This is a genomic window from Candidatus Paracaedimonas acanthamoebae (assembly GCA_017307065.1).
GTDB lineage: Bacteria > Pseudomonadota > Alphaproteobacteria > Caedimonadales > Caedimonadaceae > Paracaedimonas > Paracaedimonas acanthamoebae_A.
On the sequence record JAFKGL010000021.1, the window covers coordinates 1 to 43,083 of the forward strand.

Below are 43,083 nucleotides of genomic sequence, written 5' to 3' on the forward strand. Positions count from 1 at the left end.
ATTCGCTCAAAAAAGAGCGTTAAAAAGAACTCTTAAGAGTTTGCTAGACTCTCTTAATTTTAAAGGACGGAAGGAGAGGAATTATTGAAGAAGATTGAAGGCTTTTTAAAGGCCTTCAAGGAAGAAAACATCATCTCTGACCATCTACTTATAGACTATCACAAAACGATACATTTTTCAAGAAAATTCTCCTCAAAAATTTAGAATAAAAATGTTTAAAATCAATAAGTTAATAAGGTAATTTTCCCTTAAAAAATTCTTTTCTGACTCTCTTTAAAAACTTTCAATTTGGTAAATTTAAAGATTCTATTTGACCTTATAATACCATGTAGATACAATGAGTTATTAACTTTTATATTGGGAGAAGAGAAGCATGCCAGAAAAAACTCTTACGCGCGCTGAAATTAGTGATGCAATTGCTGAGAATGTCGGCTTTCCTCGCCATCGCTCCATGGAGCTTCTTGAGCAAATTCTGGAACAAATGATTGTTGGCCTCGTAAAAGAGGGCGAACTTAAGCTTTCCTCATTTGGAAGCTTTAATGTACGTCAGAAAAATAACCGCATTGGACGCAATCCGAAAACGGGCAAAGAAGTGATGATCACGCCGCGTAAGACTATTTCCTTTCGTGCTTCTCATATCCTTAAAGATGGCGTTGCGAAGTAATCAACTCAAACTATTATTCAAAAAAGGCTGGTTGTTTATTCATTTAGATGGTTAATAACCGGCCTTTTTAATTTCCGTTTTTTTTCTTATTGATGATAAAATGTCAAAATGGTAATTATTTATAATCTTTTGTAACTTAAGGCTTCCCATCAATGCGAAAAATACTCCCCTTTCTTTTTGTTCTAGCATTTTGTTTTTCTTCCCTCGCTAAAGCCTCGTCTCAAGAAATTTTGGAAGACAGAAAAACTGAACAAAATACTTCTTATTGGAAAGGGCAAATTAAACGCCTCAGCTATGGGGCTCTTGCGCTTGGCGCTTCTTATGCAGCCTCTTCGCTCACAGAAATCGAAGAGATTCCCCATACCTTAAGTATGATAGGGGCCTATTATATCTCTACAAGTCTTATGACCTTTGTCCGCGAGGGTCTTAACTGGTATGGTGAATCGGTCGCGAAGGCACAACACACACCTGCCGGTAAAGGGAAAAGACTTACCTCGCAACAGTCCCAAAAACTCGACCAAACCATGCAAGAAAAAAAGCGAGTATTTGGTGTCTTTTTAAGACAATCTCAAAACCTTATTAACGCGACCTTAAAGTTAAGCGCGCTTTACATCCATTTCCATCATACTGACTCAATTGACATCGTAAATACTACTCTACTTGCAAGCCTCCTAGGAGGTCTTATTTACAATTTAAATGAGCTAAGATACACGCATACGATAGGACAAGCACGTCGTGATATTCCTATCTTAGGGATTCTTGATGGATATTGTGAAAGCCTGCTCGCCCATAAGCTTTTTTCTGACTGGAGCAATCGACCAAAAGCGCAATGGTATCACCAAGATTTTCAAGTTTCTCCAGAGTATATTCTTACTAAAAGTACGCCAATTTTTCCCTCTGAATGGGCATTTCATCGCCTTCTTCAAATCCATGGTGATGTTCAAATAGTTGGAAACATTTTTCAGATCTTCCGCAATACTATTCATAGTTTTCATTCCTATTTAAAACAAAGCCCTCAGATTATCGAGCGCCACATTGAAAAATCTGTGATGGCACCGTCATCTTTACGTCAAAAGAAGCATCCGCCTCTCCCTCAACTTCTTTTGCCAACTGATCCTCTACCTTTATCCATACCTTCTTCTCGTGAGACACCATCTTCTTCTCTCCCTCAACTTCTAGGAAATCAAGAAGAACAAACCCTCCCACCAAAGAAAAATAAAATAAAACGAAGAGGCACTCCATGGATACAGCCTGCAATTGCTGCACCCTCATTACTTGCTCAAGCTCCCGCCGCTGTCCCCACACAACTCGATAAGCAACGCCAAGATGCTTTGACTCGAATTCAAAAATATCGTCAATCAAGGACAGTGAAAGAAGCGAAAATTGATCAAGAAATAGATCACCTTCTTGCATTTCTTTCAAATGCACACCTTGAAAATAGTGGCCATGGGAAACGAGCGATTATCCTTGAGTTTGAGGCTGGAAACAGGTTTCGTATCCTTTTTGAACCCCCTCACGAACAAAATAAGGCATCGTCAAATGTGTATAAAGGATATCGCAAAACACGTGTGCTTGATGCCCTGCAAGTTGGCTACCTCTATGGATGGAATGAGAACAAAATTACGGAATTTATGGATACTCATCATATCAACCGATTCTATAATTTTCCCCTTTTCCTTCTTCATATTTTGTGGGATCGCAATCACGAAGCATAAGAATAAGTATTCCCCTCTTGAGAGAGTAAATCTCTATTTACTTTCCTCCTATCACTGAGAACACACCGAAAAAATTTCAAGATTGTTTTATGAATATTTAACTTTTTTGTTGAAGGATGAAACCAATACGCCTTCAACAGGAAACAAAAAAATGAATAAAAAAATAGTCCTGTGTTCTTTCGATAAGATAACAATAAAACTTATTCTTGTTTTAATATCTATGCTCCCATTTCAGCCTCTTGCTAAAGCATCGGTTTTCAACTCAGACCAAGAAGACAGGACAAAAAATTGGTTTACGACCTTAAAATCATATGGTCATCACACGCTTTCTTTAATGAGAGGAGAAGACGCTCCCCTGACAAAAAAAACCCGAAATTGGCAAAAACAATTGTTCAATGCAGGCATTGGGACGGCAATCTATAGCGCCTCTTATGCCATAACTCATGACAATTTAAGCCAAATTTCTGGAATGATTGGTTTATCTCTGATTGTTGCAAGCACAACAAAAATGCTTCGCTATGGGGGTGAATGGTACGCGTCAGAAGTTTCAAAAGCACAAGCTTCCTCGTCGCCTAAAAAGAAGAGAAAAGAAGGAAAAATTCTTTCAGAAAACATTCAAAAATCGATTGATCAGAATATCCAATTTACGCGCGTGATTTTTGAACAAACCAGAAATCTTGGAAACATCGCCTTGAAATTTAATATGCTTTACACTCTGGTAAAATTCTATGATGTCGAAAATCTTTCTCTTCTCGGCATGGTTGCCACAAGCACTGCCTATGATTTATATGAAATAGGATATACATATTCCACTGGTGAAACGCGTAATAATATCCCTCTTATGGGTCTCCTTGACAGCTATTGTAAAATTGTGAATTCAATTTCTCTTTATTTATCTTGGCTAGAAGAAGGCCTTGATCCTTTATCTCTTTCAACGCCTTTAAAGTTCCTCATTTTTCAAGGGCTCAAGACTCATGGAGAAACAGGCTTGAATATAGCCTTGCTCCAGATGGGATGGAATTTGATGAATAGCGTGTACTCTTATTTTATTCCCTCTTCTTCCTTAGAACTTCCTCATAAAAATGAGGCCTTATTGCCTCTTGTTTCCCCAAAAAAATATTCGCCCCAAAGAATAAAATCGCTCTCTTTATCTGAATCTGTCCTCCCTATCTCTCTTCTTTCGAGTCCTCAAAACTTGGCACCTTCTCCGGCTCCTAAGAAAGACTCACCAAAAATATCAATTCAGCCTAAGAAGAAAGTCAAAACAAAAGGAATTCCTCAAGAAAACGTCCCAGCCTCTGGCCCCACAATCCACTCCCCCATAAAATTTTCAGAAAGCGATCAACAAAGGAATGAAGCCCTTGAACGTCTTGAAGATTTACGCCACTCAAGAGTCGTCAAAAAAACAGAGATCGATCAAGAAATAAACTTACTAGAATCCTTTTTTCCTGCAGTTTCCGTTCGTAAAGCAGGCCATGGAAAAAAAGCAATTACCGTGAATGGCAATGAATTCAGAGCCTTTTTTGAACCTTCTCATGGGAAACAAAAAGTCAGCAAAGATGAATATCAAGGATATTGCAAGCAACGTATTCTTGATGCGCTCCAACTTATTTATTTGTACGGATGGGATAAAGACAAAATTCTTGCCTTTATGGAGGCTCATGACAAAATCAGTTTTTACAATGTCCCGCATTCCTTAATGCATATTTTGTGGGATCGAGGACGCTATGAATAAGAACTATTGAGAGACAGACAACATTAAATCACGTCTCCCTCACGTTAACTGCATTTTACGATAGCCAACGTCCCTGGAATGTCTTATAAAGAAAAGCACTATTTATCGATGAGGTTTCTTATGGCAGGTTCAGTAAATAAAGTCATTCTTGTAGGCAATTTGGGACGCGATCCCGAAATACGACATGCCCAAGACGGTACAAAGATTGTTCAGCTTTCAATTGCAACTTCTGAAGCATGGAAAGATCGCACGACGGGTGAACGGAAAGACCGTACAGAGTGGCATCGCGTTGTCGTGTTCAACGACCGCTTAACTGACGTCTGTGAAAAGTACCTTCGCAAAGGTGCAAAAGTTTTCATAGAAGGACAGCTTCAAACCCGTAAATGGACTGATCAAAGTGGGCAAGAAAAATACACCACAGAGGTTGTTCTTGCTAAATTTAGAGGCGAACTCACCATGCTTGATGGTCGCTCAGAGGGAAGCTCAACATCCTCTTCTTTAAGTGAACCCTCATATGGTGGCGGCCTCTCTTATGAACCAAGCCAGAATTTTTCTCAAAACCACAGTTCTGAATCTGATCTTGATGACGAGATCCCTTTTTAATAATTAACTATTTTCTCGAATAAAGGAGTTGGTCTTGACGCAAGCCACTGGTCCCTTAAGCTCAGATATTACCCCCGTTTCACTTGAAGAGGAAATGCGCCGTTCTTATCTCGATTATGCGATGAGCGTGATCGTAAGCCGTGCCCTTCCTGATGTGCGTGATGGCTTGAAGCCTGTCCACCGACGCATTCTCTACGCGATGAAAGAATCCGGAAATAATCCTGATCGCCCCTACCGTAAATCGGCAAGTGCTGTGGGTTACGTGATGATGAAATACCACCCTCATGGTAATGCGCCCATTTATGAAGCTCTTGCGCGTTTAGCCCAAGATTTTTCTATGCGCTTACCCTTGATTGATGGCCAAGGAAACTTTGGTTCCATGGATGGCGATCCTCCTGCGGCGGAACGTTATACAGAAGCACGCCTTGCGAAAGTTTCTCAATTCTTACTTGAAGATATTGAAAAAGAAACCGTCGACTTCAAGCCTAACTATGATGGCAGCACAACGGAACCGAGTGTTTTACCTTCCCGTTTTCCCAATCTTTTGGTGAATGGTGCAGGCGGTATTGCGGTCGGTATGGCCACCAACATCCCTCCTCATAACTTAGGCGAAGTGATCGATGCTTGTTTTGCGTATATTGACAATCCTGACATCACCGTTGATGAACTTCTTCAGTATGTTCCGGGGCCCGATTTCCCAACAGGAGCCGTTATCTTAGGCCGTGCAGGCATTCGAGAAGCTGCTCATACAGGACGTGGATCCGTGATTATGCGGGGACGCGTTCAAATCGAAGAAATTCGTAAAGACCGCACTGCGATTATTATCACTGAAGTTCCTTATCAAGTGAATAAGGCTCGCATGATTGAACGCATGGCCGAGGTCGTAAAAGAAAAGATTATTGAGGGAATTTCCGATCTTCGCGATGAATCAGATCGTGAAGGTGTTCGCGTTGTCGTTGAACTTAAGCGCGATGCTGTCCCAGATGTTGTTCTCAATCAACTTTATCGACATACACCTTTACAAACTTCTTTTGGCGTGAATGCTTTAGCTCTTGATAAAGGTCAACCTCGTCAAATGGGCCTTAAAGATGTTATTAAGGCTTTTATTGAATTTCGGGAAGATGTCATTGTTCGTCGTATTAAATTTGATCTTAAGAAAGCGCGTGAACGGGCTCATTTATTGATTGGTCTTGCAATTGCTGTTGCCAATATTGATGAAATGATTGCCCTGATCAAGAAGGCTGCAGATCCGCAAACAGCGCGCGAGCAAATGATGAACAGGACGTGGCCTGCAGATTCAGTGGCCCCTTTAATTGAATTGGTAGCCGAACCTGGAAATACCTTCAGTAATGGGACTTATCGCTTGTCAGAAGCCCAAGCCCGAGCCATCTTAGATTTAAGACTTCATCGTTTAACAGGTCTTGAGCGCGACAAGATTGCCGATGAACTTCAACAAATCGTGGACCAAATAAAAGAATATCTTTCCATCCTTGCCTCCCGTGAAAAGCTTTATGCTTTGATGCGCCAAGAACTTATTGAAGTAAAAGAACAATTTGCCACACCACGTCGCACAACAATTGAAGAAGCTGCAGGCGAATTTGATATTGAAGACCTTATTCAATGTGAAGATATGGTCGTCACTGTCAGTCAAAATGGCTATATTAAACGTGTTCCTCTTTCCACTTATCGCTCACAAAAGCGCGGAGGCCGAGGCCGTTCTGGAATGTCCACTCGAGAAGAAGACTTTGTCAGAGATGTAGTCGTTGCCGATACACATACCCCTGTTCTTTTCTTCTCTTCTGGCGGCAAAGCTTTCATGTTGAAAGTTTATCAACTTCCTCAAGGAACTCCTCAATCTTTAGGAAAGCCTATTATTAACGTCCTACCGTTTGAACAAGGTGAGACAATTGCAACTGTTCTTCCTCTTCCTAAAGATCAAGAAGAACTTAAAAACATGTCGATTGTGTTTGCGACTTCTTCGGGAACTGTGCGTCGTAACTCTATTGATGACTTCTTGAATGTCCGGGCCAATGGAAAGATTGCGATGAAACTCGAAGACGGCGAAAAACTGATTGCCGTTCGAGCCTGCCATAATCACCAAGATCTTTTACTCTCCTCAAAAGAAGGACGCAGCGTGCGCTTCCCTGTTGAAAGTCTACGTGTCTTTGCAAGCCGAAGTTCCACAGGTGTGTTGGGCATTCGTCTAGCCTCAGGGGATCGTGTGATTTCAATGAGTATTCTTGATAGTGCCAGAGCCACAATCGAAGAGCGCGATGCCTATATTCGCCAATCCCGCAAGCTTCGCGGGGGCGATGACGTCGAAGAGATGGAAGAAATCACTGAAAATAGTAACTTTGAACTCTCTCCTGAGCGTTTTAAGGAGCTTGAAGCCAGCGAACAATTTATTCTTTCTGTCACAGAAAATGGGATGGGTAAACGGACCTCTGCTTATGAATTCCGAGTCACCAATCGTGGTGCCCAAGGCGTTACGAACACCAAACTCACTCCGAAAACAGGAAAAATTGTTGCATCTTTCGTTGTTGAAGGAGAAGATCAACTTGTTCTCGTTACCAATGCAGGCCAACTTATTCGCCTTCCTGTAAAAGATATTCGAATTTGTGGTCGACAAGCTCAAGGGGTGATGCTCTTCAGAATTGATAATAAAGAGCAAGTCGTCTCAGTTGCTCGCATTCCAAATCAAGGAAGTGAGGAAGAAGAAGGTGATGATGACTCAAACTCAACGGCTGATGAAGTAGCTCCTGAGCCGCAAGTTTAAAGAGAAACTTTACTATAATAGAAGGCAAGTATTTTAATAAATTAAATAACTTAGTTTATACTATACTTGTCACTCTCCCTTTAATGACGCCAAACAGAGAAAATTTTCAGCGGACTTGTATCTTTTTTATATAAGGGTGACGCTTTAAGTATAGCTAAGGAGTTAAGAATGACTTCAAGATCGTCTCAACGTATTGCCGTTTATCCAGGAACCTTTGACCCCATCACAAAAGGTCATCGAGATATCATCCAGCGGGCAGCCTTACTTTTTGATAAAATTATTATCGCAATTGCAATCAATGCAGGAAAAAATCCAACTTTTTCTTTGCAAGAACGCTTTCAACTTGTACAAAATGAAATTAAGACTCTTTCTGAAGAAAAAAATCTAAATAATATTGAAGTTCAGTCTTTCGACACATTACTCGTTAACTTTGCTAAGCAAGTTGGCGCCAGCACTCTCATCCGAGGATTAAGAGCTGTTTCAGATTTTGAATATGAACTCCAGCTTGTTGGTATGAATACATCTCTTTCTCCTGACCTTGAGACTATCTTCTTAATGGCTTCAGAACGTTATCAATTCATTTCGTCAAGCATGATTAAAGAAGTTGCTCAATTAGGCGGTGATGTAACGCCTTTTGTCTCTCCCTTTGTGGCTAAAAAATTTTTAGAAAAATCAACCAAAAATTAATACTTTCTTTCTAAGATTAAATAAAATTTGAATTAAATTTTATTAATTAAGGGAGGAAAAATTGAAAAAATTACAGATATCTCTAACAGCTATGGCTGTTCTTATGCTGACGGGATGTGCCGATGAACCAACATCAAACATCCATGAAAAATCAACCCTTCACGGCAAAACTTTAGAACAAATCTTGGCTGAAAAATCGAATTCTGAAGAAAAAGTTCTTGTGAAAGAAGGTATCCAAGCCTTAATAGCGGAAGAGTATAATAAAGCTTCAGAGATTTTTAACATTGCTCTTGTAGATGATCCTACAAACTCTTGGCTTCATACTTTGAATGCCATGTCCTATCAACTTATGGCTCGTAAAGGCGATATATCGCAGCTTGAAATTGCAGAAGCAGGCTATAATCAAGCTCTTAAATTTGAGCCTTCAAATAGCATTGCGTCCTTACAACTAGGCCGTGTTAAAAAACAACAAAAAGATTTTAAAAGAGCTCAAGAAGAATTTGCAAACGTCCTTTTAATTGAACCTAATAATCTTGCGGCGTTATATGAACTTGCCTCAACTTCTTATTATCTTGGCGATATTAAAACAGCTCAAGCTTCCATTGAACGGTATATCAAAGCGTCTCCAAATAAATCCGAAGCTTATCGTGCTGCCGGAATGATTATGGCGGCCGCAGGAAAATCCTCACAAGCCAATGATTATTTTAAAAAATATGAAAAATTATCTGAGAACAAATCTCAAGCACAAATGGCAAAGCGTCGTATTGATGAATGGAAACGTTTATACGACAGTGGCATTATTATGCTTGCCCAAGCTGAAGACGGTGCTGCTGGTGATCCAAATGGAAGCGCTGACGCTTCTGCAGATCCAAATGCTGCTGCAAGTGAAAAGCCCGCTGCTCCAGCGGCTCAAGCTCCTACAACACCAGCTCAAATGGTGGCTATTGACGCAATTGTGATGCGAATTAGTGAACTTGGAACAACGACGAAGGGAAGTAATATACTTGAAAACTTCTCATTAACCCTCGCTCCAGGAACTCATATGAAAGCCAAAGGACATGGAATTCCAGGTACAGTCGCTGGAACATCGACTGCGATAGATTTTCAAGGTAATCCTATTTTCCCTGGCGTTACAAACTTACCAGCAACAATAACTGGAGGAGGTTCTCCTCTTTCAGTCTCTCGCCTTTTTACCCAAGGTGTTTCTTTTGGAAGCGTAAGCTATAGTTTAAATATTGCAAATGCTTATAGTGAACGCATTAAAGTTCTAGATCGTCCTTCCATTACAACGATCGTGGGTAAAAATGCTGAATTTTATGCTGGTACAGATCTTGTTTTAGGTCTCGGAGGCCAATATGGTGGTAACATCTCAAAGACGCCAACAGGTATTACAGTAAAAGTAACGCCTCTTTCCCTTGAAGGAGACCGAGTACTTCTTGAAATTGAGGTTCTTGGAAGTCTAACTCCCGATACGACAAACAACGTAACGGAAACTTTTACATCCATTCAAACAAGTCATGTCAAAACAACTGTTGAAATGAAATTGGGAGAAACCCTCATGTTGGGTGGAATTAATTCTCATGAAGATCAGTCAGATAGATCCGGATTTCCGATCTTACAAGATATTCCAGGTCTTCAATATTTCTTCTCTCAAGAAACCACAAGTAGCTTGCGCAAATCGGTGACATATTTAATTACGCCAAGATCTCATGATAAAAATATTGCCGAAATTCAACACGCTTTTAATAATCCTCATGACGCCCCAACCAATCTTACTGAGCTTGAAATACGCAATAAGGACTGGTTTACACCTTATAATAATCAAGTCATGATGCTTAAGTATGCGGCTCCTCTCTATCGTGAATTCCGAACAGGGGATATTGCGCCCGTTGCTTGGTGGCAAGATGAAGATTTTAACGAGCAGATCACTCAGATCGCAAGCTTCCTTTATTATTAAAAGATCAATTTGAGGATAAAAAGAGCCGGGGTAAAAACCCCGGCCAAGTTTAAACAGGGAGGCTTCACGTCTAGGAGACGTAGGACCAAAGAACTTGTCTTTGCCCCTTTTTCAAGCTTTGCGCTCGAAAACTCAAAAACTTTTTAGAGAACAAAACTCTCGATTATTCTTTGTAATATTTTTCATCAAGGATGAGCAGCGTAATTTTTGCACCCCCCCTCCCCTAAAAAAGCATATCATTTAAAAAATAAATTACTCTTTGAATTTATTACAAAGATTTTAAATACTGTGTGCCTAGCAAAGAAGAAGATTTTATTGAGCCTATATCTTATCATTCTGTGGCTTCAGGCTTTTCTTCACTCGAATTTAAATTCTTAGAACGATGATTCCATGTTAAAGAAAAGAAAAAGGCCCCGATGAGAGACGTCACAATAAATAAAATGAAACCCGCAGGCCACCCATAATTTTCAACAATTGCGCCAATTCCCACACCAGAAATTGCGGAACCTGCGTAAGCAAAACTTCCCGTGAAACCAATAGCCACCCCAACAGCTCTTTTGGAGGTCAAATCAGCACACGCCACGCCTGCCAAGACTTGAGGGCCATAAACAAGAAAACCTGCAACCATGAGAGCAATCGTATCCAAGAAAGGATGCCCTCTAGGAATCAGCCAAATAGCAAACAAACACACCGAAAGACCGAGTAAAAATAAAGCGCCAACAGGCCCTCTTCTTCCTGCAAAGAGTCTATCAGAAATCCATCCAGCAAGAATGCCTCCCAACAATCCAGCCATTTCGAATCCTGCTGTTTGCCAACCTGCAACGAGTAATGTGACTCCTTTGAATTCTTTTAGAAATGTTGGAGCCCACGTAAAAACACCAATCCGAGGAATATAAAGACACATATTTGCAATTCCTATGTACCAAACAAGTTTATTCCCGAAAACCTCTGTTAAGACTTCTCGAATCGTAATTCTCTCGCTCGATTGATTGTAAACGCCATCACCTTTATACTCTTCGACAGAAGGTAAGCCAACTTCCTGAGGTGTATCTCGAAGTCGATTGAATAAGAAAATAGAAAAAATAAATGCAAGAATAGAAGGGACAATAAAAGCTGAACGCCAGCCAAAAACATCAATCAGATAGCCAGCTAAAACCAAAATTACAGCGGCACCGATTTGGTGAGAAGAAGCACACAATCCCCACTTAGTTCCTAACTCTTTAGGGCTAAACCAATGGGTTAACATACGTGCGGCAGGGGGCCATCCCATAGATTGAAACCACGCATTGATTCCCCAAATGAAGGCCATTGCGCTTAAACCAACGCCTAATCCCATAAAGATGCTAACAATTGCAGATAAGAATAAGCCAATTGACATAAAATAACGTGCATTTGAGCGATCACTCAAATACCCATTAAAAAATTTTCCAATCCCATACACAATCGAAAAGATCGTTACAATCCATCCCATTTCAACTTTTGTATATCCAAATTCATCCATTAAACCAGGTATTGCCATGGAGAAATTTTGCCTAACAAGGTAGTAGGCAGCATATCCAATAATGGACGAATATAAAATGCGAATCCGCCAATAGCGGTAACTATGCTTTTCTACATTCGCAAGCTTTTGAAAAGTCTGATAAATATCTTGGGTTATCGCTTTGGCGATCGACATTTTTTATCCTTTTAAAACTAAAACGTGGCATGATCCTAACGAATCGTATGTGAAATGCAACCAAGTTTTTTATACAAGGCACTATGATGAGCTTTTTTTGAGTTGTTTCTAATTAAAAATCAAGGTAGTGAAAAGAAAAACAAAACAAAATTTAAAGGTTTGGTTTGAATACTTCTACTTCTTATTCCCTGGGTCAATTTCCAACAACACGCCTCCGGCGCCATCGTCGTGTTGAATGGCTGCGCGAGCTTGTTGCAGAAACAATTTTAAGTTCAAATGATCTTATTTGGCCCCTATTTGTGCGAGAAGAGGCTCTTTCACCTACCATTAAAGGAATGCCGGGTGTTACACGTTTCACCATCCCAGAGCTTATTGAAGCCGCAGGAAAAGCCCAAGAAGTTGGGATTAAAGCCTTAGCCCTTTTTCCCGTTATTCCCCATGAAAAACGGTGTGATCAAGCGGCAGAGGCTTTAAATCCTGAAAATATCCTGTTGCAAGCCATTCGAGCTCTCAAAAAAACGTATCCTCAGCTTGGAATTATTTCAGATCCAGCCTTAGATTCTTTTACGAGTCACGGACATGATGGCCTTATTATTAAAGGCGAAATTGCCAATGATGAAACTGTGCAAGCTTTATGTCAGCATGCCCTCCTTCAAGCCGAAGCAGGCGCAGATATTGTGGCCCCCTCTGACATGATGGATGGCCGGATTGGCGCTATAAGACGCTCTCTAGACACGCATGGCTATCAAGATGTCGCGATTATGTCCTATGCGGCGAAGTATGCCTCTGCTTTTTATAGTCCTTTTCGGGAAGCTTTAGGCTCAGATCACTGCTTAGGAACAAAAGATAAGAAAACTTATCAAATGGATCCAGCAAATGCGCGAGAAGCTCTGCGTGAAGTTGCATTAGATATCTCAGAAGGCGCAGATTCCATCATGATTAAGCCAGGGCTTGCCTATTTAGATATTATCCATCAAGTGAAGCATAAATTTATGGTGCCAACTTTTGCATTTCACGTCAGTGGCGAATATGCAATGCTTAAAGTTGCCGCCGCTCAAGGCGTGATTGAGTATGAAAAAACACTTCTCGAAATCATGATCTCCTTCAAACGAGCTGGGGCAGATGGTATCCTAACCTATGGCGCATACGATATTGCTAATATGTTGAAAAAATGAAAAAAATTATTTTAACTTTCTCATGTATTGTTCTTTCTGGCTGTGTTGGATCTTACGTTGTCTTCCAAGATGATGACCCTCAACCTTTCGAAACTCTTCATACCGTCCCTGAACGACATAAATTTACGCCTCGACAGATTCATACTCAAGAAGAAGCGCATCTTAAGACTGAACATCAGAAAAATCTTTTAAAAGGCGATGAAGAAAGAAAAAAGGTACAACTTTTAAAAAATTAACCTTTTAAGTTGCACCTTTAGAAATAAATTTTTTGTCTTCATGAGGACAAAATTATTAAAGTTAACGCTCTCATTAGTGGGGGTGTCAAATGACTTTTCGCTCCCTCTCCTCTCTTAATTTAAATTAAGTCTCGAAGCTCGTGCAGCCCCCTCCTGCTATAAAATCTCTGAATCCGTTGATCCGTGTAAGTAAATTAAAAAATGAAATTAGTAATTTGAAGTTTAAAAGCCTACTTGCTTTCTACTTTTTAGAGAAAAAACAACGAGAATAAGCATAATTAATTGAATAAAAAGGATTTATTTCTTAGCTGATGGCCATTTTTCTTTCAAAATCGAATAAGAATCCATGTCCCATTGCTTGCCGTGGCGTACTTAATTTTCTAAAAATTTAGGATAAGGCTTGAGGGGAAGAAGTTGAATACTTCTTCCTTTAATAGCTTAAGAAATCTTTACAGAGCCAAGCAAGAGAAGCTTGCCGCTTAACATTTTGTTATAGTACTCTTTTTATTTCTTGATCCTCCTTTGGCCTATAACTTAATTTAGTAAGTGTTGTATTATGCTTAAGTCCTTCTAAAAGGCTTGCAACTCCAACAGGGGTAATTTCTCCTCCCCGTAATTCTATGCGTGTGAGAGAGGTATTCTTCTAAGTTCAGTTGCAAGGTGATAAATTGTAGCAGAATTAAGGTGATTGTCCGTTAATTTTTAAGTCTGTAAGTGATTCTCTCCTCATAAGAGCGCTGATTCCTGCTTCTCCAATTTGATTATGGGCTAAAGTCAAACTAGCAAGAGTTGAATTGCTTCCTAAAGAATTTATAAATACGAGGATATCCTCTTCTCTAAGACAATGCTCAGGATAGTCAAGGTGTAACTCTAATTCAGTAAGAGATGTATTGTCACGCAGAGAAGTTGCAAGCTTAAGTATTTTTGAGCTTGAAATTTCATGAAGTAATAAACGTAAAATAGAAAGCGACGTATTGGAACTTCCAAAAAAATCTATAATAGCATCCATGCTTGCATTTTTAAGGGGCGGATAAAATAGATGTAATTGAGTAACCGAGGTGTTATGTGCAAGAATACTCATAAACTCACAAAATTGCTCGTCTGTAACCTTTTCCTTATCATAATTAGCAAATGTTACTAAAGAACGAGAATTATTCTAGACACCTTTTATTTTCTGTTGAAAAGGATTTAGAGGCGTCTCAGAAGAAAGAGGATTATCTAGGTAATATTTTCTTCTCTTTCGATAGGAGTTCTCAGAAGACCTTTTTTTGACATAGATATATACCCATCAAGCTCAAACCCTATGTCTAGACGTTGAAGAGACTCTGGCACTATCTTTAGATGATCTAGAGGGTTCCTCAAAAAATTCATCAGAAGAAGATCCGCCGCCTATCTCTTCATAAAGAGAATCATCTTCTATAGTCGTTCCAGGGAACCCTATACCACGATACTCTGGCTGGAAAAGCTCTATCTCTAGAGGTTGAAAAGACTCTCGCACTATCTTTAGGGGAGCTAGACGTTCATAAAAAGATTCATCAGAAGAGGTATCAGAACTTTTCACAGGAAGGCTACTAACTATAGTAAATAAAAAGCTAAGAAAAACCTTAGAAAACTTCTTTAAAGACATTATAATTTCCTTATATTTATATGATAACAAGCAATTATTCTATTTTTGCCATAAAGCTAAGAAATGAGGACGATAATTTAAAGTTTAAAAGTAAGATTGCTTTCTACTAAATATATTTATTGTAGAAAATATTAAATAACTAATTGAATTATAATATTTATTATTGGATAATTTTTAAATTTTTGTCTTACAAAATAAGTTAATGAAATTTTTTATGTTAATTAATTCTTTTTCATGGCTTTAAAAATTTTTCTTTTTTGAGCAAAAGAATGACTAATTTTCTATTCTTTTATTTCCATATTTTTTATCAAGAAATTTATGGAATTCTTGGAGATAACTAATACTACGATCTGAGTATAATGCAATTAATGAGAGAGGTAAAAAGTTAAAAATTTCTTTCATCTTTTGAAGATTATAATCAGGAATTATTAATTCTCTTAAAGAGGGTGATAAAAATTGAAAATGCTCCACTGTAAGCTTATTATGCCCTACATCTAAATATTCCAATGCAGAAAGTGGCCGGAAAATTTTTACTGGTAAAGATGAATCAAGTGAAAAAAAGCTGACTCTTAAGATTCTTAAAGAAGGGGGAAAATGACTAACTCTTTCAATGAAGGAAACGTTTAATTCCATTAATTTTGGAGGTAAAGTTACTGCTGAAGCAGTACCAGACCCAAGATCTAAACCTCCGCTTTCAATGTGGAGTACTCTTAATGATTTAGGTAAACGTTTAATTTCATTCTGCCCATATAGTTCTCTATTTCCACGTAAAATACTTAAGAATATCAAATCGGGGGGTAAATCCAAAAAAGCATTTGGTTCAAATGGCCGTGTACCTATTTCCAGCGTTTTTAAAGACCGTGGAAAAATTTTACTCTGCTCTGCTGTGATCTGTTGAATATCCTGAGGAGAACTAACTCTAAACTCTTCTAAATTTGGAGGTAAATCTTGAAAGCCTCCCTTTAAAAAATAAATTCTTAAAGATTTTAAGGTAGGAGGTAAATCTTTGAAAGAATCTTTAGGAAACACTGAAACACGTAAAGATGTTAATTGAGATGGTAATGTTGAAATATCTCCTATAAGAGATCCGCCCTCAATAAATAAAAATGTTAAGGTAGGGGGTAATTTTTCTACGAGCAAATTACCTTTTTCTATTCTAAGATAATTTAAATAGGGAGGTAAAAATTCTTCAATACGAGCTGCATAAAGTGACGTTAAATGAAGAAAAAAAGACCACTGAAAATCATCTTTTAAATGCAGAGAGGTCAAGGTCTTTGGTAATTTATCAAGATTTTTAGCGATTAGATGATTACGCCTTCCATAATTTTCTAAAGTATGCGTTTGTTTATCATCTTCGTTTAAAGATAATCGTTTCAAATTTGGGAATTCCGGAAGAAAGATTGTTTGAGCAGAAATATTTAATTCTAAGTTTGTTAAATTGTTGGGTAAATCAGATACGGATTGATCATCAAGTTCTTGAGGTGATTTTAAGATGAGGGTTTTTAACAGAGGTAATCTCGAAAAAGATTTAAAAGTTTCAGGCGTAAAAATAATCGCATCTCTCCAATGTCCAATCTCCTTCTTCCCTCCAAAAAAATGAGCTCTGATATTGCTCTCATAAATAGTGTGAACTTTAGGAAACCAGTTCATCAAAGTAGATGCCAATTGCGGCCCTCTGCGAAGTGAGTAATCAGAGATATTATGATCAATAAAAAGCCTCTCAACAGAATAAGTAAGTCTTAATTGCAAATTTCTATTACCTGTCGCGTAAAGAGGATAGATTTGGTATACGTGCAAATAAGGAGCAATTTGGGCCCAAATATCGTAAGGAAGGCTTGCAAGACACGTAAACTTTTTAGCAACAGTTGTTTTTTCATCTGAATCAACTTCTGATGGTAAAAAGCCAGCCTTAACCATATAAGGAAAGCTGAATACTATTACAAAAAAGAGTATAATAGATAATTTTTTAGGTTGTGATTTCATGCGTGACTTTAATCTTCAAAATTAAAAATAATTTATACTTTTTTTGTCCTATTGATCAATAAATTTACATCAAAAACTTATGCACCATGCCATAATGAGATAAGGGCCTTGGCTCTCAAATGCATATTCTAAGAGTACACGAGCAGCTTCAGTCATCAATCCTTTTCCCCAATATTTATGAGCTAAAGCATATCCCATTGTCATTACATTGTCTTTTCTAGAATGCCAACTACACCCTATTGTCCCGATAATCTGATTTTCTTCTTTTAGGACAATTCCATATGGCTCTAATTCGTTTTCTGTATATTTTTTAAACGCATAATTTTGGATGAAATCATGAGTCTCTTCTAGAGTCTGATGTGGCTGCCATGTGACATATTGACTTACCTGTGGATCTTTTGCATATGCATAAACATCCTCAACATCTCGAAGCGTTAAAGAACGCAAGTAAAGACGAGGAGTTTCAAGAAGTTTTAACGTTATTCACCTGCATAATCTTATCTTCATGCCAGAACATGCCTTAAAATAAGGCATGTTGGCAAATTGATCGAGATTAAAAAGTTTTAAATCTTTAAACTCGCTTATTTCTTAGCGCCTCTTCTGAGAAAGGTTGGTATTTCCAATTCTTTTTGCTCGGCACTTGCAGATGATCCTTGAGGAGATAGCGGTTGAATTTCCTCATCGTGCGCATCTGTTATAATCATCGGCTCGATTTCAGATCGTTGAGTCTTCGATCCTCGCATTGTTTCTGCGACTCTTTCGAAAAAACCTAACTTACGTGATTTAGGCGCCTCCGCGGGCGCTTCGTTCGTCTCGCTCACTAGCTGTCCTTCTTCTGTATCAAGAATAAGAGGCTTGAGGTTTTCTGGTGTCGTCATCGCCTCAGAGATATGATTCTCTTCTGTTTCTTCTACCTCATAAGCATCAGGTTTATACGTTGGATTGAAAAGATCATTTTCTTCTTCTTTTCGACGTGTAAAGAAACCTTGGACAATCCCCTTTTCAGTTTGAGTCACAGGCGGAACAGTATTCTTTTGTTTAGCTTCTTCTGCTTTGCGGCTCTTCATCGCTTCACTTTCAATGCCTGTCGCAACGACAGAAACGCGCATACGACCATTCATTTCTTCATTAAACGTGGAACCAAAGATGATATTGGCATCTGGATCAACTTCTTCACGAATGCGATTTGCCGCTTCATCCACTTCAAATAAAGTCATATCCATGCCGCCCGTGATATTAATCAATAAAGCTTGAGCTCCCTTCATAGAGACATCATCTAATAAAGGATTGGAAATAGCGGCTTCAGCGGCAGCAGTCGCTCTACCATCCCCTTCAGCCTCGCCTGTTCCCATCATGGCTTTGCCCATTTCCATCATCACTGCGCGAATATCCGCAAAATCAAGATTGATAAGCCCCGGCATAATCATAAGATCTGTAATACCTCGAACGCCAGAGTGCAGGACATCATCTGCTAATTTAAAAGCTTCAGCAAAAGTTGTTCTATCATTGGCAATACGAAAAAGATTTTGGTTCGGAATCACAATAAGCGTATCAACAAACTGGGCAAGTTCTTCAATTCCATACTCAGCGGTTCTCATACGGTGGCGTCCTTCAAAATGGAAAGGTTTCGTCACAACAGCAACCGTTAATATTCCTTGCTCACGCGCAAATTGGGCAACAACGGGTGCGGCACCTGTTCCTGTCCCTCCCCCCATTCCGGCCGTAATAAAAACCATATTACTGCCCGCGAGAAGTTGAGATAATTCTTCGTGTGATTCTTCTGCTGCAGCACGGCCAACTTCGGGTCGTGATCCAGCCCCTAATCCTTGCGTAACTTTTGTGCCTAATTGGATTCTGTGAGGAGCCGAAGCATGTTCCAGAGCTTGCGCATCTGTATTGCAGACAACGAACTCAACTCCCTGCAAATTGGATCGAATCATATTATTAACAGCATTACCACCAGCACCACCAACGCCAACAACTGTGATCTTGGGCTTTAACTCTGGATTTTGTGATGTGGATGGATTCATGGCTCTATTCATATTTTTCTCCAAATTGTCAATACTGCTGCAAAATAATTTTATGGGGGCAGTCTAAAGGAAATTTTATTTAAATGCTACAAATTCTCGCGCAACCACGACCCAATTTGACCAAAAAATTGATTTATATTACCTTGAGTTTGCTTTGCTGGAAGCTCTCTTAAACTATCATAGGTATTTTTTCCATACATCATGAGTCCCGCGCATGCTGAAAACATTGGATTTCTTGAGCCTTGCTCTAACCCCAATAAATGAAGAGGTTTGCCAAGACGTCCTTGTTTTTCAAGAATAAGATTAGCGAGCTGAATCACACCAGCTAACTGGCTTGCTCCGCCTGTTATGACAAGCCTTTTCCCTGCAATTTTGTGAATACCTGCATTTTTCATGCGATCTCTTATGAGCTCAAATGTCTCTTCTATGCGAGGCCGGATAATCCGCACGAGTTCACCGCGCGTTATTTGACTCCCTTTATGATTTTCATCTTCCCCTATCTGAGGCACAACAATTTTCTCTCGTTCATCATTCGAAGAAACCATTGCACTTCCATATAGAGCTTTAAGGCGTTCGGCGTGAATCATCGGTGTTGAAAATCCTCGCGCAATATCTGCCGTGACATGAGCCCCTCCGACAAGGATAGTATCCGTATAATAAAGCTTAGAATCATGGAATACCGCAATAGAGGTGGTTCCAGCCCCCATATCAATCACTGTTGTTCCAAGTTCAATCTCATCTTCTACTAACGTGGCAAGGCCAGAGGCATAACTGGAAGAAACAAATCCTACCACCTCTAGATGACATCTTTCAACGCACGCGACAAAATTACGTAAGATGGATGGTTGAGAGGAAATAAGCGAGATAGAAGAACGCAACGTTTCCCCAAACATCCCTCGAGGATCTTTAATATCATGGGCCGCATCAATATCATATGACATCGGAATCATATGGATGACATGATTCCCTGTTTTTTCAACTTCTTGACAGGCTTGCGCTGAGATTTTTTTTAAATCAGCCGCATCAATCGCATGGCCAGAAATATTTGCCTCTATCCGCAAAGAATGAGATTTTGTAATGGCTGGAGAAATGCTCAAAAAGACTTCTTGAAGCGTCTCTTCTGCCATTTCTTCCGCAGCATGGATAGCACCTACGACAGAAGAAGTGAGGGCCTCCATGTCTACAATCATTCCAGCCTTTAACCCTCGAGAGGCTTGATGACCATAGCCGATAATTCTCTGCTTTCCACTCGCATCTAAGCGTGCAATGCCACAAGAAACCTTAGAGGATCCAATATCTAAACCTGCAATTGTATCTTTGACTGTTAACTTACGGTTTTTACGAAAAGAAAAAAAACTCATTTTATGCTCACGTCTGCTTGGATGATAACTTAACTTCAGCCGCTTCAGGAGCCAACTGGAAATAAATTTTATCTTCAAATCTTAAATCAATCGCAACAATATTTTTATCACTAATCTTGCGACCTTCTTCCAATTGAATGAATTGAACAAGACCTTGTTTGATTCTTTCTTCTCCGAGCTTAAGCTTTAAACGATTATCTAACATAAGATCCCACCGTCTCTTTCCTAAATAGATAGCGCCCGTTACTCTTCCGATAAGCCTCGGAAAATCCCTCAAAACAGAAAATAAATGAGGCGCATTTTTAGGAGCTTCCTCTCCTGTTAAAATAGGCAAACTTTGAAAAGGATTATTTTTGGGGATGTTAAAATGATGACCTTGATCGTCTACTAAATAAAATTTAGTTTTTTGTTGCCATAAAGCAATCGGTTTATATTCTGCAAGTCTCACATAAATGGTAAAAGGCCAACGTCTTTGAATAGTGGCTGTTCGCACCCAAGAAAGAGCTTCAAGTCGCATTTTCATGTCCGCTAAGTCTGAGGCAAAAAGAGAATCACCCCGTCGAATATTAACAGCCTTAAGAATGTCTTTCTGAGGCGTCAGACTACGACCTTCAACAATCAAATCATTAACTTGAAAACCAATTTGTTTAGAAAGAGTATACCCTCTTAAGGCGATATTTTTCTCAAAAACATCCAACATATCCGCCAAAGGTTTCCAACCCAGAACAAAGACGATTCCAAAAACAATTATTGAAAAAAATTTCCAATTTTCTTGTACGCTCAGAAAAGTACCAGCTCGTTTCTTTGCCAACCGCGACTTTGCAACTGACTTAGGATGAGAACGAGACTTTAATGAGGATATCGTGGATTTTCGATCATCCATTCCAATAAGTCTCCATAATTCATCCCATGATAGGCCGCTATCTCAGGAACTAATGATAAAGGCGTTAATCCTGGTTGGGTATTAACCTCAAGAACATAAAATTTAGCGGGATTTTGAATATCATCATACCGCAAATCGACTCTCGTCACACTTTCACACCCTAATGCCTTGTGTGCCTTTAGGGCTAATTCTAAAGCTTCCTGATAATCTTTTTCAGGGATATTTGCAGGCATAATATGGTCGGCGCAGCCCTCTGTATACTTGGCATGGTAATCATAAAATTCTTCTTTGGGGCGGATTTCAATCGCTCCTATTGCGCGATCCCCTAAAATTGCAACTTGGATTTCCCGGCCTGGAATATAACGCTCTGCTAAGCATTCATCCCCATATTGCCATGTTTGCTGAGCTTTCACGAGGTCTTCTCTATTATGGATAATGTAGACGCCCAAGCTTGAACCTTCTCGAAGAGGTTTAATCACATAAGGAAAAGCTAAAATATCTTCTTTTAGAAGTTCTGTTATCTTGACAACTTTTCCTTCAGGGCAAGAGATCCCAGCTTCACGGAAAAGTCTTAAAGCCATGGGCTTATCCATAGCAAGCGCTGAGGCTAAAGGGCTAGAATTCGTATAAGGTATACCTAAAATTTCAAGCATACCTTGTAAACAACCATCTTCAACCCACTGTCCATGAAGAGCACACATAAAAAGAACATCAGGTTTAGGGGTCAACATTTCAAGAAGAGAAGGTAAATTACGAGTCAATTCAATAGGAATAACCTCGTATCCTCGTTCTTGCAAAGCCGCAACAACTCCTCGGCCACTCGACAAAGATACTTCACGTTCTCCGTTCCAACCTCCCATCAAGACCGCAACTCTTTTTTTCATATTAGTCATGCAGCTTTTGCTTCCATCCGATATTTTTTATTAAACCCCACCCGTACAATTTCCCATCGAAGATCAACTCCAGAACTCTCCAACACACGCGCTCTTAGCGTCTCGCCTAAAACTTCTAGATCTTCTGCCGTTGCGTCTCCCGTATTAATGAGAAAATTACAATGTTTTTCAGAGACTTGCGCACCACCTACTTTAAGACCACGGCATCCCGCTTTATCAATGAGTTCCCATGCTTTGTATCCTTCAGGATTCGCAAAAGTACTTCCTCCTGTTCGAGATTTTACAGGTTGGGCCTCTTCACGTTCAGCCAGTAATTTTTCTATCCGTGTGGCAATTTCTTGAGGATTGCCTGACTTGGCTTTGAATCGAGCCCCCACAAAAATCCAATCTTGAGGAATCTCAGAATGACGATAAGAAAAACCCATATCTTCAGGTGTTAATTTGTGGATTTTCCCTTGACTATCAACAGCCAGAGCTGAAACAAGAATATCTTTTATCTCTGTTCCATAACAACCTGCATTCATCCGCAAAGCACCACCAACAGTCCCCGGGATACCGGCTAAGAATTCTAAACCCTGTAATCCTTCATCTTGAGCAACAAGAGCAAGTGTACGATCTAGTACGCCAGCCCCCACCTCAATCTCATTTCCTTGAACAACAACATTGTTAAATCCTTGCAAACGAACAACAACGCCTGAGACACCTCCATCTCGAATTAAAAGGTTTGAGCCCACACCCATTGTAAGAAGAGGTACTTCGGCAGATTTATGACTCAAAAAGAAACTTAAGTCCTCTAAATCAGTAGGTTTGTAGAGAACTTCTGCAGGTCCACCAACACGAAACCATGTAAGTTTTGAAAGCTCAGCCCCTTCCGTATATCGGCCTCGGATAGAAGGTAATTTTTTTATAATAGTGTGCATTTTACCCATTTATCTCTCCCCTTTTAGTCAATACATCATTGGAATTATCAAGTTTGTCCCACTGCTTTAATTCTTCCGGTAAAGCTTGGGCCCAAGCAGAAATACTTCCTGCGCCTAAACAAACAACCATATCTCCTGAATGTCCGAGCGTCATAATGGTAGAAGCTAGCTCTTCTCTCTCTTGGATGGTAACGACATTCGTGTGATTATGTTTCCTAATATCACTTGCTAATTGCTCATGATGTAGACCAATAATAGGCTCTTCACCAGCGGCGTATATAGGCGCTACAATCACATGATCTGCCTCTTTAAAGCAAGAACAAAAGCTCTCATACAGTTCTTTTAATCGCGAATAACGATGCGGTTGTAAAACAGCAATTATTTTTCCTTGCGAGACTTGTCGTGCGGTTTTTAGAACCACTTCTATTTCGACAGGGTGATGAGCATAATCATCAATAATTGTAATCCCATTCACTTCACCTGTTTTCGTAAAACGGCGTTTAACGCCTTTAAAGCTTGCAAAACCTTTATGAATAGCCATAGGATCAATCCCTAATTCTAAGGCAAGTGCCAAGATTGACAGCGCATTTTGAACATTATGCTCTCCAAACATAGAAAGACGTATGCGAGAAAGATGATTGATACGTACAGCATTCTTACAAATCGTTAAAAAACGCTCAGAAATACAAACATCAAACTGTGAACCTGAAGCATTAAACTCAATATTTTCGGCTTTAATATCCGCATCTTGAGAAAATCCATACGTCACAACTCGCCTATCTGTGAGCCGCGGCAACATGGCCCGTATCTCAGGATGATCAATACAAACGATCCCTAAGCCATAAAAAGGGATGTTTGACAGAAAACTATGAAATGCATCTTTAAGAGCGGAAAAAGAACCATAATGACTCATATGCTCAGGATCGATATTCGTCACAATAGCATGCGTTGCGGGAAGCTTCGTAAAAGTCCCATCTGATTCATCAGCTTCAACAATAATCCATTCACCAGAACCAAGTCGCGCATTTGTTCCATAAGCATTAATAATGCCGCCACTGACAACGGTGGGATCAAGGCCTCCAGCTTCAAGAACTGTGGCTCCTAACGACGTTGTTGACGTCTTTCCATGAGTTCCGGCCACGGCAATTGAAGGCTTTAATCTCATGAGTTCCGCCAACATTTCTGCTCGCCGTACGATAGGAAGAGATAAAATTCGTGCTTGCTGAAGCTCAACATTATCTGACTTTATATCTGACGACACCACAACAAGGGCAGCATCATCAACCTGATGAGACTGATGACCTATAAAAACAGGTATTCCAAGCTTTTTTAAACGTTGGACGTTCGCATTTTCAGTTAAATCGCTGCCTCTTACGGAATAATTAAGGCTATGAAGTACTTCAGCAATGCCGCTCATCCCTATACCACCAATACCTACGAAATGGATGATTCCAACTGATTGTGGACATACTCTCATAAAATTTTAGTCCTTTTTCTTGCTCTATTTGGGGTTAAAACTATATTCAAAATTAAATCTGCTAATTTCTGGCTAGCATCATGGCTTTTAAGACAATTTAAAGATTCACTTGCCCCAAGAAGAATTTCAGGATTCTCAAGCACAGCTTCAAGCATATATTTAAGCCTAGCAGAGGTAAACTGAGACTGGGGAATGGTCCAAGCAGCGCCCTTCTTCTCGAAATTTAAAGCATTCACTGTTTGATGATCATCTTTGGCTTGTTGATAAGGAACAAAGATTGCCGGAAGCCCTCCTGTTGCAACTTCACCGAGGGTGGAAGCCCCTGAACGACTGATCACAAAATCTACTGTCGAAAAAAGCTTCGGAATATCTTTGAAAAAAGATTGGAGATTAACTTTAACGCTCGTTTTCTCGTAAGCTAAGGCAACAGAAGATAAAGTTTCTTGCCGACATTGATGAAAGATCTCGAGACGACGTTGAAGATTTTCAGGCAAAAGGCTTATTGTTTCAGGGATGAGCGCATTAAAAATTTGAGTTCCTTGGCTCCCGCCCAAGATTAAGACTTTCACCACATCATCTTTTTGAGGCGGATGATAGCGGCGTTTATGAAGTTCAGCTATCGAGCGCCTCACGGGCAACCCTGTCATAACAAGTTTTAACGAAGGATAGGAAGGTAAATTCTTTGTTTCGGGCCAAGAAAATGCAAGGTATTTAGCAAAACGCGAAAATAAATGATTCACTCTTCCAGCCACTGCATTTTGCTCATGCAAAATGATAGAAATCCTTAGAAGAAAGGCTGCCCCCAGAGCCGGAAGCGTGGGATAGCCCCCAAACGTCACGACAACAGAAGGCTTAAGACGCCAAAACAACCTTAAACAGAGAAAAGAAGAAACCAATAGAGAAACAATAAAAGTAAAAATACCCTTAAAATTTTTCCGTAAAGGCTGAATAGGAAGTAATTTAATGTTGTCCCAAGCTATTGGCCAATAAGAGGACGCTCGCGAATCCGTTAAAATGAAAATATGCTCTCCTTTTTCTAAGAGAGTTTCCGCAAGGGAGATGGCAGGAAATACGTGCCCTCCTGTTCCTGCGCCAACAATGATAATAGGCCTCTTCATCATCAGCCTTCTCCTTGTAGACGACGACGCGTTAAACCAAGCACCATTCCAAATCCCATAGCCAAAGCTAACATTGAAGATCCCCCATAACTAATAAAAGGAAGGGTCATTCCTTTTGTTGGAATAAGTCCTAATGTAGATGCAATATTAATCATTGCTTGGATCCCTAATTCCATAATGAGACCTGATACGGCAATCACAATAAAAAGATTATTTTCATTCAGCATACGGCTAATTGTTCTTAAGACAAGAAAAGCAAAAAGCCCTAAAATAATGATGCAAAGTACAAAACCAAATTCTTCTGCAGCAACCGCATAAATGAAATCAGCATGAGCATCTGGCAAATGTTTTTTGACAGTGCCCTCACCTGGTCCTTGCCCTAAAAATCCCCCATTCATAAAGGCCTCTAAAGATTGCGTAATCTGATAGCGGTCAGAATATTTATCCCCCGCATCCCGATCTAAAAACCGATCAATTCGTTGTGTGACATGAGGAAAAAGAAAATAAGCCCCAAATAATACACCTACACTCGAAGCAGCCGCAATCAAGACCCATAAAACAGGAAGTCCTGCTAAGAAAAATTGTCCAAACATCGTAATCGTCATCAGAACAACCATTCCCATATCAGGTTGTAAAAGGAGCAAGAGAACAGCAAAACCATAAAATCCTAAGGCTAAAATATTCCCTGGAAACCGAGAATTAACTTCTCGCTCTGATAACATCCATGCACTTAAAACCACAACGGCAGGCTTAATAAACTCTGAAGGTTGAATTGAGAAGCCTCCAAAATTTAACCACCGACGCGCGCCTTTAATTTCAACCCCAAAGAAATATGTCATTATTAAAAAAAGAATTCCAATGGCATAAACAATAAAAGAAAAACGACGGATTTTTTGAATATCCATCGTGGAGACAAAAAAAATAATTGCAAAAACAGGAATGAGATAAAGAGCGTGCCGTTTTACAAAATAAAAAGAGTCCAGATGAAGACGCTCAGCCACAGCAGGACTTGCAGCCATTGTTAGAAAAAATCCTATTCCAAGTAAAAAACTCACAGTTGCCAATAACCAATGATCAACTGTCCACCACCAACGACCTAAAATGCTATTATCTGTACGGGCGAAAGGAGTTGTCATGATGCGTCTAACTTTCTGGATAATCCCGCTACTAAATCCTTAAAAACTTCTCCTCGATGCTCAAAATCTTTAAATTGATCCCAACTTGCGCAGGCGGGTGACAGCAAAATGTAAAGAGGACGTTGTTGACAAGAAACTGCACTAGAATAAGCTTCTTGAACTGCTGTGGAAAGGTCATGGCATCGAAGATAAGGAACTCTCCCCTCTAAAAATTCTGCAAATCGAGATTCTGCTTCACCAATTAAAAAGGCTTTTTGAATCCGTGAAAAATATTGCTCAAGCCCCTCAAGACCGTTATCTTTAGCTCGCCCACCAAGAATCCAAAAGATATTAGCTTCATAACAAGCTAAGGCTTTCGCAGTTGCATCACTGTTCGTTGCTTTACTATCATTAATAAAATGGATTCCTTCAAAGGCTGCGACTTCTTGAAGTCGATGAGGAAGATTTTGAAAAGTTTGTAATCCTTCGATAAATTGTTCTCTACGGATACCTTCTAAGCAGGCAACAGTATACGCCACAGCAATATTCTGCCAGTTATGGCTTCCTGGTAAAATAGACAGGGTCTTTAAATCCAAAATTTCTTCGGCTTTACCTTCCCGATTATCGATTAAAAAGCCATCAACAACATATATACCGTTGGAAATCGGCCTTTTTACTGAAACAGGCACAACCATATGTGTTTTTTGTTCTAAAAGCTTCTCATAGAGCGCTATGCATTCTTCATCATCAACACCAATAACAGTATGCTTAGGTCCTGTTTGGAGGTCAAAAATTCGTTTTTTAGCCTCTATATAGCCTGCCATATTTCCATGGCGTTCTAAATGATCAGGAGTGATGTTTAAGAGAACAGCCGTTTTTAAAAAAGGCGTAAATACTCTCTCAAGTTGGTAGGAAGACAATTCAAGCACATAGGTTCCATCTTCTCCTAAAGATCTCAGATCGAGTGCAGCTTTACCGATGTTTCCACCGACTTCAACTTGATGATGAGAAGCCTTAAGGAGATGAGAAATAAGCCATGTTGTGGTCGATTTACCATTTGTCCCAGTAATACCAATAAAATTGGCCTCTTTTTGTGTCTTTGCAAGTAATTCAATATCACAAATAATGGGAACACCAGCTTGATTTGCCTTCACTGCATCGGGGTGGGTAGCCGCAATGCCTGGACTCAAAACCAGCGCTGATATTTGATCCCATTCAACCGCTTTTAAATCAAAAATAGGCACTCCATGAACTTCGGCTTGCAAACGTGAATCAGGATTATCATCCCAAGCAAAGACTTGCGCCCCTCCTAACTTAAGAGCTAAAGCAGCAGAATTCCCGGTCCGCCCCAGACCAAGAATAGCAATTTTCTGATTTTCAAATCCTGCGACTTTTATCATCTTATCTCAGCTTTAAGGTAGAAAGGCCGATGAGAGCCAAAATAGTTGCAATAATCCAAAAACGAATCACAATTGTCTGTTCAGTCCATCCTTTTTTTTCAAAATGATGATGAATGGGCGCCATAAGAAAAATACGTTTCTTTGTCATCTTATAATAGCCTACCTGCAAAATGACTGAGACCGCTTCTAAGACAAAAAGGCCACCAATAATAAAAAGAACAAGTTCATGTTTTGTAATGATACTGATTGTTCCAAGAGCCCCCCCGAGGGCGAGTGATCCCGTATCCCCCATAAAAACTTGAGCAGGAGGTGCATTAAACCATAAAAAACCTAAACTTGCACCGACAATTGCCCCACATATCACAGCAAGTTCACCCGCACCAGAAACATAAGAAATTTGAAGATAATTGGCGAATACATGATTCCCAACCAAATACGCGATCAATGTAAAACATAACGCGGCAATCATCACAGAACCAATGGCTAATCCATCAAGCCCATCTGTTAGATTAACTGCATTAGAAGACCCAATCATCACACACAAAGCAAAAGGAATAAAAAACCAACCAAGATCTAAGCCCACATTTTTCAAAAATGGGATTGAGACAATTGTTGTTAAGCCATTCGGACTCCCCTGCAGAATAAAAATCAAAGCAACACTAGAGATAAGTCCTTGCCATACAAGTTTTTTCTTGCCCGAAAGTCCTTTTGAATTTCGTTTAGTTAATTTTAAGTAATCATCTATACTTCCTAAAAAACCAAAACCTAAAGTTACAAACAAAACAGCCCATATATAAACGTCGGTTAAGTTCGCCCATAACAACACACTCAAACCAATGGCAAAAAGGATAAGCCCTCCGCCCATGGTGGGGGTTCCTTTTTTTGTCATCAAATGTGAGGCCGGACCATCTTCACGAATAGGCTGCCCTTCTCCTTGTTTGCTTTTAAGCCACCGTATAAAACGGGGACCCAAAATGAAACTAATCAAAAGGGCCGTTAAAATAGCACCCCCCGTCCTAAACGTAATATAGCGAAAAATATTAAAAGGTTGAAAAGTTGACGCATAAGGATAAAGAAGATGATAAAACATGCCTAAATACCCTCTACTTCATGATCAAGATTTAAGAGAGCCTCAACAAAAGCATACATACGCCCACGATGAGCATACTGCCCTTTGGACCCTTTGATCATAAAAATATCTCCCGCTTGTGCACATCTCACAACCGTTGGCACAAGATCAGTCACTTCTAAAGTATGAGCCCCTCTCATCCCCTCAGGAAGACTGTGATGGAGATGTTCCATTTTTTCTCCACAAGTAAAAACAAGATCAACCTTATTTGCGATTAAGTCTAGTTTAAGCCCCTCATGAATTTCTTGAGCTTTAGGGCCTAATTCTCGCATATCTCCTAAAATTGCAATTCTTCTTCCTGTGCCTTGAGGAACTAATGCTCCCAACACTTTTAGAGCCGCCCGCATTGAATCAGGACCTGCATTATAACTTTCATCAATCACTGTAATATGGCTATGCCCTAATTTTACGTGATGTTGTACCCCGCGTCCTTCAGGCAAAACTAAATTTGAAAACAATTTTGACGCTTCAATTACATTTAAACCGAGCGCCTTCATCACCCCCAGCACACCCAAGCTATTAAGAGCCCAGTGCTCTCCAGCAGCAGGAATACGGTAAGAAAAAAGTGTTTCATCTACCTTAGCTTCAACCCACAACCATCCCTCATCCATCATGCATTTTATTAAGCAGCAATCCGCTTCCTCATGGTACCCAAAAGTAACAATTTTAAGTTTTTTAGCTTTAGCCGCAGTGGCAGCTTGGGAATACATTGAATCATCGCGATTAAGAACAGCTGTTCCTCCCTCTGCCATTCCTGCAAAAATCTCAGCCTTCTCAGCCGCAATATTTTCTAGAGATCCTAAATGCTCAATATGCATTTCACGAATTGTTGTAATAAGAGCAACATGGGGTCGTGCAATCTGCGATAAAGGCGCAATCTCCCCGGCATGATTCATTCCCATTTCAATCACAGCGAAATCAAGGTTTGGCGCTATATTTGAAACCGTAAAAGGAACTCCCCAATGATTATTAAAGCTTCGCTCGCTTGCTTGCACTGATCCAAAAAAACTTAGCAAAAGAGCTGTCGCATCTTTCGTCCCTGTTTTACCAAAACTTCCTGTAATCGCAACTATTTTAGCTTGGGACCGAGTCCGCGCGGCACTTGCCAAATCATTCAGGGCCTTGAAAGTATCTTTCACAAGAATAAGGCGAGAATCTTCTTCAAATCCTGGAGGCACTCGATCAACAACAGCACCCACAGCTCCTGCCTTAAAAGCAGCGTCAATATACTCAACGCCATCAAGTTTAGGCCCCTTTAAGGCAATAAAAAGATCTTTAGGATTTAACTCCCTAGAATCTTTTCCAACTCCTGTTGCTATCCACGTGCCTTTTGTCTCTGCTCCTACCGCTTGAGCCACCTCTTGGGCGGTCCATATCGTTTTCATCTGCTCCCTCTCTCCATCCTCGCAAGGACTTCTTGCGCCACACTTCGATCACAAAAGGGATAATTTACAGATCCAATAAGTTGCCCTTGCTCATGCCCTTTTCCAGCAATTAAACAAATATCCCCCGCTTTAGCATTCTGAATAGCGTAGACTATAGCATCTTCTCGAGGCGCAATTTCATAAGCGTGAGGCGCCCCCTCTAAAATCTGATGACGGATGACCTGAGGATCTTCAGAACGCGGATTATCATCGGTCACAATAACACATTCAGCATTCTCAGCGGCTATTTTCCCCATCATTTTACGTTTAGCCTGATCTCGATCACCTCCACAGCCAAAAACAACAAATACTTTTCCATAGGCATGCGCTCGAAGTGATTTTAATACTGTCTCTAAAGCCAATGGTTTGTGAGCATAATCAACAAAAATAGAAGCACCAGCTTTCGACTGACCTATAAATTCCATACGACCTTTTACACCTTGAAGACTCTCTAAAACCTTTACAACGTCTTCACAATAAGCCCCTGCCCCTGTCACAATAGCAAATGCAGTCAACACATTTTCAATCTGGAATTGCCCTACCAAAGGCAAGAAAACATCATAAGTTTTTCCAAATGCTTTAAAAGAAACTTGATTCCCTTGATGTTCAGTCACAACTTTTTGCACATAAATATCGCTATTTTCATGCCCCGTAGTGATGAGATTTAATCCCCTCTGCCTGCAGATTTTTGCAATTTCTTCTCCAAAACTCATCCCTACATTTACGACAGCGGTTCCTTGCAAATTCAACACTTCTTTAAAAAGGCGTGCCTTTGCTTGGAAATAAGCTTCCATTGTTTTATGATAATCAAGATGCTCATGACTTAGGTTTGTAAAAGCAGCCACTTTGAAGTGGATATGTTCTGCCCGAAACATATCCAATCCATGGCTAGAAACTTCGATTGCTAGATGATTCACATCTTGTATTTTTAAATTTTCAAGAAGAGGATAAAGAATTAAAGGATCTGGAGTCGAATAAGAAAACTCCATAAGCTCGTTTTTCTCGACATTTGTTCCCTGGACTCCTAACGTTCCAAGGGAAGCTGATTTAAATCCCAGGAATTCCCAAAGTTGCCGTGTAAAAGAAGCAACTGATGTTTTGCCATTTGTACCCGTGATACCTGCAATAATACTTGGTTGAGTTGAAAATAATTGATTTGCGAGTGAACTCGCCATCAAACGACTATTTTCAATTTCAAAAATCGCCGCCTTCTTCACCTCAATAAGTTCAAGAAGTTCATTACCTAAAACTGTTTCTTTTTGCACCAGGACGATACTTGCACCGCGTTGAATTGCTTCAAAAATATTATGCTCAATACTTTTATTTGAAAGAGACGGAATAGCTAGGAAAAGATCGTTCTCTTGAACTTGACGCGAATCAACCTGAAGGGTCTTAAATAGAAGCGACTCTGAGAGAGATTTTCCCTTCACATCTTCTTGGGTTAAAAAATCAACAAGTCGTTTCATAAAGTTCTCTAAAATTTTACACTACGTAAAAATGCATCAGGCATCTCATCTTCTTTATCACTCGGAGCCAATCCCAATATTGGGGCCATTCTGGCAATAATCCTACCCCCAATAGGGGCAGCATTCCATCCAGCATTATTAAATCCATAGGTTTTTTGCAAGCGTTTTGGATCATCAAGCATTACATAAACAATATACCGAGGTTTATCATATCCATTCCCCAAAACACCAACAAAATTTACCATAACTTTGTCTTTTTGGTAACCTCTCCCCGCACGTAAGTTAGCTGTTCCTGTTTTTGCAAAAATCATATACCCAGGCACATTTGCTTTTCGGCTGGTTCCATTTTTTACAACCAATCTCATTAATTCACGCATGATACGTGAAGTTTTTTCCGAGACCACTCGCTCTCCTTGAGGCGCTTGACCTTGACGTTTGAGTAAAGTTGGGAACTTCTTTAAGCCCCCCCCTATAATTGTCCCGACCCCTGTCACTAATTGAAGAGGACTAATAGATAACCCATACCCATAAGAAATGGTAATTGTTGCAGGATCATTCCATATTTTTGGAAGAAGCGGAGCTCCAACTTCAGGCAATTCAAATTGAGGTGCATTAAGATAACCTAATTTCTGCATAAAGTTCTTTTGTTTTTCAGACCCAGCCTTTAAGGCCATTTTAGCGGCCCCAATGTTTGAAGAATATACAAAAATTTTCGCTACATTGAGCCATTCGTTTCTTCCTCTAAAATCAGTTACTTTAAATCGTCCAACTTGAAGGGGATGGGTAGCATCAAACTCTGAAGCTAACGTCACTGCTCCGGATTCTAGTGCCATGGCTGTATTCGTGACTTTCATGGTGGAACCCATTTCATAAATTCCCAAGGTTACTTTATTAAAAAGTTCATCCTGGGTTGCTTGGGAGGCATGATTAGGATCAAAATCAGGTAAAGACGTCATTCCAAGGACTTCACCTGTAGATACATCAAAAATAATACCGCATCCTCCACGAGCTCCAAATTCTTGGATCCCTTTAGAAATTTCATCTTTTAAAATATGTTGCAGACGAAGATCTAAGCTTAATTGAACAGGTTCTGCCTTTGTTCTAAGGGACGTATCTAAGCTCTTTTCAACGCCAGAGATTCCATGATTATCCACGTCTGTATATCCCAAAATATGGGCAGCTAAACGACCTTGCGGGTAAATACGACGCTCATCCCGCATAAAACTAAGCCCCGGAATACCTAAACGCAAAATATTAAGCCGTTGCCCAGGCGTTAAATGACGAGCAATCCATATAAAACGTCGATTTGACGAAAGCCTCTTAATCAAATCATTTCTTTTTAAATTAGGCAAAACTGTCAGGATTCTATCTGCAACCACCTGAGGATTTTGAATAATTTTACAATTTGCATGAAGTGAAGAAGTAATAATGGTTGTTGCCAGGACTTCCCCATTTCGATCCGTAATATTGGCGCGCCCCATATAAACGGGCTTGGATAAATCTTGCTCAACTAAAGCGGGTTCAGCACCATCTCTTAAGACGGTCACCATAAAAAGACGCCCTGCAATAATCAACGTCGCGAAACAAAAGAAAACGGAGGCGATCAAAAGCCTTGTACGAGCACAATCTAAGGCCCCTTTAAAAGGCGAAATTCCTCTTTCACGACTAAATGAAGAAGAATTCGATGAAAAAGATTGAAACTCCATTTTTAACTTTCACTGAGGTTCAGAAAAATTAGCCAGTCGAAGAGGCTCAGACTCCTCGAAAGCCCGACTTGGCAATTGCTCATAAGAAACAAGTTGAGTTCCTTTTAAGGGCATCGATCCAAGATGAGTCTCAACTAACATTTGTAAGCGACTAGGCTCATTTAAATAACTCCATTCTGCGCCCAAAAGCTGGAGAGATTCCTCTGTTCTACGAATATCACCTTGAGCCAAAATTAAACTTTGCTCGATTGAGATCACTCGCTGTTTTACAGTATAATTTACGATCCCTAATATGAGCGCTATTAATGCAAAAATGAGTGTTGATCTTCTCATAATGAAACTTCTCCTTGATCTGGTGACCCAGATGCTAATTTCTCAGCCACCCTCAACTTTGCAGAACGCGAACGTGGATTTTTGCTAATCTCTTCTGAGCTTGCCTGAAGAGGCTTTGCTGTTAATATTTTTAAGGTTGACTTATTAGAAGTTGGTAACGCAGGAAGATGACGTGACACTTGCTTTGGAGCTTGAGATTTCTGTCTAAAAAAATCTTTGACTATCCGATCTTCAAGCGAATGAAAACTGACCACCACCAAGCGCCCTCCAGGCGCAAGCAAAGCTTCTGCCGCTTTTAATCCTTCTGAAAGCTCTTCAAGCTCATGATTGACATAAATCCTTAACCCTTGAAAGGTCCGTGTCGCAGGATCAATTCCATCTCGACTTTTAGGGACAACAGAGCGAACAATATTTGCCAATTGTAAAGTTGTCGTAATTATTTCTTCCAAACGCGCCTTTACAATAGCGCGAGCAATACGTCGCGCATATCTTTCTTCGCCATAATTAAAGATGATATCGCTTAATTGCTCTTCAGAGTAATGATTAACTATTTCTGCAGCTGTTGCTCCTTCTTGCCCCATTCGCATATCGAGCGGCCCTTCAAATCGAAAGGAAAAACCGCGCTCTTTTTGATCAAGTTGAGGCGAAGAAACGCCAAGATCTAAAGCAATCCCATCAACGGCTTCAATACCTTGACTTTGAAGGAGTTCTTTCATTTCACTAAAACGGCCATGAATCATTTTAAAACGAGAATTTTCTTGCTCTAAATCCCAACCAAGCTTGACGGCTTGAGGATCTCGATCAATTCCAAAAACGGCACATGAGGCCTGCTGAAGAATAGCGCGAGAATATCCACCCATCCCAAAAGTACCATCCACATAAATGCCATTAGGATGAAGTGAAAGAGAAGAAAGAACCTCATTAAGCATAACCGGAATGTGTGAGTTTTGAGATGCTTGAGAAGGCAACAACATTAGGATCGGTCCTCATGCAAAGAACCAGGGGCCAATTTTAGAGTTGCTTGACGCTCATGAATGCGTTCACGCGCTTTATTTTGATGAGCCTCAAAGCGATCTGGATGCCAGATCTGAAATGTTGCACCTCGACCAACAAAAGCCGCGGTATCTTCAATTTCAGCAAACGTCACAAGCGCTTTTGGCAAGATTATGCGGCCATCTCCATCAAAGGGGATTTGCTCTGCATCTGCAAAGATTGCAGCAGAAAAATCATCTTGAGCTTCAGAAAAAATATCGAGCTGGTCGACACTTTTGCTCATTTGCTCCATGCGAGAAAAACTACAACATTCGATTGCCGGAAATTTATAAGACCGAAAAGCAATAAATCCAGAATAACCCTCTTGAGAAAGCGTGGCACGATAAGAAGCAGGAACTGAAATTCGTCCCTTCTTATCAAGTTTGTTCAAATAGGTTGAGAGAAACAGAGCCATCTTCTACTCAATACTTTCTCTTGCCAAATAAAGTTAAAGTTATCGTTGCCTGGTCAGATATGGGATAGCATGGGATTATCTGGGAGTCAATGGAGATTTTTTGGGAAAAACATCGTTTCCACAGAGTTATCCACAGCCCAACAATAAAAGACTTCAAAAAAATTATTTCTTAAAATCAAAAACTTAAATATCAATAATGAGAAAAAGATAGAGGGATAAATAATAATCTCTAAAAAAAATTCACAGGCCTTTAAATAAACACTTTAAAGCCAAAATATTCATCAAAAATTAACTTGGGTTAATTTTCCGTTAACGAATGATTAACAGATCCCTAATATAAGTGATATGGAATCTCTCAGCGAGCCACTTTTAATAGAAAAAAACCCCCAAGGAAATCAACCAACTGTCAAAAGATAAAATAAAGTTATATTGAAGAATAAAATCAAAAAATAAGCCCTCACTCTCTAATTACTACAAAAATGTTCTTATATTGACAATAATACAGTAGTCTTTACAGTTGTATGGATTTTAATAGGGGGAAAAGTATGAGAAAATTCTTTATCACGGTATGTGCATTTTTATATTCAACCAACTTATACGCAACCTACCCTTTAAAAGATGAGATTACTTTTTTTAATGTTGGCCAAGGTCATGCAGTTCTCGTCAATAAGATTGGCTATACTCCTCTATTGATTGATGCTGGATCAGATGGACGGCCTTATGCACAAGGTGAGACTTATGAATGGAAAACCTATCCTGAACCTCTTCTCATTGGACAGATCAGTAGAAAGATACTCGACTGTTGGCAGCAATCTCATGGCGGGGTATTGCAAGGTGGTGATTACCATTTAAATATTATTGTGACGCACCCTGATAAAGATCATAAAGATTTTATTCCTTCAGTTTTATCTCAAATTTGCTCAATTCAGCCTCATAATAATTTTACTTTCTCAATTAAGGCATTATTAGGAGGAAATGACACACTTTATCCACAAGGATTCTTAGGAGGTTATGCGTTTTGGTATTCTTCTACTTATTTAGGACTCTATTCCAGAGGTGTTTGTGGTTTCTTAGAAACAAGCGGATGTATAACTCATCTGTATTGTCCTGAAGGAATTAAAAGCGATGATAATAGATGGAGTATTATTACACGAATTCAATTAGATGGCATTTCAGCCATATTGACAGGAGATGCAAATAGGACTGTTAAAAATCAAATGCTCACTTCATTAGCTGGAAGAACAAATGAAATTGAATCAGATATTTTACTTGCCCCTCATCATGGATCAGACAATGACACATATTGTGAATCATGGGATCAAGCTGTTAACCCTCAAGCAATTATTATAGGGGCTGCCCCTAATAACGGCCAAAATGGATATGGTCATCCTAGAGCAAGCATCATCTTAAAACACTTAGAGCTTTTACAGGGAAACGGGCGCCTTTGGGCGCAAAATGTTATGCCACATTGTATACTTTATCGCGGCGACCAAGCATTACATGAAACTATTCAACATAAATTTTCCCAAGCAAAACCAGAACCAAGATTATTTGATAAAGTCCCAAACTTTTCATGGGAACATGCAACAGAAATGGAAAAATGGCATCTAGTATGGGCTGATATTCCAATATATACTTTATGGACAACTGGTACATTAGTCTTTAGTGAAAATCCTCAAACACCACGCTATCTTGATGCTCCAAATGGATTAATGACTTATGTTGCAGTACCAGAACCTAAATATTTTCTAAGTCCTGTACAACGAGATCGTGAACCAGCTTTAATAGAATTTGTAACCGAATTTTCGATCAATGGCGATGGAGATGCAGAGAAAACTAACGAATTAAAACAGTATATTAGAACTTTTTCATCTGAAGCAGAAGTTTTTTTATTAAAAGAAAGCCTTGTTCTGAAAGAAGGCTTATCTCTCTATAAAAATAGAGCCAAAATTTTAAATACTTTATTAGAAATCCCCTCTTCGGAAAGAAATGCACTATTTAAACTTGTAAAACCTTTAATCCAATCTAATACAAGAAATTTTAGCGCAAGGTATCGCATTTTTGATTCTTTGAAATCTATTATTTCTGGTGAGCGTGCATCCTTTATAATATTTTTGAGGGAACATTTTTTTCTTGAACCTAAAGATGCAGCAAGAACTGCAAAAGCCATCGAAACTTTTTCTCAATTTCCTCTCAACGAAGCTGAAGAAATCATGCAATTAATCCAACAAATATATCCCACTCTTAGCGCCCTTTCTACACGTGAAAGAGATAGCGCACTTGCCATGGTAGCTGCTATGCATTCTATAAGCCCAACAAGACGTACACCTGTATTTAGTACTGCTATGCCCTTTATAATGCCTCATGGCAGTTATTTAGCTGAATATCCTAAAGCATGCTTCCATGATCAAGATGATAATTCATCATTAATAAACTTATTTAAGGATGAAGAAAATTTGGTTGGATTTTCAAGCAAACTGCAAGAAGCCTTTCAGTACTTAACGAATGATCAGTTTCCTGACCTTTACAAGGAAAATAAACACTTTTTTATACAAGCTCTTAAAGAAATTCCAGCTACAGATCGAATCAATTTTCTAACAAAAGTTCTACCTTTATTTTCAATTATTTCTCTATTAGAACATCATGAAAATTGGACTCTTTCTATGAGAGCCCAAAAGTTGGCTAAAATTTATGGCGAACCAAATTTCTCTCTTAAAATCGATTATTGTATACGACAAATACAACAAGGGAGATTTTTATCTATTAAAGATTTTGATGGATTGCTAAGTTTCAGTGAAAAATATGCCGAGAAGAAAGCTGCAAAGTCAACAACAGAGGCAACTTCATAGTACAAGGAACTTAAGGGCGATTGCAATCAACTAGCTATTGTCAAGAATCACTTTCGATGCCTCCCTCCCCGTACAGTAATTAGGCGCCCTTTAATCTCTTCTAATGGCTCAAACCTTGCCTCTGTAAGAATTTCCACCTCCCTTTTCCTACAAATTATTGGCGGCGATCTTTACTGTTACCACATCACCCATTGCAATAAAGGATGCGGTTGAACCAATGAGCGACGACTCAAATAACGCTCAAGCGCTTCCACAATTTCCTGCTCTTCTTCATCTACCATGATATTCTCTAATTTCTTTCCTTCAGTCACGTCTAATGCCATCCAAGCTTCCTATTATTTATTTCGATTATTTGTTGTTTTACACATCTTTGAAGTCATCAAGAGGAAGACAGAAGAAAATCCCCCCTCTTAAAGTTACATCTTCATTCTGATAAGCTTAGTGTAATTTCCAATAAAAAGATGAAGATTGCTCTTACCTTCTTCTCTCTACTTGCCCCTTATCAGAAAGAAAGGAAGCGCCATTTTTTAGAGCGCCAAGTAATCACCAAAATTTTCTTCCCGCTCTAATTCCGCCCTTGAAATAACTTAAAAGTCACCTCAAAGATCATCAAGACCTTTCAATAATGCACTCCCAAAATTCTGGACATGAGAAAGTGTTTCTCAAAAATGAGGTTCATTTAACCTTTAAAAACACAATTCCTTAACGAATTATTAAAATTCCCCTCACCCATGAGCTCCCCTCATCACACCAAAGAACAACCATAAAACAAGGTATCGTTGTAAGCTTAGAATCCTTTTCTAAGCTTACTTTTATACTGTATCAAAAATAGTTACAAATATCAATAAAAACCGTTACTGAATTTAATTTTTTTTGACATTCGTTCGATTTTTAAACCTTTTGTTAACTATTTTCTGCAACGCTATCATAGGGAACGGGGAGAATAATAAATGTTAAAAATGTTTAAATACGAGTTAATCGTACTCGCACTTGCTTTTTGTGCGCTTCAATATGGCCGACTTCAAAACGATACAACCTCTCGCTCTTTTTTACAAAGCGACCGAGGAAATGATGAAATCCAAGACTCAACCGAGTGGGTAGAAGATGCTGAAATCAGAGTATCAGCTGACGAAACCAACATTACAGCTATGGAACAATTTTTAAGTGTTTCTGCAAAGTTAAATGCGGCGGCAAGCTCTTCAAATAAATCTCAAGTTGAAATTTAGCTTTTCCAAGAATGAAGAAATTTTTGTATGAAGTATCACACACCTTCATACAAAAATATCTCTCATTCTAAAGCTTGATTATTTGCTAAAACTACAATTCTAGACACTATAAAGTTGTCTAGTTAATTTAAATTAAGCTTATCCAAAACTATATTAATCCTATATTTTCTTATAGTTAATTATATCATGCGCTAAATTCATAATAAATATTCAAAAACGTCACTTGAATATTATCTATTCATACCTAAATCTATTTTATGAGAAGCATACTTATAAGGAGATTAGGATGAATAAGACATTAAAGACACTAACTTACTTAGCCTGGACTTTAACAACCATCGGGTCTACGACTGATTTACTTGCAAACGATGATTTCCGCGAAGACAACAAAGCCCCTCTCACCCGCAATTATGCCTTAGAAGGTGTTAATCACCTCTGGGAAGCTAGCAAAAACGCAGTATACGCTGCTGGCAGCCTTGGATACGATGTTGTGATGTTTGGGAATGGTGCCTTCAAAGGAGCTTCCGCTGCAATTCATGCTTGTAGTAGTCTTATTGCTGACAAAGATGAAACCGCAAATATCGCACGCAAAGAAGCCTCAATAAACCTTAAAGAAGCTAAAGACGATATATATAAAGGAATCACCAATATTCCCACGGCGTTAAGCTATCTTTATAAGGCTACAACTTCTTTAGGGTATGGTCTTTATGATTTAGGCGTTGCTGGGACGCATGGCGTTCAAACTGCAAGTCATGGCTTAAGTTCTGGATGGAACTATGTTTCTCAATGGTGGCAAACAAGCAAGTCTGAAGTCATCCATAAAAAAGCCAAAGTAGAAAACGATGACTCCAACAAAGCCCTCATACTCTACAAGCCTCGTCATATAGCTTAATTCATACCTTAACATGAGGTGTTATTGTTAAAAATAGCGCCTCATACGAAGTAAAAAACATCCATACCAAAATAAAATACTTTAATTTTTATAATAAAAAATGTATAATTAAAATATAATCAGGGGGAAATTTAAAATGAAAAATAAAAATACTTATCTAATTGTTACTTCACTTCTTAGTATTACCCTCTTAAATGCTTGCACAACGAATGAAAAACAATTATCTGGCACCCTCGTAGGAGCCGCAGGAGGTGCCGCCATAGGCTCAATGTTTGGCGGTGGAAGCGGACGTATCTTAGGCGCCGTCATTGGGGCCGGTGCGGGTGGTTTCTTGGGACATGAAGTTGGTAAAAAGATGTAGAGCAGACAGATCCATCTCTATAAAAACAGGGAAACAGAGCCAGGCAATGTCCCTCATAAATTTAGGGGCTGATACCTAATTTATTTCAAGACCTCCTTTTATCATTTCTTCATCTGTTAAAAAGCCTTTTTTGTAGGCATCTCTTCCTACATTAATAATATTTTGAAGATCTGTTACTCCTGAATGGTGGGGAATTTCATGATAAGGTGTACCGATCATTATATAGTAAACAACTTTAAAGATTAGATTAACAGGATAGTCGAACATTTCTTTTGGAAGAAAGACAAGTTTTTGTAATCGTTCGGCTTGTTCACTTAAAAGTTTTGTTTGATCAAACTTTGAAATATTACTTGTATAAAGCTCGTATAAAATTAATAAAGATATCTCACCACTTTTTTGGAAGATCTCAGGATCTTCTCGAGATATCAAAACTTCTTCGGCGGTCAGGTATTCCTCTTGAGAGGCATAAGAAAAAGCTGACGAAACCCCATACTTATCATTTAACGTCACTGTCTTTTGTATTTCCTTCAGATGCTTTCCAAGCATCACGTAATAAATAACTTTAAAAATATTTTCCCTTCCTACTCTATAATGTTGAGTACGATTTTTACAAAAACTCATTAAACGTTCTCTCTGATCTAGGCTCAATCGAGATTCATCAAATTTTAAAATTTTTTCTGCGTAATTCTTATATAACAATGGAGAAATATCTTCGTTTCCTGGCATAACCTCTAGCCTTCCTCCTGAAAATCGTATTTCCTCAGGAGTTAGAAAACCTTCTTCACAAGCCTGAAATCTTATCGCTGAAATATTAGTGATAGCGCTTAATTTTAAAATCTTTGCGATTTCATGATGATTTTTTCCAATCATCACATAATAAACGACTTTAAATGCAGCATAGCTTTTTAGGTTAAAATGCTTGAGGGGCACTTCACAAAGCTTTAACAAACGATCTCTTTGGTCTTCATTCAGTAAAAATTCATTAAAATCTTTAAAACCTTGCGCATATTTGAAGTTGTAAGATTGCTTTTTCTGCGGCTTCCTTACCTGCAAGTTCTCAGATTGAGAAGTTTTTGAACCAGCTGGAACACAACGATATTTCTGAGGAAGTTCCTCCAATGTTGAACTTTGTTGATTCCTTTTGGGTCGTTTTTTGGCAGATGGAAATTCTACTTCTTCCACAGAAGAAGATGACGCATTTAAAGAATAAACACTCAGAAAAAAGAAAATAAGAGAAGTTTTAAGAATTAGTTTTTTATAATTTTTATGGCCGCTTTTCATTCGAATCATCTCTCAAAAAATTAAAAAGCAAGCTTGGTAATCTCTTATTCGTCAACAGATTGCTTTAATTTTATATCTCTTATAGTACCCAGCTACTGGTCAATAATATTTTTATAAACTTCTTCGCAATCCTTGATTTTGCCAATGAGAGCACCTATATATCCTGTATGGTATATTTTCAGAAAGAAAAAAATGTTTTCTGACAAGCTAAAAATTCTCCTCCTTGCCCTCCTGTTTGCTGTAAATCGTCCTGTGAGTATTTATGCATCAGACCAACAACCGATTGAGACGCCAGAAAACACCAAAAAAAGACCGAGACCCGCCGGATCAGAAATTAACGATCTTATCCTCACATATGCTTCTTCTACTCTCCCTTCTTCTCAGGGAAGTAGAGATGACGAAGCCGCGGGGAAACCTGCCTCTAAAGTATCAAAACGAGATGAAAATGCAAAATCTACAGGCGTAGCATCAACCTCTCCGCTGCAACTAGCAACCACCCCCTCTGAAAACGCTTCCTCGAGCCCAGGGGCCACCTTCAGCGCCCCACAGCCACGAAGAAACTATGCTTCTTCTCTAGTCGCAGCCCCCTCAGCCGCCAGCTCAATAAAACCTCCTGAAGAAGAGGAAGAAGCCGCGGAAGTTAAGAAAGTCTTCACCGAAAGCCGCGTTAAGACCAATAGACTCGCCTATTTTTATGGGGATCAGTACTTTGATTTCACTGATTGGGAAACTAAAACGGCTGAAATTTTACGAAAAGTAACTGACGCAATACATAAGAATCTCATTTTAACCAGCATAAATATTGCTTTAGCGCAATTAAGCATAATTTATGAAATTGACTCTAAAGCACACAAGTTCGATTTTATGCTTCCTTACTTTTTTATGAGTCGATTTCCTAAACCAGATGATAAGAAGCTCATCGATGGCACACTTTTATCT

Annotated in this window: 36 protein-coding genes and 1 pseudogene; 14 read left to right on the forward strand and 23 right to left on the reverse strand. The window is 39.2% G+C overall.

Annotated elements, in window-relative coordinates:
• The first annotated feature begins 373 nt into the window (after nt 1-373).
• From J0H12_05375 to J0H12_05405, 7 genes are all read left to right on the forward strand, one after another.
• Nucleotides 374-664: an integration host factor subunit alpha gene (locus J0H12_05375; GenBank protein MBN9413334.1), complete on the forward strand. Its 291-nt coding sequence runs from the start codon at nt 374-376 to the stop codon at nt 662-664.
• 152 nt (nt 665-816) lie between these two features.
• Entirely contained in the window at nt 817-2,379 is a 1,563-nt protein-coding gene (locus J0H12_05380; protein MBN9413335.1) for a hypothetical protein, read from the forward strand.
• Nucleotides 2,380-2,530: 151 nt separating this feature from the next.
• The gene (locus J0H12_05385) at nt 2,531-4,114 is read left to right on the forward strand and encodes a hypothetical protein (GenBank protein MBN9413336.1); all 1,584 of its coding nucleotides are present in this window, start codon (nt 2,531-2,533) and stop codon (nt 4,112-4,114) included.
• Nucleotides 4,115-4,234: 120 nt separating this feature from the next.
• Nucleotides 4,235-4,717, forward strand: a complete 483-nt coding sequence (ssb, locus tag J0H12_05390) for a single-stranded DNA-binding protein (protein ID MBN9413337.1) — start codon at nt 4,235-4,237, stop codon at nt 4,715-4,717.
• A 94-nt stretch (nt 4,718-4,811) separates the two neighbouring features.
• A complete protein-coding gene (gene gyrA / locus J0H12_05395; GenBank protein ID MBN9413338.1) occupies nt 4,812-7,493 on the forward strand; it encodes a DNA gyrase subunit A in 2,682 nt (893 codons plus the stop codon).
• A gap of 168 nt (nt 7,494-7,661) precedes the next feature.
• Nucleotides 7,662-8,180 carry a pantetheine-phosphate adenylyltransferase gene (gene coaD / locus J0H12_05400; GenBank protein MBN9413339.1) on the forward strand — a complete coding sequence of 173 codons (519 nt, stop codon included), beginning with the start codon at nt 7,662-7,664 and terminating at the stop codon, nt 8,178-8,180.
• Between the two features lie 61 nt (nt 8,181-8,241).
• Nucleotides 8,242-10,137, forward strand: a complete 1,896-nt coding sequence (locus J0H12_05405) for a tetratricopeptide repeat protein (protein ID MBN9413340.1) — start codon at nt 8,242-8,244, stop codon at nt 10,135-10,137.
• 331 nt (nt 10,138-10,468) lie between these two features.
• Here the strand turns inward: J0H12_05405 and J0H12_05410 are convergent, their stop codons facing one another.
• Nucleotides 10,469-11,812 carry an MFS transporter gene (locus tag J0H12_05410; GenBank protein ID MBN9413341.1) on the reverse strand — a complete coding sequence of 448 codons (1,344 nt, stop codon included), beginning with the start codon at nt 11,810-11,812 and terminating at the stop codon, nt 10,469-10,471.
• A gap of 188 nt (nt 11,813-12,000) precedes the next feature.
• On the opposite strand from J0H12_05410, the gene hemB reads away from it, so the two are divergent.
• On the forward strand, nt 12,001-12,987 hold the full coding sequence (gene hemB, locus J0H12_05415; GenBank protein ID MBN9413342.1) for a porphobilinogen synthase: 987 nt from the start codon (nt 12,001-12,003) through the stop codon (nt 12,985-12,987).
• Complete coding sequence (locus J0H12_05420) at nt 12,984-13,223, forward strand: hypothetical protein (GenBank protein MBN9413343.1); 240 nt, start codon at nt 12,984-12,986, stop codon at nt 13,221-13,223. Before hemB ends, J0H12_05420 begins: the two co-directional genes overlap by 4 nt.
• 679 nt (nt 13,224-13,902) lie before the next feature.
• Here the strand turns inward: J0H12_05420 and J0H12_05425 are convergent.
• The 20 genes and pseudogenes from J0H12_05425 to mraZ form a co-directional block, all read right to left on the reverse strand.
• The gene (locus J0H12_05425; GenBank protein ID MBN9413344.1) at nt 13,903-14,304 is read right to left on the reverse strand and encodes a hypothetical protein; all 402 of its coding nucleotides are present in this window, start codon (nt 14,302-14,304) and stop codon (nt 13,903-13,905) included.
• Nucleotides 14,305-14,517: 213 nt separating this feature from the next.
• The gene (locus tag J0H12_05430; protein MBN9413345.1) at nt 14,518-14,850 is read right to left on the reverse strand and encodes a hypothetical protein; all 333 of its coding nucleotides are present in this window, start codon (nt 14,848-14,850) and stop codon (nt 14,518-14,520) included.
• Between the two features lie 273 nt (nt 14,851-15,123).
• Nucleotides 15,124-16,833, reverse strand: a complete 1,710-nt coding sequence (locus J0H12_05435; GenBank protein ID MBN9413346.1) for a hypothetical protein — start codon at nt 16,831-16,833, stop codon at nt 15,124-15,126.
• Nucleotides 16,834-16,902: 69 nt separating this feature from the next.
• Nucleotides 16,903-17,280 carry a GNAT family N-acetyltransferase gene (locus tag J0H12_05440; GenBank protein ID MBN9413347.1) on the reverse strand — a complete coding sequence of 126 codons (378 nt, stop codon included), beginning with the start codon at nt 17,278-17,280 and terminating at the stop codon, nt 16,903-16,905.
• A gap of 632 nt (nt 17,281-17,912) precedes the next feature.
• Nucleotides 17,913-18,863, reverse strand: a pseudogene (ftsZ, locus tag J0H12_05445) (cell division protein FtsZ).
• A gap of 86 nt (nt 18,864-18,949) precedes the next feature.
• Nucleotides 18,950-20,224 carry a cell division protein FtsA gene (ftsA, locus tag J0H12_05450; GenBank protein ID MBN9413348.1) on the reverse strand — a complete coding sequence of 425 codons (1,275 nt, stop codon included), beginning with the start codon at nt 20,222-20,224 and terminating at the stop codon, nt 18,950-18,952.
• A gap of 7 nt (nt 20,225-20,231) precedes the next feature.
• The gene (locus J0H12_05455) at nt 20,232-21,107 is read right to left on the reverse strand and encodes a cell division protein FtsQ/DivIB (protein ID MBN9413349.1); all 876 of its coding nucleotides are present in this window, start codon (nt 21,105-21,107) and stop codon (nt 20,232-20,234) included.
• Nucleotides 21,074-21,991, reverse strand: coding sequence for a D-alanine--D-alanine ligase (locus J0H12_05460; protein MBN9413350.1), 918 nt, complete (start codon nt 21,989-21,991; stop codon nt 21,074-21,076). Before J0H12_05460 ends, J0H12_05455 begins: the two co-directional genes overlap by 34 nt.
• A 5-nt stretch (nt 21,992-21,996) precedes the next feature.
• Nucleotides 21,997-22,920 carry a UDP-N-acetylmuramate dehydrogenase gene (gene murB / locus J0H12_05465; protein MBN9413351.1) on the reverse strand — a complete coding sequence of 308 codons (924 nt, stop codon included), beginning with the start codon at nt 22,918-22,920 and terminating at the stop codon, nt 21,997-21,999.
• Between the two features lies 1 nt (nt 22,921).
• Entirely contained in the window at nt 22,922-24,397 is a 1,476-nt protein-coding gene (locus J0H12_05470; GenBank protein MBN9413352.1) for a UDP-N-acetylmuramate--L-alanine ligase, read from the reverse strand.
• Nucleotides 24,394-25,518, reverse strand: a complete 1,125-nt coding sequence (locus tag J0H12_05475) for a UDP-N-acetylglucosamine--N-acetylmuramyl-(pentapeptide) pyrophosphoryl-undecaprenol N-acetylglucosamine transferase (GenBank protein ID MBN9413353.1) — start codon at nt 25,516-25,518, stop codon at nt 24,394-24,396. Before J0H12_05475 ends, J0H12_05470 begins: the two co-directional genes overlap by 4 nt.
• Nucleotides 25,518-26,651 carry a putative lipid II flippase FtsW gene (gene ftsW / locus J0H12_05480; GenBank protein ID MBN9413354.1) on the reverse strand — a complete coding sequence of 378 codons (1,134 nt, stop codon included), beginning with the start codon at nt 26,649-26,651 and terminating at the stop codon, nt 25,518-25,520. Before ftsW ends, J0H12_05475 begins: the two co-directional genes overlap by 1 nt.
• Entirely contained in the window at nt 26,648-28,030 is a 1,383-nt protein-coding gene (locus tag J0H12_05485; GenBank protein MBN9413355.1) for a UDP-N-acetylmuramoyl-L-alanine--D-glutamate ligase, read from the reverse strand. Before J0H12_05485 ends, ftsW begins: the two co-directional genes overlap by 4 nt.
• A 1-nt stretch (nt 28,031) precedes the next feature.
• The gene (locus tag J0H12_05490) at nt 28,032-29,120 is read right to left on the reverse strand and encodes a phospho-N-acetylmuramoyl-pentapeptide-transferase (GenBank protein MBN9413356.1); all 1,089 of its coding nucleotides are present in this window, start codon (nt 29,118-29,120) and stop codon (nt 28,032-28,034) included.
• A gap of 2 nt (nt 29,121-29,122) precedes the next feature.
• Nucleotides 29,123-30,544: a UDP-N-acetylmuramoyl-tripeptide--D-alanyl-D-alanine ligase gene (gene murF, locus J0H12_05495; protein ID MBN9413357.1), complete on the reverse strand. Its 1,422-nt coding sequence runs from the start codon at nt 30,542-30,544 to the stop codon at nt 29,123-29,125.
• Entirely contained in the window at nt 30,541-32,049 is a 1,509-nt protein-coding gene (locus J0H12_05500; protein ID MBN9413358.1) for a UDP-N-acetylmuramoyl-L-alanyl-D-glutamate--2,6-diaminopimelate ligase, read from the reverse strand. The genes murF and J0H12_05500 overlap by 4 nt, the downstream gene beginning before the upstream one ends.
• 8 nt (nt 32,050-32,057) lie before the next feature.
• Nucleotides 32,058-33,755 carry a penicillin-binding protein 2 gene (locus J0H12_05505; GenBank protein ID MBN9413359.1) on the reverse strand — a complete coding sequence of 566 codons (1,698 nt, stop codon included), beginning with the start codon at nt 33,753-33,755 and terminating at the stop codon, nt 32,058-32,060.
• Nucleotides 33,756-33,764: 9 nt separating this feature from the next.
• Nucleotides 33,765-34,088 (reverse strand): hypothetical protein, encoded by a 324-nt coding sequence (locus J0H12_05510; protein MBN9413360.1) that lies wholly within the window; start codon nt 34,086-34,088, stop codon nt 33,765-33,767.
• Complete coding sequence (gene rsmH, locus J0H12_05515; protein MBN9413361.1) at nt 34,085-35,062, reverse strand: 16S rRNA (cytosine(1402)-N(4))-methyltransferase RsmH; 978 nt, start codon at nt 35,060-35,062, stop codon at nt 34,085-34,087. Before rsmH ends, J0H12_05510 begins: the two co-directional genes overlap by 4 nt.
• A complete protein-coding gene (mraZ, locus tag J0H12_05520; GenBank protein MBN9413362.1) occupies nt 35,062-35,535 on the reverse strand; it encodes a division/cell wall cluster transcriptional repressor MraZ in 474 nt (157 codons plus the stop codon). The genes rsmH and mraZ overlap by 1 nt, the downstream gene beginning before the upstream one ends.
• Nucleotides 35,536-36,080: 545 nt before the next feature.
• Between mraZ and J0H12_05525 the strand changes: the two genes are divergently transcribed.
• Complete coding sequence (locus J0H12_05525) at nt 36,081-38,384, forward strand: hypothetical protein (protein ID MBN9413363.1); 2,304 nt, start codon at nt 36,081-36,083, stop codon at nt 38,382-38,384.
• A 176-nt stretch (nt 38,385-38,560) separates the two neighbouring features.
• Here the strand turns inward: J0H12_05525 and J0H12_05530 are convergent, their stop codons facing one another.
• Nucleotides 38,561-38,707: a hypothetical protein gene (locus J0H12_05530; GenBank protein MBN9413364.1), complete on the reverse strand. Its 147-nt coding sequence runs from the start codon at nt 38,705-38,707 to the stop codon at nt 38,561-38,563.
• Between the two features lie 627 nt (nt 38,708-39,334).
• Between J0H12_05530 and J0H12_05535 the strand changes: the two genes are divergently transcribed.
• The 3 genes from J0H12_05535 (at nt 39,335) to J0H12_05545 (ending at nt 40,863) form a co-directional block, all read left to right on the forward strand.
• The gene (locus tag J0H12_05535) at nt 39,335-39,610 is read left to right on the forward strand and encodes a hypothetical protein (GenBank protein ID MBN9413365.1); all 276 of its coding nucleotides are present in this window, start codon (nt 39,335-39,337) and stop codon (nt 39,608-39,610) included.
• 286 nt (nt 39,611-39,896) lie between these two features.
• Nucleotides 39,897-40,502 (forward strand): hypothetical protein, encoded by a 606-nt coding sequence (locus J0H12_05540; GenBank protein ID MBN9413366.1) that lies wholly within the window; start codon nt 39,897-39,899, stop codon nt 40,500-40,502.
• 136 nt (nt 40,503-40,638) lie between these two features.
• Nucleotides 40,639-40,863, forward strand: coding sequence for a glycine zipper 2TM domain-containing protein (locus J0H12_05545; protein MBN9413367.1), 225 nt, complete (start codon nt 40,639-40,641; stop codon nt 40,861-40,863).
• 75 nt (nt 40,864-40,938) lie between these two features.
• Here the strand turns inward: J0H12_05545 and J0H12_05550 are convergent, their stop codons facing one another.
• Entirely contained in the window at nt 40,939-42,144 is a 1,206-nt protein-coding gene (locus J0H12_05550) for a hypothetical protein (protein ID MBN9413368.1), read from the reverse strand.
• A gap of 192 nt (nt 42,145-42,336) precedes the next feature.
• Here J0H12_05550 and J0H12_05555 point away from each other — a divergent pair.
• The coding region (locus tag J0H12_05555; GenBank protein ID MBN9413369.1) for a hypothetical protein at nt 42,337-43,083 on the forward strand (747 nt) is incomplete at its 3' end.

Bases quoted from the DNA above. Each gene is read 5' to 3' on its own strand.
- J0H12_05375 (MBN9413334.1), top strand. From the start codon at position 374: ATGCCAGAAAAAACTCTTACGCGCGCTGAAATTAGTGATGCAATTGCT.
- J0H12_05380 (MBN9413335.1), top strand. From the start codon at position 817: ATGCGAAAAATACTCCCCTTTCTTTTTGTTCTAGCATTTTGTTTTTCT.
- J0H12_05385 (MBN9413336.1), top strand. From the start codon at position 2,531: ATGAATAAAAAAATAGTCCTGTGTTCTTTCGATAAGATAACAATAAAA.
- ssb (MBN9413337.1), top strand. From the start codon at position 4,235: ATGGCAGGTTCAGTAAATAAAGTCATTCTTGTAGGCAATTTGGGACGC.
- gyrA (MBN9413338.1), top strand. From the start codon at position 4,812: ATGCGCCGTTCTTATCTCGATTATGCGATGAGCGTGATCGTAAGCCGT.
- coaD (MBN9413339.1), top strand. From the start codon at position 7,662: ATGACTTCAAGATCGTCTCAACGTATTGCCGTTTATCCAGGAACCTTT.
- J0H12_05410 (MBN9413341.1), bottom strand. From the start codon at position 11,812: ATGTCGATCGCCAAAGCGATAACCCAAGATATTTATCAGACTTTTCAA.
- J0H12_05420 (MBN9413343.1), top strand. From the start codon at position 12,984: ATGAAAAAAATTATTTTAACTTTCTCATGTATTGTTCTTTCTGGCTGT.
- J0H12_05425 (MBN9413344.1), bottom strand. From the start codon at position 14,304: ATGAGTATTCTTGCACATAACACCTCGGTTACTCAATTACATCTATTT.
- J0H12_05430 (MBN9413345.1), bottom strand. From the start codon at position 14,850: ATGTCTTTAAAGAAGTTTTCTAAGGTTTTTCTTAGCTTTTTATTTACT.
- J0H12_05435 (MBN9413346.1), bottom strand. From the start codon at position 16,833: ATGAAATCACAACCTAAAAAATTATCTATTATACTCTTTTTTGTAATA.
- ftsA (MBN9413348.1), bottom strand. From the start codon at position 20,224: ATGAGTTTTTTTTCTTTTCGTAAAAACCGTAAGTTAACAGTCAAAGAT.
- J0H12_05455 (MBN9413349.1), bottom strand. From the start codon at position 21,107: ATGGATGATCGAAAATCCACGATATCCTCATTAAAGTCTCGTTCTCAT.
- J0H12_05460 (MBN9413350.1), bottom strand. From the start codon at position 21,991: ATGAAAAAAAGAGTTGCGGTCTTGATGGGAGGTTGGAACGGAGAACGT.
- murB (MBN9413351.1), bottom strand. From the start codon at position 22,920: ATGCACACTATTATAAAAAAATTACCTTCTATCCGAGGCCGATATACG.
- J0H12_05470 (MBN9413352.1), bottom strand. From the start codon at position 24,397: ATGAGAGTATGTCCACAATCAGTTGGAATCATCCATTTCGTAGGTATT.
- J0H12_05475 (MBN9413353.1), bottom strand. From the start codon at position 25,518: ATGATGAAGAGGCCTATTATCATTGTTGGCGCAGGAACAGGAGGGCAC.
- ftsW (MBN9413354.1), bottom strand. From the start codon at position 26,651: ATGACAACTCCTTTCGCCCGTACAGATAATAGCATTTTAGGTCGTTGG.
- J0H12_05485 (MBN9413355.1), bottom strand. From the start codon at position 28,030: ATGATAAAAGTCGCAGGATTTGAAAATCAGAAAATTGCTATTCTTGGT.
- J0H12_05490 (MBN9413356.1), bottom strand. From the start codon at position 29,120: ATGTTTTATCATCTTCTTTATCCTTATGCGTCAACTTTTCAACCTTTT.
- murF (MBN9413357.1), bottom strand. From the start codon at position 30,544: ATGAAAACGATATGGACCGCCCAAGAGGTGGCTCAAGCGGTAGGAGCA.
- J0H12_05500 (MBN9413358.1), bottom strand. From the start codon at position 32,049: ATGAAACGACTTGTTGATTTTTTAACCCAAGAAGATGTGAAGGGAAAA.
- J0H12_05505 (MBN9413359.1), bottom strand. From the start codon at position 33,755: ATGGAGTTTCAATCTTTTTCATCGAATTCTTCTTCATTTAGTCGTGAA.
- J0H12_05510 (MBN9413360.1), bottom strand. From the start codon at position 34,088: ATGAGAAGATCAACACTCATTTTTGCATTAATAGCGCTCATATTAGGG.
- rsmH (MBN9413361.1), bottom strand. From the start codon at position 35,062: ATGTTGTTGCCTTCTCAAGCATCTCAAAACTCACACATTCCGGTTATG.
- mraZ (MBN9413362.1), bottom strand. From the start codon at position 35,535: ATGGCTCTGTTTCTCTCAACCTATTTGAACAAACTTGATAAGAAGGGA.
- J0H12_05525 (MBN9413363.1), top strand. From the start codon at position 36,081: ATGAGAAAATTCTTTATCACGGTATGTGCATTTTTATATTCAACCAAC.
- J0H12_05530 (MBN9413364.1), bottom strand. From the start codon at position 38,707: ATGGCATTAGACGTGACTGAAGGAAAGAAATTAGAGAATATCATGGTA.
- J0H12_05535 (MBN9413365.1), top strand. From the start codon at position 39,335: ATGTTAAAAATGTTTAAATACGAGTTAATCGTACTCGCACTTGCTTTT.
- J0H12_05540 (MBN9413366.1), top strand. From the start codon at position 39,897: ATGAATAAGACATTAAAGACACTAACTTACTTAGCCTGGACTTTAACA.
- J0H12_05545 (MBN9413367.1), top strand. From the start codon at position 40,639: ATGAAAAATAAAAATACTTATCTAATTGTTACTTCACTTCTTAGTATT.
- J0H12_05550 (MBN9413368.1), bottom strand. From the start codon at position 42,144: ATGAAAAGCGGCCATAAAAATTATAAAAAACTAATTCTTAAAACTTCT.